General features: G+C 67.2%; 54 protein-coding genes (1 of these 54 cut by a window edge). 26 read left to right on the top strand and 28 right to left on the bottom strand.

What is annotated here, in order from left to right; translation table 11 throughout:
- Positions 1-141 precede the first annotated feature (141 nt).
- Positions 142-816 carry a suppressor of fused domain protein gene (locus DMB37_RS18290; RefSeq protein WP_135233747.1) on the bottom strand — a complete coding sequence of 225 codons (675 nt, stop codon included), beginning with the start codon at positions 814-816 and terminating at the stop codon, positions 142-144.
- 103 nt (positions 817-919) lie between these two features.
- Complete coding sequence (locus DMB37_RS18285; RefSeq protein ID WP_135233746.1) at positions 920-2,986, bottom strand: NAD(+) synthase; 2,067 nt, start codon at positions 2,984-2,986, stop codon at positions 920-922.
- 87 nt (positions 2,987-3,073) lie between these two features.
- On the opposite strand from DMB37_RS18285, the gene DMB37_RS18280 reads away from it, so the two are divergent.
- Both DMB37_RS18280 and groL read left to right on the top strand, forming a co-directional pair.
- Positions 3,074-3,367 (top strand): hypothetical protein, encoded by a 294-nt coding sequence (locus DMB37_RS18280; RefSeq protein WP_107659693.1) that lies wholly within the window; start codon positions 3,074-3,076, stop codon positions 3,365-3,367.
- Between the two features lie 248 nt (positions 3,368-3,615).
- On the top strand, positions 3,616-5,241 hold the full coding sequence (gene groL, locus DMB37_RS18275) for a chaperonin GroEL (protein WP_135233745.1): 1,626 nt from the start codon (positions 3,616-3,618) through the stop codon (positions 5,239-5,241).
- 138 nt (positions 5,242-5,379) lie between these two features.
- Here groL and DMB37_RS18270 read toward each other — a convergent pair whose 3' ends face one another.
- Positions 5,380-6,393 carry an SMP-30/gluconolactonase/LRE family protein gene (locus DMB37_RS18270; RefSeq protein ID WP_135233744.1) on the bottom strand — a complete coding sequence of 338 codons (1,014 nt, stop codon included), beginning with the start codon at positions 6,391-6,393 and terminating at the stop codon, positions 5,380-5,382.
- A gap of 122 nt (positions 6,394-6,515) precedes the next feature.
- On the opposite strand from DMB37_RS18270, the gene DMB37_RS18265 reads away from it, so the two are divergent.
- The gene (locus DMB37_RS18265) at positions 6,516-6,980 is read left to right on the top strand and encodes a MarR family winged helix-turn-helix transcriptional regulator (protein ID WP_206055273.1); all 465 of its coding nucleotides are present in this window, start codon (positions 6,516-6,518) and stop codon (positions 6,978-6,980) included.
- Between the two features lie 38 nt (positions 6,981-7,018).
- On the opposite strand, the gene DMB37_RS18260 is transcribed toward DMB37_RS18265, so the two are convergent.
- Entirely contained in the window at positions 7,019-7,705 is a 687-nt protein-coding gene (locus tag DMB37_RS18260) for a ZIP family metal transporter (RefSeq protein WP_135233743.1), read from the bottom strand.
- A 465-nt stretch (positions 7,706-8,170) separates the two neighbouring features.
- Here DMB37_RS18260 and DMB37_RS18255 point away from each other — a divergent pair, with 465 nt between their 5' ends.
- Positions 8,171-8,803, top strand: a complete 633-nt coding sequence (locus tag DMB37_RS18255) for a TetR/AcrR family transcriptional regulator (RefSeq protein ID WP_228540259.1) — start codon at positions 8,171-8,173, stop codon at positions 8,801-8,803.
- A 50-nt stretch (positions 8,804-8,853) separates the two neighbouring features.
- Positions 8,854-9,714, top strand: a complete 861-nt coding sequence (locus tag DMB37_RS18250) for an alpha/beta fold hydrolase (protein ID WP_135233742.1) — start codon at positions 8,854-8,856, stop codon at positions 9,712-9,714.
- Here DMB37_RS18250 and DMB37_RS18245 read toward each other — a convergent pair.
- The 3 genes from DMB37_RS18245 to DMB37_RS18235 all read right to left on the bottom strand — a co-directional run bounded on the left by DMB37_RS18245 (position 9,711) and on the right by DMB37_RS18235 (position 13,087).
- Positions 9,711-10,364 (bottom strand): TetR/AcrR family transcriptional regulator C-terminal domain-containing protein, encoded by a 654-nt coding sequence (locus DMB37_RS18245; RefSeq protein ID WP_135233741.1) that lies wholly within the window; start codon positions 10,362-10,364, stop codon positions 9,711-9,713. The genes DMB37_RS18250 and DMB37_RS18245 overlap by 4 nt on opposite strands.
- Before the next feature lie 78 nt (positions 10,365-10,442).
- Complete coding sequence (locus tag DMB37_RS18240; RefSeq protein WP_135233740.1) at positions 10,443-12,500, bottom strand: prolyl oligopeptidase family protein; 2,058 nt, start codon at positions 12,498-12,500, stop codon at positions 10,443-10,445.
- Between the two features lie 41 nt (positions 12,501-12,541).
- On the bottom strand, positions 12,542-13,087 hold the full coding sequence (locus DMB37_RS18235; protein ID WP_135233739.1) for a hypothetical protein: 546 nt from the start codon (positions 13,085-13,087) through the stop codon (positions 12,542-12,544).
- 207 nt (positions 13,088-13,294) lie between these two features.
- Between DMB37_RS18235 and DMB37_RS18230 the strand changes: the two genes are divergently transcribed.
- The gene (locus tag DMB37_RS18230; protein ID WP_206055272.1) at positions 13,295-14,269 is read left to right on the top strand and encodes a dipeptidase; all 975 of its coding nucleotides are present in this window, start codon (positions 13,295-13,297) and stop codon (positions 14,267-14,269) included.
- Here the strand turns inward: DMB37_RS18230 and DMB37_RS18225 are convergent.
- The 3 genes from DMB37_RS18225 to DMB37_RS18215 all read right to left on the bottom strand — a co-directional run bounded on the left by DMB37_RS18225 (position 14,266) and on the right by DMB37_RS18215 (position 16,916).
- The gene (locus DMB37_RS18225) at positions 14,266-14,604 is read right to left on the bottom strand and encodes an MmcQ/YjbR family DNA-binding protein (protein ID WP_135233738.1); all 339 of its coding nucleotides are present in this window, start codon (positions 14,602-14,604) and stop codon (positions 14,266-14,268) included. The two genes, DMB37_RS18230 and DMB37_RS18225, sit on opposite strands and share 4 nt — an antisense overlap.
- 102 nt (positions 14,605-14,706) lie before the next feature.
- Positions 14,707-15,753 carry an NADP-dependent oxidoreductase gene (locus DMB37_RS18220; protein WP_135233737.1) on the bottom strand — a complete coding sequence of 349 codons (1,047 nt, stop codon included), beginning with the start codon at positions 15,751-15,753 and terminating at the stop codon, positions 14,707-14,709.
- Between the two features lie 128 nt (positions 15,754-15,881).
- On the bottom strand, positions 15,882-16,916 hold the full coding sequence (locus DMB37_RS18215) for an AraC family transcriptional regulator (RefSeq protein ID WP_240772443.1): 1,035 nt from the start codon (positions 16,914-16,916) through the stop codon (positions 15,882-15,884).
- A 144-nt stretch (positions 16,917-17,060) separates the two neighbouring features.
- Here DMB37_RS18215 and lpdA point away from each other — a divergent pair, with 144 nt between their 5' ends.
- Both lpdA and DMB37_RS18205 read left to right on the top strand, forming a co-directional pair.
- Positions 17,061-18,464: a dihydrolipoyl dehydrogenase gene (gene lpdA / locus DMB37_RS18210; protein WP_135233735.1), complete on the top strand. Its 1,404-nt coding sequence runs from the start codon at positions 17,061-17,063 to the stop codon at positions 18,462-18,464.
- 121 nt (positions 18,465-18,585) lie between these two features.
- Entirely contained in the window at positions 18,586-19,287 is a 702-nt protein-coding gene (locus DMB37_RS18205) for a polysaccharide deacetylase family protein (RefSeq protein WP_135233734.1), read from the top strand.
- On the opposite strand, the gene DMB37_RS18200 is transcribed toward DMB37_RS18205, so the two are convergent.
- Both DMB37_RS18200 and DMB37_RS18195 read right to left on the bottom strand, forming a co-directional pair.
- Positions 19,288-19,704 (bottom strand): PPOX class F420-dependent oxidoreductase, encoded by a 417-nt coding sequence (locus DMB37_RS18200; RefSeq protein ID WP_135233733.1) that lies wholly within the window; start codon positions 19,702-19,704, stop codon positions 19,288-19,290.
- Positions 19,705-19,758: 54 nt separating this feature from the next.
- The gene (locus DMB37_RS18195; protein WP_135233732.1) at positions 19,759-20,157 is read right to left on the bottom strand and encodes a helix-turn-helix domain-containing protein; all 399 of its coding nucleotides are present in this window, start codon (positions 20,155-20,157) and stop codon (positions 19,759-19,761) included.
- A 99-nt stretch (positions 20,158-20,256) separates the two neighbouring features.
- Between DMB37_RS18195 and DMB37_RS18190 the strand changes: the two genes are divergently transcribed.
- Positions 20,257-21,108 carry an SDR family oxidoreductase gene (locus tag DMB37_RS18190; RefSeq protein WP_135233731.1) on the top strand — a complete coding sequence of 284 codons (852 nt, stop codon included), beginning with the start codon at positions 20,257-20,259 and terminating at the stop codon, positions 21,106-21,108.
- A 120-nt stretch (positions 21,109-21,228) separates the two neighbouring features.
- Here DMB37_RS18190 and DMB37_RS18185 read toward each other — a convergent pair whose 3' ends face one another.
- Positions 21,229-21,606: a VOC family protein gene (locus DMB37_RS18185; protein ID WP_135233730.1), complete on the bottom strand. Its 378-nt coding sequence runs from the start codon at positions 21,604-21,606 to the stop codon at positions 21,229-21,231.
- A 125-nt stretch (positions 21,607-21,731) separates the two neighbouring features.
- Here DMB37_RS18185 and DMB37_RS18180 point away from each other — a divergent pair, with 125 nt between their 5' ends.
- A complete protein-coding gene (locus DMB37_RS18180) occupies positions 21,732-22,547 on the top strand; it encodes a TetR/AcrR family transcriptional regulator (protein ID WP_135233729.1) in 816 nt (271 codons plus the stop codon).
- A 9-nt stretch (positions 22,548-22,556) separates the two neighbouring features.
- On the opposite strand, the gene DMB37_RS18175 is transcribed toward DMB37_RS18180, so the two are convergent.
- Positions 22,557-23,090 (bottom strand): carboxymuconolactone decarboxylase family protein, encoded by a 534-nt coding sequence (locus DMB37_RS18175; RefSeq protein ID WP_135237651.1) that lies wholly within the window; start codon positions 23,088-23,090, stop codon positions 22,557-22,559.
- A gap of 317 nt (positions 23,091-23,407) precedes the next feature.
- On the opposite strand from DMB37_RS18175, the gene DMB37_RS18170 reads away from it, so the two are divergent.
- Positions 23,408-24,274: a nuclease-related domain-containing protein gene (locus DMB37_RS18170; protein ID WP_135233728.1), complete on the top strand. Its 867-nt coding sequence runs from the start codon at positions 23,408-23,410 to the stop codon at positions 24,272-24,274.
- A 117-nt stretch (positions 24,275-24,391) separates the two neighbouring features.
- Here the strand turns inward: DMB37_RS18170 and DMB37_RS18165 are convergent, their stop codons facing one another.
- The 6 genes from DMB37_RS18165 to urtA all read right to left on the bottom strand — a co-directional run bounded on the left by DMB37_RS18165 (position 24,392) and on the right by urtA (position 29,947).
- A complete protein-coding gene (locus DMB37_RS18165; RefSeq protein WP_135233727.1) occupies positions 24,392-25,087 on the bottom strand; it encodes a GntR family transcriptional regulator in 696 nt (231 codons plus the stop codon).
- Positions 25,088-25,097: 10 nt separating this feature from the next.
- Positions 25,098-25,790 (bottom strand): urea ABC transporter ATP-binding subunit UrtE, encoded by a 693-nt coding sequence (gene urtE, locus DMB37_RS18160; RefSeq protein WP_135233726.1) that lies wholly within the window; start codon positions 25,788-25,790, stop codon positions 25,098-25,100.
- Positions 25,790-26,611, bottom strand: coding sequence for an urea ABC transporter ATP-binding protein UrtD (urtD, locus tag DMB37_RS18155; protein ID WP_135233725.1), 822 nt, complete (start codon positions 26,609-26,611; stop codon positions 25,790-25,792). The genes urtE and urtD overlap by 1 nt, the downstream gene beginning before the upstream one ends.
- Positions 26,608-27,756 (bottom strand): urea ABC transporter permease subunit UrtC, encoded by a 1,149-nt coding sequence (urtC, locus tag DMB37_RS18150; protein WP_135233724.1) that lies wholly within the window; start codon positions 27,754-27,756, stop codon positions 26,608-26,610. Before urtC ends, urtD begins: the two co-directional genes overlap by 4 nt.
- Entirely contained in the window at positions 27,753-28,637 is an 885-nt protein-coding gene (gene urtB / locus DMB37_RS18145; RefSeq protein WP_107659669.1) for an urea ABC transporter permease subunit UrtB, read from the bottom strand. The genes urtC and urtB overlap by 4 nt, the downstream gene beginning before the upstream one ends.
- Before the next feature lie 71 nt (positions 28,638-28,708).
- Positions 28,709-29,947 carry an urea ABC transporter substrate-binding protein gene (gene urtA / locus DMB37_RS18140; protein WP_135237650.1) on the bottom strand — a complete coding sequence of 413 codons (1,239 nt, stop codon included), beginning with the start codon at positions 29,945-29,947 and terminating at the stop codon, positions 28,709-28,711.
- A 369-nt stretch (positions 29,948-30,316) separates the two neighbouring features.
- Here urtA and DMB37_RS18135 point away from each other — a divergent pair, with 369 nt between their 5' ends.
- Positions 30,317-32,143 (top strand): acyl-CoA dehydrogenase, encoded by a 1,827-nt coding sequence (locus DMB37_RS18135; protein WP_135233723.1) that lies wholly within the window; start codon positions 30,317-30,319, stop codon positions 32,141-32,143.
- A gap of 62 nt (positions 32,144-32,205) precedes the next feature.
- On the opposite strand, the gene DMB37_RS18130 is transcribed toward DMB37_RS18135, so the two are convergent.
- Positions 32,206-33,039: a TetR/AcrR family transcriptional regulator gene (locus DMB37_RS18130; protein ID WP_240772442.1), complete on the bottom strand. Its 834-nt coding sequence runs from the start codon at positions 33,037-33,039 to the stop codon at positions 32,206-32,208.
- Positions 33,040-33,113: 74 nt separating this feature from the next.
- On the opposite strand from DMB37_RS18130, the gene DMB37_RS18125 reads away from it, so the two are divergent.
- Positions 33,114-34,346 (top strand): MFS transporter, encoded by a 1,233-nt coding sequence (locus DMB37_RS18125; RefSeq protein ID WP_135233722.1) that lies wholly within the window; start codon positions 33,114-33,116, stop codon positions 34,344-34,346.
- Positions 34,347-34,492: 146 nt separating this feature from the next.
- Here the strand turns inward: DMB37_RS18125 and ramB are convergent, their stop codons facing one another.
- Positions 34,493-35,899: an acetate metabolism transcriptional regulator RamB gene (gene ramB / locus DMB37_RS18120; RefSeq protein ID WP_135233721.1), complete on the bottom strand. Its 1,407-nt coding sequence runs from the start codon at positions 35,897-35,899 to the stop codon at positions 34,493-34,495.
- Between the two features lie 93 nt (positions 35,900-35,992).
- Here ramB and DMB37_RS18115 point away from each other — a divergent pair, with 93 nt between their 5' ends.
- From DMB37_RS18115 to DMB37_RS18090, 6 genes are all read left to right on the top strand, one after another.
- Positions 35,993-37,504: an ATP-dependent DNA ligase gene (locus DMB37_RS18115; protein WP_135233720.1), complete on the top strand. Its 1,512-nt coding sequence runs from the start codon at positions 35,993-35,995 to the stop codon at positions 37,502-37,504.
- Positions 37,505-37,711: 207 nt separating this feature from the next.
- Complete coding sequence (locus tag DMB37_RS18110) at positions 37,712-38,947, top strand: lipase family protein (protein ID WP_135233719.1); 1,236 nt, start codon at positions 37,712-37,714, stop codon at positions 38,945-38,947.
- A gap of 92 nt (positions 38,948-39,039) precedes the next feature.
- Positions 39,040-40,329 (top strand): inorganic phosphate transporter, encoded by a 1,290-nt coding sequence (locus DMB37_RS18105; protein ID WP_167768877.1) that lies wholly within the window; start codon positions 39,040-39,042, stop codon positions 40,327-40,329.
- Between the two features lie 13 nt (positions 40,330-40,342).
- Positions 40,343-40,627: a hypothetical protein gene (locus DMB37_RS18100; protein WP_107659662.1), complete on the top strand. Its 285-nt coding sequence runs from the start codon at positions 40,343-40,345 to the stop codon at positions 40,625-40,627.
- 10 nt (positions 40,628-40,637) lie between these two features.
- Positions 40,638-40,973 (top strand): DUF3349 domain-containing protein, encoded by a 336-nt coding sequence (locus DMB37_RS18095; protein WP_135233718.1) that lies wholly within the window; start codon positions 40,638-40,640, stop codon positions 40,971-40,973.
- Between the two features lie 17 nt (positions 40,974-40,990).
- The gene (locus DMB37_RS18090) at positions 40,991-41,305 is read left to right on the top strand and encodes a DUF3349 domain-containing protein (RefSeq protein WP_135233717.1); all 315 of its coding nucleotides are present in this window, start codon (positions 40,991-40,993) and stop codon (positions 41,303-41,305) included.
- An 80-nt stretch (positions 41,306-41,385) separates the two neighbouring features.
- On the opposite strand, the gene DMB37_RS18085 is transcribed toward DMB37_RS18090, so the two are convergent.
- From DMB37_RS18085 to DMB37_RS18060, 6 genes are all read right to left on the bottom strand, one after another.
- A complete protein-coding gene (locus tag DMB37_RS18085) occupies positions 41,386-42,252 on the bottom strand; it encodes a DUF559 domain-containing protein (RefSeq protein ID WP_135233716.1) in 867 nt (288 codons plus the stop codon).
- A gap of 157 nt (positions 42,253-42,409) precedes the next feature.
- Positions 42,410-43,237, bottom strand: coding sequence for a class II fructose-bisphosphate aldolase (locus DMB37_RS18080; RefSeq protein ID WP_135233715.1), 828 nt, complete (start codon positions 43,235-43,237; stop codon positions 42,410-42,412).
- Positions 43,238-43,276: 39 nt separating this feature from the next.
- Entirely contained in the window at positions 43,277-44,230 is a 954-nt protein-coding gene (locus DMB37_RS18075) for a hexose kinase (RefSeq protein ID WP_135233714.1), read from the bottom strand.
- Positions 44,227-45,387, bottom strand: a complete 1,161-nt coding sequence (locus DMB37_RS18070) for an N-acetylglucosamine-6-phosphate deacetylase (RefSeq protein ID WP_240772441.1) — start codon at positions 45,385-45,387, stop codon at positions 44,227-44,229. The genes DMB37_RS18075 and DMB37_RS18070 overlap by 4 nt, the downstream gene beginning before the upstream one ends.
- Positions 45,388-45,514: 127 nt before the next feature.
- Positions 45,515-46,597, bottom strand: coding sequence for an ROK family protein (locus DMB37_RS18065; RefSeq protein ID WP_240772440.1), 1,083 nt, complete (start codon positions 46,595-46,597; stop codon positions 45,515-45,517).
- Between the two features lie 73 nt (positions 46,598-46,670).
- On the bottom strand, positions 46,671-47,615 hold the full coding sequence (locus DMB37_RS18060; protein WP_135233713.1) for an SIS domain-containing protein: 945 nt from the start codon (positions 47,613-47,615) through the stop codon (positions 46,671-46,673).
- Positions 47,616-47,743: 128 nt separating this feature from the next.
- Between DMB37_RS18060 and DMB37_RS18055 the strand changes: the two genes are divergently transcribed.
- The 7 genes from DMB37_RS18055 to DMB37_RS18025 all read left to right on the top strand — a co-directional run.
- A complete protein-coding gene (locus DMB37_RS18055; RefSeq protein ID WP_240772439.1) occupies positions 47,744-48,994 on the top strand; it encodes an extracellular solute-binding protein in 1,251 nt (416 codons plus the stop codon).
- Position 48,995: 1 nt separating this feature from the next.
- On the top strand, positions 48,996-49,877 hold the full coding sequence (locus tag DMB37_RS18050; RefSeq protein ID WP_186818868.1) for a carbohydrate ABC transporter permease: 882 nt from the start codon (positions 48,996-48,998) through the stop codon (positions 49,875-49,877).
- Between the two features lie 55 nt (positions 49,878-49,932).
- Entirely contained in the window at positions 49,933-50,841 is a 909-nt protein-coding gene (locus tag DMB37_RS18045; RefSeq protein ID WP_206055270.1) for a carbohydrate ABC transporter permease, read from the top strand.
- Between the two features lie 144 nt (positions 50,842-50,985).
- Positions 50,986-52,383: a lipase family protein gene (locus tag DMB37_RS18040; protein ID WP_135233711.1), complete on the top strand. Its 1,398-nt coding sequence runs from the start codon at positions 50,986-50,988 to the stop codon at positions 52,381-52,383.
- Between the two features lie 70 nt (positions 52,384-52,453).
- A complete protein-coding gene (locus DMB37_RS18035) occupies positions 52,454-53,107 on the top strand; it encodes a TetR/AcrR family transcriptional regulator (RefSeq protein WP_135233710.1) in 654 nt (217 codons plus the stop codon).
- Between the two features lie 139 nt (positions 53,108-53,246).
- Positions 53,247-54,866, top strand: a complete 1,620-nt coding sequence (locus DMB37_RS18030; protein WP_240772438.1) for an AMP-binding protein — start codon at positions 53,247-53,249, stop codon at positions 54,864-54,866.
- A gap of 14 nt (positions 54,867-54,880) precedes the next feature.
- Positions 54,881-56,863: the 5' portion of a CocE/NonD family hydrolase gene (locus DMB37_RS18025; protein ID WP_135233708.1), read on the top strand. 135 nt of this gene lie beyond the right edge of the window; only the first 1,983 of its 2,118 coding nucleotides appear in the window; its start codon is at positions 54,881-54,883; the stop codon falls past the right edge of the window.

Here is a 56,863-nt window from a genome sequence, read left to right as displayed (position 1 = left end):
CGCCGCGCGCGCTACGGATTTCGTGCAGCGATGGCCGCGCAGGCGCGAGCTGCCCGCGCACGGCGAACACCGGCCTGCCAACGGCGGCGCCCGAACGAACAGCGCCCGCGCCTGATGCGTGCCGCCTGAAACTGCCGTGCTCTACGCCCGCCCGCGCAGGCCGCCACCCCAACGGGGCCACTGCGCTTGGGGTTTCGGCTCGGCAACCAACGGCTCGCGTTCGATATCGGTGACGTACAGCGGAAGGTGCGGTGCCAGCTCCGCTAGTAGTTCCAACGTCTTACCGCCCTGCGCGGCCCGGTACTCGGGCATCGTCAGTCCGACCAATTGCAGGAATCGCATACTGCCGTGCGGGGTTTCGATGGTGCCGAGCTCCGGGTCGACGGTGAAGCCGACCGCGCGGATGCCGGAGTTCGGTCGGTCGGCGGCGATCGGACCGTTCGCTTTGATGGTGTGCCCCGGCTCGAACCACTTGCCGGACTGGAAGACATAGCGGGCGAGATTCTGCAGGAAGTTCGCCGGCCACACCGGCGGCTCGGTGTCGGTGGGCTTACGCACCAGCCGGAAGGTGAACTCGAACCCCCAGCCGGACTCCGCCGGGTTGTCCCACTCCTTCTCGTACAGCTCGGTCATGCCGTAACTGATGTAGTGCCAGTGCGGTACCGGCTCGGTGCGTGAGTACGCGCTGATCCCGTCGAGCGGGTCGGGACCGCCGAGCGACCAGCGGTGATCGGTGGCCCAATGGAAAGGTTCGATATCGCCGTACAACGGCCGCAGTGCGCCGTCGATGGCATTCCAGCCGGGTGCTTCACTCACCCCGCCACCATAAGGGGAACCGCCGCTGTCGCCTGCGGCCGTGCGCGGACTCGGTCGCTCGGCAAGCGGTCGCCTGAGCCGGATGCCGTTGGCGGGCAGCGCGTCAGGTGTCCGGCACGTTGCGCTCGAGTTCGGCCAGCCAGGCCGCGGCCGACGCGTCGCTCGGCGCCCGCCAGTCACCGCGCGGGGACAGTGAGCCGCCGGAACCGACCTTCGGTGCGTTGGGCAGCGTCGAGCGTTTGAACTGGCTGGTCTGCACGAACCGGCGCAGGAACTCCGCGAGCCACCGCTTGATCGTGGCGAGCTCGTAGGCGTTGCGCTGGTCGGCGGGGATCAGATCGGGCCAGCGGCCGCGGTTCGGGTCGGCCCACGCGTGCCTGGCCAAATAGGCGATGCGACTGGGGCGGTAGCCGAAGCGGAGCAGGTAGTAGAGGTGGAAATCCTGGAGCTCGTACGGGCCGACGGTGGCTTCGGAGCTCTGGCTCGGCGCCGCGGTGGTCGAAGCAGCGTTGTCGGGCACCAACTCCGGCGAGATCTCGGTCTGCAGGATCGAGGTGAGTACCTCGCCCGCCACGGGTCCGAACTGCCCGGTCTCGACCGACCAGGCGATCAGATACTTGATCAGCGTCTTGGGGACCGAGGCGTTGACGCTGTAGTGCGCCATGTGGTCGCCGACGCCGAAAGTGCACCAGCCCAGGGCGAGTTCGCTCAGATCGCCGGTGCCGACCACGAGCGCGCCGTGCTGGTTCGCCAGCCGGAACAGGTGCGAGGTGCGCTCGCCCGCCTGCACGTTCTCGTAGGTGACGTCGTACTGCGGCACGCCGTCGGCGGCCGGATGGCCGAGGTCACGCAGCATCTGCGTCGCCGACGGACGGATATCGATCTCCTGCGCGGTCACGCCGAGCGCGTCCATCAATCGGTGCGCGTCGGTGCGGGTTCGGGTGCTGGTGGCGAAGCCGGGCATGGTGTACGCCAAGACATTCGCCCGGGGCAGGCCGAGCCGGTCCATTGTCTCGGCCGCGACGATCAACGCCTGGGTGGAGTCCAGCCCGCCGGACACTCCGATGACCACCCGCTCCATCCCGGTGGCGCGCAGCCGGGTGCTCAACCCCTCGACCTGGATGTGCTGCACCTCGGCGCAACGGTCGTTGCGCACCGCGGGGTCGGCCGGAACGTAAGGGAAGCGCTCGATCTCGCGGCGCAGCTCGACCACGCCCGCGGGGATCGGCAGCGCCACCTCGACGCGCCGCAGCCGAGCCAGCCGTTCCCGATGGTCATGCACATTGTCGGCAAAGCTGGTGGTGCGCAGACGATCCGCGGCCAGGCGGCGCACATCCAGGTCGGCGGTGACCAATTGCGGATGATCGGCGAACCGGACACCCTCGGCGAGCAGATCACCGTTCTCGCACACCAGCGCCTGGCCGTCCCAAGCCAGATCGGTCGTCGATTCCCCGTGTCCCGCCGCCGAATACAGGTAGGCGGCCAGGAAGCGCGCCGAATGCGAGGTGCACAGCGCCCTGCGGTAGTCGGCCTTGCCGATGACGATATTGCTCGCCGACAGGTTGACCAGCACCGTCGCCCCGGCCAGCGCGGCATAACCGCTGGGCGGCAACGGAACCCAGCCGTCCTCACAGATCTCCAGATGGAACACGAACCCGTCGAGGTTGTTCGCCACGAACAGCAGGTCGGCGCCGAACGGCACCCGCTGCCCGGCGATCGTGACGTGCGTCTCCAGGTTCTCCCGGGCCGCCGCGAACTGCCGCTTCTCGTAGAACTCCCGATAGTTCGGCAGATAACTCTTCGGCACCGCGCCGAGCACCGCGCCGCGGCACACCGCGACGGCGCAGTTGAACAGCCGCCCCTGGGCCCGCACCGGCGCACCGACCACCAGCACCGTGTCGAGGTCGGCGCTCTCGGCGACCACCCGCGCCAGCGCCGCCTGGACGGCGTCGTCCAGCGCGTCCTGGTGGAACAGATCGTCGGCCGTGTAGCAGGACAGGCCGAGCTCCGGGAAAACCGTCAGCACCACCCCGTCGGCAGCCGCTTCCCTGGCCAGCGCCAGCGTCTGTTCGACGTTGTAGGTGGGGTCGGCGACCCGCACCCGGGGCACGGCGACCGCCACCCGGGCGAAATCGTGCCGATAGAGCGACTCGAAGGGCAGTTCACGCACTGCCGTCCCCCTTCGCCGAGGCTGCCGGAAATGATCATGATTCCCCTCCGGAACCTACCCGCCATAGTGGCCCGCTAAGCTATAGCAATGGCGGATGAAACGGATTCCGACCTAATCGCGGGGGAACGACGCGCCGATCTGCTGCGTGCGCTTTCTTATGTGTCCACAGAGTCACAGCCGGACGGCAGCTATGTCGTCAACGGAGATCTTCCCCCCGAGGTGGCGCCCCCATTTATTCGGGCGATCATGCGGGTCGAAGCGGAGTTGTTGTTGCACGATGCCGAGCTCGTCACCGTGGAGGGCGGCGAGCCGAGGTCCCCGGAAGAGCGCAGGACCGACGCGTTCGTGGCCCTGGTGTTGCGGGTCGACGACCGGGCTTAGGCCCGGTGTCGAAAGTTGCGAGCCGAGCGGCGCGGGAGCACCCCGGACCTTGCACTCGGCACCTCCGAGTGCTAGAAATGGCGTTGGCACTCTAAAGCTGTGAGTGCCAGGTCGGGACGGTGAGACCGGGTTCCATCGACACCCTCGGTCGTCCGTCGCGGGCACCGCACCTGGCCAGCGTATTAGGGCGACCCAACCTGCGGTCGTTCCTGTGTGTCAGCCATATACATGTGGAGGATCTCAACGCAATGGCCAAGACAATTGCGTACGACGAAGAGGCCCGGCGCGGCCTCGAGCGGGGTCTGAACGCCCTCGCCGACGCGGTCAAGGTGACGCTGGGGCCGAAGGGTCGCAACGTTGTCCTGGAGAAGAAGTGGGGCGCCCCCACGATCACCAACGATGGTGTTTCCATCGCCAAGGAGATCGAGCTGGAGGACCCGTACGAGAAGATCGGCGCCGAGCTGGTCAAGGAAGTCGCCAAGAAGACCGACGACGTCGCGGGCGACGGCACCACCACCGCCACCGTGCTCGCCCAGGCGCTCGTGCGTGAGGGTCTGCGCAACGTCGCGGCCGGCGCGAACCCGCTCGGTCTGAAGCGTGGCATCGAGAAGGCTGTCGAGGCCGTCACGGCTCGCCTGCTGGAGTCCGCCAAGGAGATCGACACCAAGGAGCAGATCGCTGCTACCGCTGGTATCTCCGCGGGCGACTCGTCCATCGGTGAGCTGATCGCCGAGGCCATGGACAAGGTCGGCAAGGAAGGTGTCATCACCGTCGAGGAGAGCAACACCTTCGGGCTCCAGCTGGAGCTCACCGAGGGCATGCGCTTCGACAAGGGCTACATCTCCGGTTACTTCGTCACCGACCCGGAGCGTCAGGAAGCGGTCCTCGAGGATCCGTACATCCTGCTGGTCGGCTCGAAGATCTCGACCGTCAAGGACCTGCTGCCGCTGCTGGAGAAGGTCATCCAGGCCGGCAAGCCGCTGCTGATCATCGCCGAGGACGTCGAGGGCGAAGCCCTGTCGACCCTGGTGGTCAACAAGATCCGTGGCACCTTCAAGTCCGTTGCCGTCAAGGCGCCGGGCTTCGGTGACCGCCGCAAGGCGCAGCTCGCCGACATCGCCATCCTCACCGGTGGCGAGGTCATCAGCGAAGAGGTCGGCCTCTCCCTGGAGACCGCCGGTGTCGAGCTGCTCGGCCAGGCGCGCAAGGTCGTCATCACCAAGGACGAGACCACCATCGTCGAGGGCGCGGGTGACGCGGAGGCCATCAAGGGCCGCGTGCAGCAGATCCGTGCCGAGATCGAGAACTCGGACTCGGACTACGACCGGGAGAAGCTGCAGGAGCGTCTGGCCAAGCTGGCCGGCGGTGTTGCGGTGATCAAGGCCGGTGCCGCGACCGAGGTCGAGCTCAAGGAGCGCAAGCACCGCATCGAAGATGCCGTGCGCAACGCCAAGGCCGCCGTCGAAGAGGGCATCGTCGCCGGTGGCGGCGTGGCCCTGCTGCAGTCGGCGCCTGCCCTGGACGACCTGAAGCTCAGCGGTGACGAGGCGACCGGCGCGAACATCGTGCGCGTCGCCCTGTCGGCCCCGCTGAAGCAGATCGCCTTCAACGCCGGCCTGGAGCCGGGCGTTGTCGCCGAGAAGGTTTCCAACCTGCCGGCCGGCCACGGCCTCAACGCCGATTCCGGCGTGTACGAGGACCTGCTTGCCGCCGGTGTCGCCGACCCGGTGAAGGTCACCCGCTCCGCGCTGCAGAACGCGGCGTCCATCGCGGCTCTGTTCCTCACCACCGAGGCCGTCGTCGCCGACAAGCCGGAGAAGTCCGCCGCGCCCGCCGGCGACCCGACCGGTGGCATGGGCGGCATGGACTTCTGAGTCCAGCCACCAGGCAACACCTTTAGAAACCGGAAGCCGGTCCACCCTCGGGTGGACCGGCTTCCGGCGTCTGCGGAGTCCCTTCCGCTTGCTTCCTGACCGACTGTACAGGTTAGGCTAACCTACATTCAAACGGCCTCAGATTCCGTCGACGGCGAGCACGGCGAAGGGCTGCGGGGTGCCGGGTCCCATCGGGCCACCCTTGTCGAATTGTGAAGCGACCACCAGGAGTTGGTTGCCGGTGCGGACCAGTGTGGTGGGGATGCTCAGGGCCGCGTCGGTGACGCGCTGGTCCAGGGTCGCGGTGGCGCCGTCGTCGGTCATGGTCCAGCGGGCGATGGCGTTGTCGGTGTTCTGCACCACCCACAGAGTGTTGTCGTGCCACTCGAGTCCGTCGCCGTGGGCCAGGTTGCCGCCGTGCAGTGCGACCTTGCGGATCGGGTCCGCGGCGTTCGGCGCGAGGGCGATGCGGAACAGCTCACCCGCGTCCATGTCGACGACGAACAGGTAGCGGCCACCCGCGTCGGTCACGATGCCGTTCAGTGTGAAGCCGCCGGGTGCGCGCGGCGCGAGGACCGGGTTCAGATCGAATTGTGTTGTCATGTCGGCACGTCCGCCGTGTGCCGCGACGTGGGCAACCTCAGCTGCGGTGATGCGGTAGACGACGCCGCGCACCGAGTCGGTCAGGTAGGCGGTGCCGTCCGGGGTGATGGCGACGTCGTTGACGAAGCGTGCCGCCGGGCCCGGCGCGTCGAACCGGGCGATCAGGGCGCGGGACGCGGTGTCGTACACGGCGACCCCGGCGGTCGAGTCGGTCACCCATAGCCGCCCCGTCCGGTCGACCTTCAGGCCGTTGGCGGTCTTGCGGCCGTCGGCGCCCTCGGGCAGGAAGGTCTCGGCCTGCTTGCTTCCCGGGGTGGCCTTGTAGACGGCTCCGGTGCTGTACGAGCCGACGTAGGTGTCGCCGGTACGCGGATCGGCGGCGATGCCTTCGGGGTAGGCGCGGTCGCTCGGTAGCGCGTAGGCGGCGGTGATCCGCGCGGACGACGCGGCGGGCTGCGCAGTGTTTTCGCTGGTACCGCAGGCCGCGGCGGCGGCACAGGACGCCGCGATGGCGAGGGTTGCCAGGCGGCGGCGCGTTGCGTGGGACATGGTCGCCTCTCATCAGGTCTATCACTCGGATGTAGTCACATCTGAGAATGGACACGAACATAGATTAGAGTTCTAATAATCGTCAAGAGTCTTAGGTGAAGACGGGCGGATACCATGCGGTCATGACGTCCCTGCCCTCCAACGAGCGCCTCGGCTCCTACGTGAAGCGCGCCGAGCAGGCGCTGCAAACGGCGAAGCATGCCGCGCTGAAGCCCGCGGGCGTCACCGTCGCGCAGTACGCCGCGCTGCTGTATCTCGACGAGAACCCCGGCATTTCGGCCGCCGCGCTGGCCCGGCTGTGCGGCGTGACGCCGCCGACGATGAACACGGTGCTGACCAACCTGCAGGACCGCGGGCTCATCGAGCGCACCCCACACGCCTGGCACAAGAACATCCTGGAAACCCGCCTCACCGAGGCGGGTGCCGCCGTCATGCGGGATGCCGACGCCAGGGCGGTCCGGGTGGAACGCGCGGTGGCGGCCGGATTCACCGACGCCGAACGCGGGACGCTGCAGGACCTATTGACCCGCTGCGCGGACCTTTTCGACTCCGTCCGCCCCGAAACTCCTGCCGCCACCAAAAAGTAGGCAGGGGCGCGGCGTCGAAGGTGCCGTCGCCAGACGTGTCAGCCCAGCAGGAAAGCCACGAGAAATCCTGCGGCGGTGGCCATTCCGACCCACCAGCCGCCTTCACGGTAAGCCTCGGGCATCAGCGAGTCGGCGAGTACCGCGAGGGTCGCGCCGCCGGCGAACGCTTGCACGGTGCTGATGTTGGTCTGGGAAAGATTGTCCGACAACGCATTCCCCAGCACGGTGACCACCACGAGAACCGAACCCGTTGTCGCCCAGAGCCATAGCGGGCCGAGGCGCTGCACCCCGTGCTTGTCGCGCATCAACGCGGCCCCGCTGATCGCCTCCGGCACATTGCCCACCGCGACGGCGACCAGCAGTGCCAGCCCGCCGCCACCGGCGAGGGTGACGCCGAGCGCGGTGTTCTCCGGAATGCCGTCCAGCACCGTGCCGAGCAGTAGCGCCCATCCAATAGCGTTGGCGCCCAACTTGGTTTCGATCAGATGGTTGGCCACCACATACACCCCCGCGCCCCCGAACAGCGCCACGGCCGCGATCAGCGCACCCGCTTGATGGAACGCGGGCTCGAAGAGTTCGTTGGATACCGCGGCGATCATGGTGCCCGCGCCGAACGCCATCAACGACGCGAGCAAGGGCTTCGGCAAGGTCCACCGCAGGCCGATCGCGGCGCCGATCACCAGGGGTACGGCGGTGCCGAGCCCGTAGAGCAACGCAGTCAGCATGCGATTCACCCTAATGGGGCACGGTTGTTCGGGGCCGAGGTGCCGGCGGTGGTGCGTCCACCTCGAACTAATCGGCGCGCTATTGCGAAGTACCACTACTTCGCGAAGTTGCCTGGCGGACAGGACGAATCAGGCATAACCAGCGGACCAGTTCGGAAAAAGAATAATTCTACGAATTCCCGTCAAAATCGCGCGTGGCTGGCTCGGCGCCGCAGTATCGATTGGCTCGGCAAACACTCAGTGACAAGAACGCCGTGCGTGCGATTCGCAGACCCGATGGGTCCGATCCGCCTTAAAGCGTGCTTGCGGAGCGGGATTCGGTACTGCTCGCAAGGGGTTCGATGAGTGCGTGCCGAGTCGGTAACCACCCTGCCAACTTTCGGCAAACGCCTGGTCAGTTGCGGGTTGATACCAAGGACCCGATCCATGTCGAGTGCTTCTCGGCCTTCTGTATTGTCTGGCCCAATGTCACAGGATGCGAATACGGGTCGAATGTATGCCGGGCAACCCGTCGAGGACCGGCAACGTCAGCGGCGTGCGCGTTTTCTGGAATCGGGCCTGACGGTCTTCGCGCGCGACGGTTACGCCAATAGTTCGGTCGGCGCCATCTGTAAGGACGCCGGACTCTCCTCGCGACAGTTCTACGAGGAGTTCACCGGGCGCGAGTCGCTACTACTCGAGCTCTACGAGCAGATCGATCGCGAGTCGCGCGACGCGGTCGCCAAGTCATTGGAGAGCAAGGCCGACGCGAGTGCGCTCGAGATCATCGACGCGTCCGTCCGGGCGTACGTCGAGTCCATCGGGTCGGACCCGCGCAAGGCACGCGTCGCACTGGTCGAGGTGGTCGGTGCGGGCCCGAAGGTGGAGAAGTTCCGGCTCGAACTGCGCCGGGTGTGGGGTTCGCTGCTGGCGGGTGCCGCGGAGGACGCGGCCATGCACGGCGAGATCCCGACCGGCGACTACGAGATGCGGGTGCTCGCCATCATCGGCGCGGTCAACTACGTGGTGGATTCGTGGAGCGGTGCGGACCCGCGCCCGCCGCTCGACGACGTGATCAGGGTGCTGAGCAGGGTGATCATGGGGGCGGTCGGCGCCTGAGCGCCGAGCAGCCGAGGCGCGGCGGCAACGGGGCCGGTAGCGTGCGCGGGATGGAAACGGTTCCGATCCAAATGCCGGATGGCAGTACGGTTCCGGTGCGGCTGATCCCGGCCACCGGCGCCCATCGACATCCGGTCACCCCGGATGCGCCGCGCCCGGTGCTGGTGATCGTGCCCGGGCTCGGCGTCCCCGGCGGGTACTACGAGTCGTTCGCCGCGAAACTGGCGGCGCGCGGCTTCGACGTGGCGATCGGCGAGCTGCGCGGCAACGGCGACAGCACGCCGAAGCCGAGCGCCGCCAGCACGTACGGTTACCACGAGCTGGTGTCGGTCGACTTCCCGGCGATCTTCCAGGTGGTGCGCGACCGGTTCCCGGCCAGCACACCGTATCTGCTCGGGCACAGCATGGGCGGGCAGTTCGCCGTCATGTACGCCGCGCGGATCCGCGGCAGGCTCGGCGGGCTGATCCTGGTCGCCTCCGGGACACCGTATTACCGTGGCTACCCGGGACTTTCGAGTCCCGGCATCCTGGTCGGCACGGCGGCCGCGTCGTTGACGGCCAACCTGGCCGGCTTCTGGCCGGGGGACCGGATCCCCGCGGGCGGCTTCGGCCGCCAATCCAAGGTGCTGATCGCGGATTGGGCGCGGCTGGCCCGCACCGGCCGGTTCCAGCCGGTCGGCGCGGACATCGATTACGAGGAGCGGATCTCCCGGCTGAAGCTGCCGGTGCTGTCCATCACCGTCACCGGCGACGACCTCACCCCGCCCGGATCCGCCGAACACCTGCTGGCCAAGCTGCCCAAGGCCGAGGTAACCACCTGGCATCAGCCGGAATCGTTGGGGCACAACGGCTGGATCCGGGAGAACACCACCACCATCGATCAGATCGAGAAGTGGCTGCGCGATCGTTAGCCGGGCCTGCGGCCGACCTCGCGATGGCGGTCGAACCCGTCGAGCATGGCGTCCAGGCCCACGTCGAAGTGGTCGGCTTCGGGCTCCGCGTGCTCCTCGGTGCGCTGCGCGGCGACCGTGGCGATGGCGTGGCCGAGGATGTGGCCGATCGTGTACTCGCGCAGGCAGCGGGTCAGCTGGCGCGCGACGGCCGCCGAAAACCCCGCGCCCTGCAGGTGTTCCACCATCCAGCTGCCGGTCTCGACGGCCAGGTCGCTGCGCACCGGACGCGTCGCGAAGACCGGCACCGCGTTCGGATGCCTGCGCAGCGTGGACCGCAGCCGGTGCGCGTAGGCGCGCATCAGATCGCGCCAAGGCTCCTGCCACGGTAGGGATTCCATGTCGAGCTCGGCGAACATGGTGTCGGCGATGGCGTCGAACAGCTCCTGCTGATCGGTGAAGTGCCGGTAGGCGGCCATCGGGTCGGCGCCGAGCGCGGTGCCGAGTTTGCGCATCGAGAATCCGTCGACACCGGTCCGATCGATGAGATTCAGCGCGACCGCGGCGATATAGTCGCGGTTCAACGCGGTCCGTGTCGTGGGCGCCGGGTTTACGCGCCTGGTGCGGGCGCGCCGCGCGCGGGGCACCTCGACGGCGTTGTCGGAATCCACGACCAGCTCTCCTCTCAACCCCGGGTCTACGACGTAGACATCAGCTACACCGTAGGCCCAGGTCCCGGGAATCGGTCGTTATCCGCGCCGCTCGATCAGCATCTGCGTGAAGAACTCATAGATCAGCCCGGCTTGGAACGCCGACTGCTTGTTGTCCGCCGCGCCGCCGTGCCCACCCTCGATGTTCTCGTGGTACCAGAACTCGTGGCCCTGCTCCTCGAGCAGCGCGGCCATCTTGCGGGCATGCCCAGGATGCACGCGGTCGTCCCTGGTGGACGTGGTGAGCAGGATCGGCGGGTAGGCCACGTCGGCCCGCGCGTTCTGATACGGCGAGTACTTGCTGATGTACTCCCACTCCTCGGGCTTGTCCGGGTCACCGTATTCGGCGATCCACGAGGCACCCGCCAACAGCAGGTGATAGCGCTTCATGTCCAGCAGCGGCACCTGGCAGACGATGGCGCCGAACAGCTCCGGGTAGCGGGTCAGCATCACCCCCATCAGCAGGCCGCCATTGCTGCCGCCCACCGCGCCGAGCTGATCGGCGGTCGTGATGCCGCGCGCGACAAGGTCTTTCGCGATCGCGGAGAAGTCCTCGTACACCTTGTGCCGGTTGGCCTTCTGCACCGAGGTGTGCCACTGCGGGCCGTACTCACCGCCGCCGCGGATGTTGGTCATCACCCAGGTGCCGCCGCGCTCGAGCCAGCCCATCCCGGACGCGCCGCTGTAGGCGGGCGTGCGCGAGACCTCGAAACCGCCGTAGCCCGACATCACCGTCGGGCCGGGGGTCCCCCTGCGGTCGCGATGGCGAATGACGAAGTACGGCACCTGCGTTCCGTCGTCGGAGGTCGCGAAGAACTGCTCGGTCTCGATGCCGTCGGCGTCGAAGAAGCCGGGTTCCTGCTTGAGCTGCTCGGTGGCGCCGCCCACCGAGCTGGCCAGCAACGTGGCGGGCGTCGTGAAACCACTTGTGGTGAGCATGAATTCGTCGCCGCCCTCGAGCGGGTCCAGGTTCAGCACGCTGGTGGTTGCCATCGGCGGGGTGTCGGCCAGCGACTCCTTGCGCCAGCCGTCGGTGCCCGGCGTCAGCACGTAGAGCTTGGTCTGCACGTCCTCGAGGGTGATGAGCAGCAGATGGTTCTCGGTCCAGCCGTAACCGTGCAGCGAGGTGTGCGGGTCCGGGGTGAAGATCACCTCGAATTCCCGTCCGCCGGCGAGAAACTTCTCGAAGTTCATGGCCAGCAGCGCGCCCGCGGGATAGGCGGTGCCGCCCACCTCCCACGGCGACTTCAGCCGGACCAGCAGCCAATCCTTGTACCAGGACTCGCTCGCGTCGGAGGGAATCTCCAGATGCCGCAGCGTGCCGTCGTTTTCGAGTAGGTAGACCTCCTCGTTGAAGAAGTCGGTGGCGCGGCCGATGAAATGGCGTTCGTAGCCGGGGGTTCGGTCGTAGCCCGCCGAGACCGCGACATCGCCGGGCTCGCCCTCGAAGACGGTCACCGCGTCGGCCAGCTCGGTGCCGCGCTGCCAGCGCTTGGCGATGCGCGGGTAGCCGGACTCGGTCAGCGAGCCAGGGCCGAAATCCGTGCCGACGTACACCGAATCGATGTCGATCCAGCGCATCTCGGACTTCGCCTCGGGCAGGAAGAAGCCGCCGTCGGCGGGGTCGATGAAGGTGCGCGTCGCCATGTCGAACTCGCGCACCACCTTGGCGTCCGCGCCGCCGCGCGACAGGCTGATCAGGGTCCGCGACTGCTCGGGGCGCAGCACGGCGGCCCCGCCCCACACCCAGTTCTCGTCTTCGGCGGCGGCCAGCGCGTCCAGGTCGATCAGCACGTCCCAGTCGGGTGACTCCTTGGCGTACTCGGCGAACGTGGTGCGCCGCCACAGCCCGCGCGGATGCTCGGCGTCGCGCCAGAAGTTGTAGAGCCAGCTGCCGCGCCGGCCCGGGTACGCGATCTTGGTGTCGGTGTCGAGCATGTCGAGAATGCGATGTTCGAGCTCGCTGAACCGGTCCGAGGAGGCGAATCGCTCCACGACCACACTGTTGTGTGCGCGCGCCCAGTCGAGGGCCCGCTCATCGGTCACTTCTTCGAGCCAGAGGTAAGGGTCCGTCACATTCTGCTCAACGCCACTCATCCCCACATTGTTGCCGAGCGGCGCGGACCAGGTCCCCGGGGTTACCAGAAGTGCGCTACATCCACCACGACCCGTGCTCCGCTACCCGGTCCGTCGAGGGTGAACACCCGCATGGGCAGCCGCCCGCGGACACCCAGACCGACCGTGGTCTGCCCCTCGAACGAGCCGGCCCAGGCCACCTGACGGAAGGTCTGGTAACCGGCCACATTCACCAGCTCATTGCGGTTCTGCGGCTGGTAGGTGGGCTGGCCCGCCGCGTTGTAAGCGGGCGCGTGCACGACCACATTCAGGAACGCCCCGCCACGCAGCGGTACGGGTGTGCCCGATCCGTCCATCGTCACCCTGTCGACGTAGCCGACGTGATAGCCAGGCGCCGAACCCGTGAGGTCGATGACGAGCCGATCGAAGCATTCGTGCCGACCGGACCGAACGCCGTTGACCGGGCCGGTCGACATCGGAGGGCTCGCCTTATCGAGCGAACCCCACACCAATCCGCAGTAGGAGGGAGTTGCCGCGGCCGGCCCGGGAATGATCCAGAGGCCGACGAGAGTCGCGACGGAGGTGAACAACAGAAATATGCGACGCATGCCGCACCGCCTTCAGGCAGTAAGAACGAATTATTCGATGAATCGGGCGAATCGGGCGGGACGTTACTGCCGTGCCGCACTCGAAAAGGATTCGTGACCTTGGTATATCGGTTCGATACGCGTTCGACACCGCACGCACCTGACGGTGGTCCCGGCATCGGCTCAGTAGGATCGCGAGTTCGACGCTGATCCGACCAGGAGGTTTCTTTGCCGCCGTTTCTCTGGGAGCAGCACTGCTGTTTACCGCTGGTGCCTTCGGCGCGGATCGCGGACCTCGCGCGCTATCCGCTCGGGTCGTACCTGTCGGTGAATGTCGGGTATTCGCCGCATACGACGGAGGATTCGCTGAAGCTGACCCGGCAATATCGCGCGGACGCGCTCGCCGATGGTCGATTCCGGTTGGTGCACAGCCACTCCGATATCGGCGATCCGGAAACCATCGCCCTCGCCTTCGATCTGGAGGACTCGGGGCCGCTCGGTGGCGACCTGGACAATGTGGCGCTGTTCTATGAGTTGGGCGTCCGTTCGATGCTGCCTACCTACAACAGCGTAAACAAGGCGGGGTGCGGCTGCCTCGACGCGGAGGACACCGGGCTCACCGCATTCGGTCGCGACCTCGTGCGCACCCTCAACGAGGTCGGGATGTTCGTCGACGGCTCGCACTGTTCGCGGCGCACCGGACTGGATCTGGCGACGCACACCCAGGTGCCGATGATCTACAGCCACTCCAATTTCGCTGCGCTGTGGGAGCATCCGCGCAACATCACCGACGAACAGGCGAAGGCCTGTGCCGCCACCGGCGGCGTGATCGGCATCAATGGTGTGGGTATCTTCCTGGGTCGCAACGGTTTTGACGACGACGCCGCGCGGATCGAGGCGATGGCCGATCACGTCGAGCACGGCGTGGAGCTGGTCGGGATCGAGCACATCGGGATCGGCTCGGACTACTCGTTCGACGCCGACGACTTCAATGGGATGCTCGCCGATCATCCGGAGCTGTTTCCCGAGTCGTACACCAAATGGGGCCCACTGCAATGGGTTCCGCCGGAGGAGTTGCTCGGTACGGAGCGGGTGCCCGGTCTCGACGAGGTGCTGGCGCGGCGGGGATTCAGTGCCGCAGATCGAGCTGCAGTGTTCGGCGGCAACTTCTCCCGGGTCGCCGCGCAGGTGTGGCGCGACTAACCGAGGTGTTCGGCGGCCACCCGCTTGGGGACGCACATGCGCCAGGCCTCGACGACGAGCTCGGTCAGCTCCGCCTCATCGATGGCGGCCAGCCGCACCCGAACCCAGTTGTACCGCTCGTCCGATGGGCGCGGCATCATGAACTTGTCCGGCTCGGCGGCGACCAGTGCCGCCCGTTCGGCCTTGGGATAGGCGAAACCCATGCGTGTTTCGTCGGCGGACAGCGCCAGGTAGACGATTCGGCCGATCCGATACTTGACCCGGTCGCGGACCAGCGCCTCGGTGGTTCGCGGCAGGCTCATCGCTATCCGGCGCACGTCGTCAGCTGTCACCATCGGTCCATTATTGCGACGGGGTGCGACAAGTAGGTCGGATCGAACCGCTGGAGACGCCTGTGGCGCGACCGCATCGGCCGCGCCACACCGCTGATCGCCGGTTCACCCGAGGCGGACCAGCATCTTGCCCGTATTGGCACCGGAGAGCACGCCGAGGAACGCGGCAGGCGCCTGCTCGATGCCCTCGTAGACGGTCTCGGTGGTGCGGATCGTCCCGTCGGCCAGCCAGGCGGCTGCCTTGCCGATGTACTCGCCGAAGATCGGGAAGTAACTGTTCACCAGCATGCCGCGCAGCGAAACCTCCCGCGTCGCAGCCTTGTACAGGTCGGGGCCCGGCTCGGCGGTGTCGCCGTTGTAGCCGCTGATCGCGCCGACGAGCGCGATCCGGCCCTTCGGCCGCATGGCCTCGACGGCGACCCGCAGGTGTTCGCCGCCGACACTGTCGAGGTAGACGTCGATGCCCTCCGGTGCGGCCGTGGCGAGCTGACCGGCCAGATCGCCTGCCCGATAGTCGATCGCGGCGTCGAAGCCGAACTCGTCCAGCAGCAGCCTGGTCTTGGCGGGCCCACCCGCGGACCCGATCACCCTCGCCGCCCCGAGCGCCTTGGCGAGCTGCCCGGCCACACTGCCCACCGCGCCCGCCGCCGCCGAAATGAACACGGTGTCACCGGGTTTCACCGGTGCCACCTCGGTCAGTGCGGCGTACGCCGTGAGACCGGTGGTACCCAGCGCACCGAGGTAGTGGTGCGCCGCGGCGAGCGAGGTGTCGATCGGGGTCACCGCAGCGGCGTCGAGCACCGCGTACTCCCGCCAGCCCGCGAAGTGCGACACGGTGCTGCCCACCGCGATATCCGCCGCCTTCGACGCGATCACCTCGCCGACCGCCGAACCCTCCAGTGCCGCAGCCAATTCGAACGGCGCGATGTAGGACGGCCGATCGTCCATCCGGCCCCGCATGTAGGGATCCACCGACATCCAGGTGTTGCGCACCAGAACCTGCCCATCGGCGAGCTCCTCGATCGGCCGCCGCACCAACGCGAAGTTCTGCGCGGTCGGCGCACCGATCGGCCGCGCCGCCAGCTGAATCTCCCGCGAGATCTGTGGCAGTACGCCATCGGTGACCGGTCCCTGAGTGGTCTGAATGCTCATCGCTGTGCCTCTGCTTCGCTGTCTCCCCGAACCATTCGATCCGGTACCGAGAACGCTATGAGCCCGAACCCCCCACACCCAGGTCCCGAAACGCCACCCCCGGTCCAAACGCGACACGTCTGGCGGGGTCAGTTGGTTCGGAGGTGGGTGGGGGAGGTTCCGGTCCAGCGGTGGACGGCTTTGCGGAGGGCGCGGTCGTCGGTGAAGCCGAGGCGGTCGGCGACGGCGGAGGTGGTCAGGTGTCCTTCGGCGAGAAGGGTTTTCGCCTGTTCGTAGCGGACCTGGTCGTACTCGGTGCGCCAGGTGGTGCCGTGCTCGGCGAGCTGACGTTGCAGGGTTCGTGGGCTGACCGCCAGTCGGCGGGCGACGGTGGCCAGCGACGCGTCACCGGCGGCGAGGGCGGCGGCCAGCGCGACGCGGAACGCTTCCAGTGGGCCGGGAATCACGCGGGCGGTGGACAGGACCAGGTCGGCGTGGCTGCGGAGGAGGTCCGCGAGCATCGGGTCGGCGCGGGGCAGCGCGGCGGCGGCGTCCGCGGCGGTGAAGGTGATGGTGTCGGCCGGCGCGTCGAATTCGATGCGGTCGGTGCCGAACGCGTCGAGCAGTGCGTCGTGGTTGTTCGGCGCGGCCCGGCTGAACGCGACGCGGGCCGGGATCACCCGGCGTCCGGTGGCTTCGCGGGCGCGCCGCAGGTAGTAGGCGAGCACATACTCGTTGATCACCGCGGCGACGGCCGGGTCACCCGCGGTGGTGCGGAACCCGACGGTGAGATCGCCGTCGTACGCGAGGTCGAAACCCTCGGCCGCCGCGGTGACCAACCGGTGGTACGGCTGCGCGGCCCGCAGCGCGTCCGCCAGCGTCGGCCCGTTCGTGACGAGATAGTCCCAGGTGGTCAAGGTCCCGAGCGGCGCGGCAGCGACGACCGCGAGCCCCGCACCCGGCTCCGGCCCGAGCTGAGCGAGTAGCTCCCACAACCGCACCAGCGAGCTCAGCGGAATGCGATTGAGCTCCCCGGCGAGCACCCCGTCATCGATCCCGTGGATCGCCGAGAGCTGGTCCGCCCCGACACCGGCCCGTCGAGCCGTATCCCGGACGAGCCGGATCAGGTGTGTCGAAGCAGTGCCGTCGATAGGCGCCGCACCCCCTGACCGACTCACCACCACGGCCACACAGTAGCGAGCCGATATGTCCGGTTCCCTACTCGATCGCCCGCGCGAGCGCCGAACTTTCGCCCAGGTGTGGCCTACGGCGCATTGTTGTGGGGGACCGGTGGGCCAACTCGTAGCGACAGAGTTAGGCTCGGTGTCGTGACTTCCCATTACGACGTTGTCGTTCTCGGTGCCGGTCCTGGCGGTTACGTCGCCGCCATCCGTGCGGCACAGTTAGGCCTCCGTACCGCGATCGTCGAGCAAAAGTACTGGGGCGGTGTGTGCCTGAACGTCGGCTGCATCCCTTCCAAGGCGTTGCTGCGTAACGCAGAGCTGGCGCACATCTTTACCAAGGAAGCCAGGACCTTCGGGATCTCGGGCGAGGTGAACTTCGACTTCGGCGTGGCGTTCGACCGCAGCCGCAAGGTGGCGGACGGCCGGGTCAAGGGCGTCCACTTCCTGATGAAGAAGAACAAGATCGACGAGTTCGACGGCAAGGGCACCTTCACCGACGCGAACACGCTCTCGGTCGAGCTGTCCAAGGGCGGCACCGAGACCGTCACCTTCGACAACGCGATCATCGCGACCGGCACCGTCACCAAGCTGCTGCCCGGCACGCAGCTCAGCGACAACGTGGTCACCTACGAGGAGCAGATCCTCACCCGCGACCTGCCCGGCTCGATCCTGATCGTCGGCGCGGGCGCGATCGGCATGGAGTTCGGCTACGTCCTGAAGAACTACGGCGTCGACGTGCGCATCGTGGAGTTCCTGGACCGCGCGCTGCCGAACGAGGATGCCGACGTCTCCAAGGAGATCACCAAGCAGTACAAGAAGCTCGGCATCACCATCAGCACCGGTGCCGCCGTGCAGTCGATCGACGACGACGGCTCCAAGGTCACCGTCGCGATCAAGGACAACAAGTCCGGCAACGTGGAGACGGTCACCGTCGACAAGGTGCTGCAGGCCGTCGGCTTCGCGCCCCGGGTCGAGGGCTACGGCCTGGAGGCGGCGGGCGTCCAGCTCACCGACCGCGGCGCCATCGCGATCGACGACTACATGCGCACCAACGTCTCGCACATCTACGCCATCGGCGACGTGACCGCGAAGCTGCAACTCGCGCACGTCGCGGAGGCGCAGGGTGTGGTCGCCGCCGAGACCATCGCGGGCGCGGACACCGTCACCCTCGGTGACTACCGGATGATGCCGCGCGCCACCTTCTGCCAGCCGCAGGTCGCCAGCTTCGGCCTGACCGAGCAGCAGGCCCGCGACGAGGGCTACGACGTGAAGGTCGCGACCTTCCCGTTCACCGCCAACGGCAAGGCGCACGGCCTCGGCGATCCGACCGGTTTCGTCAAGCTGGTCGCCGACACCAAGTACGGCGAGCTGCTCGGCGGCCACCTCATCGGCCCGGACGTCTCGGAGCTGCTGCCCGAGCTCACCCTGGCGCAGAAGTGGGACCTCACCATCAACGAGCTCACCCGCAACGTGCACACCCACCCCACGCTCAGCGAGGCGCTGCAGGAAGCCTTCCACGGCCTCGCCGGCCACATGATCAACTTCTGATCGACCGCTGATCGCCGACGGTGGCGTCCGGACCTGAAAGGTCTGGGCGCCACCGTTTTTCGTACCGCAACGGAGCTGTCGTCGGCTCGCCAACGTCGCGCCGGTCTGCTAGACAGCAGGGATGCGGAAGTGGCTCATCGGTGGTGCATTGGTGCTCGTCGTCGTGCTGGCGGCGGCGGTCGGCGGCTATTACCTGATGAATTCGCGGACGTACCAGTTGGCGGGGCGGTTGGTGGATCGGGTCGACACCACCGACAAGGTGGTCGCGTTGACGCTGGACGACGGCCCGACCGACAAAGCGCCTGAGGTGCTGAAAACGCTGGCGGACAACCAGGTTACGGCCACGTTCTATCTGAACGGCCGCGATCTGGCCGCTCACCCGGCGCACGGCAAAGCGATCGCCGAGGCCGGCCACGAGATCGGCAACCACACCTACAACCATCGGCGGATGGTCTTGGTCTCCGCCGACACCGTCCGCGACGAGGTCGAACGCACCGACGCCGAGATCGCGAAAACCGGTTACCAGGGCCCCATTACGTTCCGTCCGCCCAACGGCAAGAAACTGTGGGCGCTGCCGAAGTATCTGTCCGACCACGACCGCACCACGGTGACCTGGGATGTCGAGCCCGATTCGGGCGGGAAGCCGAGCGCCGACAAACTCGTCGCCGACACCGTGGCGCAGGTGCGCCCCGGCTCCATCATTCTGCTGCACGTCATGCACGAGTACGCGGCCCCCGCGCTGGCCGCCATCCCGCGCATCGTCGCCGAACTCCGTGCCGCGGGCTACACCTTCGTCACGGTGTCGGATCTGCTGAAGCGCTGATCAGAGCATGCCGTAGGCGTGCGTCGGGGTGAGTATGGCCAGGGCGCGCCGGTCGGCGACCATGGCTCGGCGGTAGTCGTCCCAGTCGGGGTGTTCACCGTTCGCAGCGCGGTAATAGTCGACGAGCGCTTCCACGGTGGGGTCGTGCGGATCTTCGGCGACCGGCGTCACCGAGGCGATGGCCTCGATCACGGCGTAGGCGAAGAAGTCCTCGCGGCTGACGTGGATGGCGGCCCATGGTTCGCGCACCAGGTTGTGGTACTTCGCCCGATCGGCGGTGATGGAGATGCGGATGAGGCCGTCATCGCCGATCACGTGCAGCACATTGGACTGCTGCGGGCGGCCGTTGCGCCGGATCGTGGTGAGGACCGACCTGGGGTGCGTACGGGCGAAGTCGACTGCTTGGGCGAGTTCCATGGTGCTATTCAACCGCGTGTGATCCAGGTCTCTTCCCAGCGCGCGTAAGCGGGATCAATCCCGGTGGTAGGTCTCCTGGGCGGCGCGGACCTGCGGCATGCTCTGCTCCACCAGGTGGATCAGCGAGTGGAGCTGCTCGGCGACCTGCGCGCCGAGCTCGGTCAGCGTGTATTCGACGCGCGGCGGGATGGTTTCGTGCACCTCGCGGTGCACCATGCCGTCGCGTTCCAGCGCCTGCAGGGTCTGCGAGAGCATCCGCTCGCTGACGCCGTCGACGCGCCTGCGTAGTGCGCTGAAGCGATACGAGCCGTCGCGCAGCGCGACCAGGGCGAGGATGCCCCAGCGGCTGGTCACATTCTGCAACACCGGCCGTGACGTGCAGTCTTTCGCGAAAACGTCGGCTTCCAGCGTCGGATCGTCCAGATCTGGCGACGATGTGCGCTGCGTACTCATGCACCCGATAGTACCCATCTTGACCAAAGTGGTGTATGAATGCATAGTACTTACTAATAGTTAGTGCTTGCCGAACCGTACATACTCTTGGAGGTAGTCATGACCGTTGCCGTCACCGGTGCCAGTGGACAACTGGGCCGTCTCGCCGTACAGGCTCTGCTGCGCGAGGGCGCCACTTCGGTGGTTGCGATCGTGCGTGACCCGCAGAAGGTCGCCGACCTCGCCGAACTGGGCGCCGAGGTCCGCCAGGCGAGCTACGACGACGCCGACTCGCTGGACCGTGCGCTCGCCGGGGTCGATCGCGTGCTGCTGGTCTCCGGTAATGAATTCGGCGCACGAGTGGCGCAGCACACCAACGTCATTCGCGCCGCCGAGCGCGCGGGCGTGCAACTGCTCGCCTACACCAGCATTCCCCGGGCCACGGAGAACCCGCTGATCCTTGCCCAGGAGCACATCGGCACCGAGGCGGTGCTCGCGGAGGCGACTGTCCCGCACGTGATCCTGCGTAACGGCTGGTACTGGGAGAACTACCTCGGCGGGCTCGCGCACGCGGTCGAGTCCGGCGTGCTGCACGGCGCGGCGGGGGAGGGCCGGGTGGCCGGTGCGGCGCGCGCCGACTACGCGGCGGTGGCCGCGAAGGTGCTCACCACCGACGGGCACGCCGGTCAGGTGTACGAGCTCGGCGGCGACGAGCATCTCACGTATGCCGATCTGGCCCAGGTGATTTCGGAGGCCGCCGGTAAGCCGGTGCGTTACGAGAACCTGGCCGAGGCGGACTATGCCGCCGCGCTCGAGCAGGCGGGTCTGCCCGCTGCCTACGCGAAGACCCTCGCCGATGCGGACGCAGGCATCGCGACCGGCATCCTCGATGTGCACAGCGGCGATCTGCAGAAGCTGCTGGGCCGGGCGTCCACGCCTGCGGTCGAGGTGTTCCGGGCGGCGCTCGGATAACCGTGCTGCACGGACACTTTCGCGGTCATTGCGTTGAATTGCCGCTCGACTCGGCGAAAGTGTCCGTCCAGGCCGGGGTGTACGGCGGGGTCCCTGATGTGGAACCCCGCCGTCAGCAGCTCACACCCACTGCACGAGCTGCACGATGATCCCGTTCGGATCCCTCATCTGGAAGTAGCGCTCATTCCACTCCTCGGTCTCGATCGGCGTGACGATCGGCACGCCCTCGCCCTGTAGCCGGGCGTATTCGGCGTCGATGTCGTCCACCACGAACACGACGAGGAGCCCTTCGCCCGCACTGCCCGCCTGGCTCTTCGGCTTGAAGCTCGCCAGCCCGGTGCGCAGGTAGATCACGTTCAACCCGGCGTCGGGCCGGTCCAGCGAGACGAATCCATCGGCCGACATCTTCTCGACGAAGCCGAGGTGGTCGATCAGGAACTTCGCCGAGGCCTGCGGATCGGGAACGTTGAGCGAGATGGCGGAAGCGGTGATATTCATGAGCCCTCCTCGGGATCAATTAACTCTATACATAGTACGCTGTACTTTGTAGAAGAATTCCCGGGCGGCCGCACTATGACCTGCGTCACGCCGATACGATCGTGTCGACCAGGCGAGGAGGCAGGGTGGACGACGGTTCGGCGCAGGGGCCCGACGCAGCGGCGACACCGCGCCGCGGCAAACAGGACCGCAGCAGCGCAGGCGATCCCGTTCGCACACTGGAGTTGTTGTGGCGGGTCGCGGGCAGCCAGACTCCCACGCGCGGCCCGAAACAGCGCAGCAGCGTGGACGCCGTGGTCGCCGCCGCCATCGAGATCGCCGACACCGCAGGCATCGACGCGCTCACCATGCGCGCGGTCGCCACCGAACTCGGCCTGACCCCCATGGCCACCTACACCTACGTGCCCGGCAAAGCCGAGTTGATCGACCTGATGGTGGACCAGGTCTACGCCGAGATGGACCGCGCGGACCTGTCGAAACTGCCGTGGCGCGATCGGGTCACCACCATCGCGGTGGCGAACCGCGACATGCTGACCCGTCACCCGTGGGTCGCCTACCTGCCGACCACCCGACCGCCACTCGGTCCGGGCATGGCCGCGAAATACGACCACGAGCTGCGCGCGTTCGAGGGCCTCGGCCTGGACGACGTCACGATGGACGCCTCACTCACCTACGTCCTCGGTTTCGTCACCTCGGTGGCCCGCATCGCGATCGACGCCGCCCGCGCGGCCACGGACAGCGCGATGTCGGATCACCAGTGGTGGGAGCGCGCCGCGCCGCTGCTGGAGCAGGTCTTCGACCCGCGGCAATACCCGGTCGGCGCCCGCGTCGGAGCCACCGCCGGGATGGCATATGACGCCGCCTACAGCGCCGACCATGCCTTCGACTTCGGCCTCGCGCGGGTCCTCGACGGTTTGGCCGCGCTCATCGAAAAGCGCTGAGCGCCTGCGCTACACCCCGTCGCGCTGGATGCGCAGTGCGGTGATGGTGGCGGCCAGCCCTTCGTACTGGTTGACCAGCAGCACGATCTCGATGAGGCTGCGCTCGTCGTAGTGCCCGGCCAGTGCCGCCCAGTGCGCGTCGTCCAGGTCGCGGGTCCGCACCAACTGGTCGACGGCGGCGAGCAGGGCGCGGTGCTTGTCGGTCCAGCCCGGCGCGTCCGGTCCGGTGCGCACGCGGTCGAGGATCTCCGCCGTCACCCCGGCCCGCTTGCCGAGCCGAATGTGGTGGTCCATCTCGTATTCGCACTCACGCAGGTGCGCGACGCGCAGAATGACCAGCTCCGACTCGTGCCGGGGCAGCCTGCCGCCAGGCATGAGTTTGCCGGAGTAGTGCAGCCAGCCGCGAAACAGCCCTCTGGTGCGGCCCAGTGTGCTGAACAGGTGGGCGTCGTCGGTGCCCGCGGCCTTGGAAAGCACCTGCCAGACAACCCAGTTGATCGGACCCAGCTCCCGCAGGCGTCCGGGTGAAATGCGTGGTCGCAGCGCTGAAACCATGCTCTGTCGGCTCCTCCGGGTACGAGGGGTGAGCGGCCGGGCGGCGCCGGGCCGAGCCGTCAGCCTACCGGCGAGTACGCCCCGGATCGATGGCCACGACCGACTCCGAGTGCCGCGCAGGTCGGGCAGCTGCCGAATTGCCCGCGCAGCCTGGGGATTACCCCGTTACGATCGATTTTGTGCGGATACGGGTACCTCGATGGGGCGCACAGAGCTCGCCGTGCTCCAGACCGCGGCCCGGCAGCGCAGCTATGTGGCGCTGATCCAGCACGGCCTGATGATGCGGAGAGGCGGACAAGCTCGACATGCTGGTGAGGGTCAGGCCCGGGGCGCAGCTGTCCGGGGCCGAACAAGAATTCGTCGAATGTCTGCGCTCCTACCCCTCGGCCGCCCTCGCCGTGATCGATCTGCGGGTCGGCGACCGGCAGATCGACGCGGTGATCTGGACGCCGCGCGGGCTGACGGTGCTCGAGGTCAAGGGTTTTCGTCGCAGGCAGAGCGGCATTCTCAGCATCGCCGCCGAGGGCCCGTGGAAGATCAGTGATGCCGCTGCGGACCTGGACGAGCCGGCAGGCAGCCCCTCCGATCGGCTGGAACACGGAATTCACGCGGTGAAGACCACGCTGGAGCGGGCGTTGCTGGACCCTGGGCACGTGTGTGGCGCCGTGGTTCTCGTGCCGTTTCGCGGCGCGGTGGTGCGGCCGTCGCGCACCAACCTGCGTCCCGGACTCGATGTCGTCGTCGGCAATGTCGCCGATGCCACCGAATTGCGCATCTATCTCGAAGGCTTCTCAGCCGGAGCACGGAAGTGGACGGCCGACCGCGTGCTCCGGGACTGCACCGCACTCAGCCTCGCCGAGCTCGCGCCATCCCGTGCCGACCTGATCGCCGCCGGTTTCGAAGAGGTGCCGCAACAAACCCCGAGTGTCATACCGCGCCCGCCCAAACCGCGGGTCGAGCCGACGCCGGGAGTCCCCACGAAACGGCATTCCTACGCCGGGTGGGCCGTGGTCGCGCTGGCGGTCGTCGGGATGCTCGCGGTGATCGGCGTGGTCGCCACCTCGTTGGCGCGAGATTCTTCCCATCCGACACCCGAGGAAACCAGCACGACAACCCCGGCACCGACAACCACCCCGCCGACTACCTGCTGGCCGTTCCAGCCGGACTGCTGAGCGGGACGGTCCCAAGTCGGCCGCACACTGCCGCGTGACGCCTGCTCGAGCGCCGACGGCTCCGGGGCGCCCGAACCAGTTCGGGGACATGTTGTCCGACCTGAACACGTTGGTTTGTCAATCCCGCACGGCCTGTGCCAATTTGGTGAGTTCGAGGGCCCGCTGAGCGCGCGCGAGGACATGGGTGCGGGAACTATCGATATGCGTGGTGAGGGCCTGCAGGGCGGCCTGCACGTTGCCGGACAACAGTTGCTCGGCGATCGCAATATGTTCGGCGATCATGGTGGCGACCCGATCGGGAGTCGGCGCGTCCAAAGTGCGCACCGGGCGCACCCTACGATGCACCACCGTAAGTGCTTCTGCCAGTGCGGAATTCCCTGCCGCTGCCAGCAGGACGGTGTGGAAATGCTCATCGGCGGCCAGCGCGTGGCCCGGCTCCGGCGGGTCGTCGCGCAGCGTCTGCCAGGTGTCGAGCTCGGCGCGGATCAGCTCGAGATCGTGTGCGGCGCTCATTGAGTCGACGCGTACCCGCTGCATCCCCCTGGCCTCCAGCACAATACGCAGCTCGTACAGGTGATCGAGCTCGTCGAGCCGCGGTCGGTACGGGAACAGTCCGGCGGAGCGCCGCTCCACCAACCCGTCGGCCTGCAACCGGGCGAGGGCCTCGCGCACCGGCGTGCGCGAGACCTCGTAGAGCTGCGCGAGCCGCTTCTCGCCGAGCCGCTCGGTCGGCACGAACACCCCGGCGGCCAGATCCCGGCGCAGCGAGTGATACACCAGCTCGCGCAACGGGATCCGTCCAGCACCCGGCACAGCGGTCAGCTCAGATCGCCATCGCCGAGCGGACCGCGGTCTCCGCGCCCGCGCCGCCCGCGCCCGTGGCGGTGACCCGACCGGCGGCCAGGATGTAGTAGCGCTGCGCCGCTTGCAGTGCGAAGCCGATGTGCTGTTCGACCAGCAGCACACTCAACCCGCCACGCTGAGCCAAATCGATGATGGTGCGCTCTATTTCGGCGACCACCGACGGCTGGATGCCCTCGGTGGGTTCGTCGAGGATGAGCAGCCGCGGCTCGGTGATCAGCGCACGGGCGATCGCCAACTGCTGTCGCTGCCCGCCGGAGAGCAGACCGGCCTTGCGGCTCAGCAGTTCCCGCAGCGCGGGGAACAGGTCCAGCGACTCGTCGATCAACGCCTTACCGCGCTTGCGGCCGTCGGCGACCACCTGCAGATTCTCCGCCGTGGTCAACTGCGGAAAACTCTGCTGCCCCTGCGGCACATACGCGACCCCGCGCCGTACCCGCCGCGAGGGGGACAGCTTGGTGATCGTCTCGCCATCGAGCCTGATCTGACCCGACTTGGCGCCGATCAACCCAACCGCGGTACGCAACAGCGTGGTCTTGCCCGCGCCGTTGTGCCCCATGATGGCCACCACGCTGTCGTCCGGAACGGTCACCGACACACCGTGGATCACCTCGGTCCGGCCGTACCCGGAATGGATATCGATGAGCTCGAGCATCAGACGGACTCCTTCACCGTGGCCGGGTCTGCCAGCGCGGTACCGATCGCGGCGGCCGTGCCGAGATAGACCTGCTGCACCTTCGGATCCGCCTGCACCTGCTCGACGGTGCCCTCGCTGAGCACTGTGCCGCCGGCCAGCACGGTCACCGAGCTGGCGAAGGCGCGCATGAAGTCCATGTCGTGCTCGACCACGACGACGATGCGGGCACCGCCGATGCGGCGCAACAGGTTTCCGGTCTCCTCGCGTTCCTCGGCGCTCATGCCCGCGACCGGCTCGTCGAGCAGCAGCACCGACGCATTTTGCACCAGCAGCATGCCGATCTCCAGCCACTGCTTCTGACCGTGTGCGAGCACACCGGCGGGTTTGTCGCGCAGGTCGCCGAGGCCGGTGATCTCCAGCGCCTCCTCGATGGTGGGTAGCACCGACTTGCGGCGGCGCAGCATGGTGAGCGCCGAGCGGCCCGCGCCCGCGGCGATGTCGAGATTCTGCAGCACGCTGAGCTGTTCGAACACGCTCGCCGTCTGGAAGGTGCGGCCGATGCCGAGCCTGGCGATCTGGTGCACCTTCTTGCCGAGCAGTTCGACGCCGGTCTTCTGGACCGATCCGGTCGCAGGCACCAGGCCGGTGATCGCGTCGATGAGCGTGGTCTTGCCCGCGCCGTTGGGGCCGATCAGAAAGCGCAGATCACCTTGCAGCACAGTGAGATCGACGTCGGAGACCGCCTTGAAGCCGTCGAAACTCACCGACAGGCCCCGGATTTCGAGGTACTCGCTCGACATGCCGGCATTGCCACCGGGTTTGGGCTCGGGTGTGGTCATCGGGTTTCCACCTTTTCCGGCTCGATCTCGGGCTGCGGTTCGACGACTACCGGTATGGCTACGGTCGGTTGGGATCGGCGAAACCTGCTGTCCAGCACGCCCTTCAGCATCGGCCAGACGCCGGCAAGCCCGGCCGGGATGAAGCCGATCACCACGATGAACAGCACGCCTTGCAGATACGTCCACCCGGACGGGAACTCCTCGGAGAACGCGGTCTGCGCCCACGCCACACCGATCGCACCGAGCACCGGGCCGAGCAGGGTGGTCCGGCCGCCGATCGCTACGCCGATGAGGAAGGCGATGGAGGGCACCACGCCGATATCGGCGGGGGAGATGATGCCGACGATCGGGGTGAACAGCGCACCGGCGATACCGGCGAAGAACGCCGCGACCACGTACGCGACGATCTTGACGTTGGCCGGGTCGTACCCGAGGAAACGCACCCGCTCCTCCTGATCACGCACCGCCACCAGCAATTCGCCGTATCGGCTGCGCATCAGCTGCCGCGCCAGCGCGACCACCACCAGCAGCGTGCCCGCCGCGATGAAGAACAGCATCTTGCGGTTCACCGGGTCGGACAGCTTGAAGCCGAAGAAGGCCCGGAAGTCCGACAGCCCGGTGAATCCGCCGATGGCCTGCTGACCGGTGAGCAGGATCGCCAGCGCCGCGGCCAACGCCTGACTGAGGATGGCGAAGTAGGCGCCCTTGACCCGCCGCTTGAACACGCCGTACCCGAGCACCGCCGCCACCAGCGCGGGCAGCACCAGAATGCCGAGCAGCGCCACCGGCGTGGACGCGAAAGGCTGCCAGAACGAGGGCAATTCGCGAATACCGGAGATCTCCATGAACTCCGGCACCTCGTTGCCGAGCCGCGCCGCATCGGCCATCTGCAGATGCATCGCCATGATGTAGGCGCCGATACCGAAGAACACGCCTTGCCCGAGCGTCAGCATTCCGCCTCGGCCCCAGGCCAATCCGATGCCGACCGCCACAATGGCGAAGCAGAGGAACTTGGCGAGCAGGTTCAACCGGAAGTCACTGAGCATCGCGGGCGCCACCGCGAACAACAGAACGGCGGCGAGGCCGAAGCCGCCCAGCGCGGTCACTGTCGAGTGTGCGCGCCACCGTGCTATCAGCGTGGTCATGCCAAGCTCCTTGTGCGGACAGTGAACAGGCCCTGCGGACGCACCTGCAGGAAGATGACGATGACGACGAACACGATGACCTTCGCGATCGACGCGGTGGTCGAGTATTCGATGTAGGAGTTGAGCAGGCCGAGCGCGAACGCCGCGATCACCGTGCCCTTGATCTGGCCGAGTCCGCCGATCACGACGACCAGGAACGCGTCGATCAGATAGCTCTGTCCGATGGTCGGACTGGTCGAACCGATGAGGGTCAGCGCGACACCGGCCACTCCCGCCAGGCCCGACCCGATGAAGAACGTGCTGATATCCGTGAAACGGCTTGATACGCCGCTGGTTTCAGCCAAGCCGCGGTTCTGCACGACCGCCCGGATGCGGCGCCCCATCGGCGTCGTCTTCATTACGGTCGCGAGCGTGATCACCGCGGCCACGGCCAGCACGAGAATGAAGATGCGGCTCTTCGGCACCACGGCACCCAGAATGGTGACACCGCCGCTGAGCCATTCCGGCGCGATGACGTTCTTGGCGGGCGCGCCGAAAAGATCACGGGCGAGCTGCTGCAGCACCAACCCGACACCGAAGGTGACCAGCAGGGTGTCCAGCGGCCGGTCGTACATCCAGCGGATCAGGCCCATCTCCAGCGCCGCGCCCAGCAGCCCGCCGACCAGAAAGCCGACAAGCAGCGACACCACCAGCGAAACGCCGGCCGACGAAATGACCTTCTGCACAACATAAGTCGTGTAGCACCCGGCCATGATGAACTCGCCGTGCGCCATATTGATCACGCCCATCTGACCGAAGGTCAACGAGAGGCCAAGCGCGGCGAGCAACAGAATCGATCCCAGACTCAGCCCCGTGAAGAGCTGACCGATCACGACGTCCACAGGGACTCCTCGGATATCGGGCCGACGTGGGGTGGCCGCGAAACGCTGCCACCCCACACCGATCGGGCGAATTACTTGAGGCCCTTGGCCCATTCGTAGGACTTCAGGTACGGGTCGGGCGTAATCGCCTTACCCGAGTCCCACACCGGGTAGATGAGCCCGTCCGGCCGGATCTCGCCGATCCGGGCCGTCTTGGTGATGTGGTGGTTCGAGCCGTCGAGGGTGACCAGGCCCTCGGGCGCCTCGAAGCTCACGCCGTCGGCCGCGGCCTGAACGTCGGCTACCTGGAACGACTTCGCCTTCTCCACGGTGTTCTTCCACAGGAAGACCGAGGCGTACGCGGCCTCCATCGGGTCCGAGGTGGGCTTGTCCGCGCCGAACGCGGCCTTGTAGTCCGCGACGAACTTCTTGTTCACCGGGGTGTCCACGGTCTGGTAGTAGTTCCACGCGGTCAGCTGCCCCGCGATGTTCTGCGCGCCGATGCCGGCCACCTCTTCCTCGGCGATGGACACCGAAACCACCGGCATCTCAGCGGCTTTCAGTCCCGCGTTGGTGTATTCGCGGAAGAACGCCACATTCGAGTCACCGTTCAAGGTGTTGAACACCGCGCCCGCCTTGGCATTACGCACCTTGTTCACGATGGTGGAGAAGTCGGTCGAGCCCAGCGGGGTGTAGTCCTCACCCTTGATCTCGATGCCGTTGGCCTTCGCGTACGCCTTGATCTCGCGGTTGGCGGTCTGCGGGAAGACATAGTCGGAGCCGACCAGATAAAGGGACGTAATGCCCTTCTGCTTCAGGTAATCCAGCGCCGGAATGATCTGCTGATTGGTGGTCGCACCGGTATAGAAGATGTTCTTGCTGTCTTCCAGACCCTCGTACTGCACCGGGTAGTAGAGCAGTGCGTTCAGGCTCTCGAACTTCGGCTTCATCGCCTTGCGGCTCGACGAGGTCCAGCCGCCGAACACCGCCGCCACGCAGTCGGCGCTGATGAGCTTCTCCGCCTTCTCGGCGAAGGTTTTCGGGTCCGACGCGCCGTCCTCGAGCACCAGCTCGATCTTCTTGCCGAGCACCCCGCCCGCGGCGTTGATCTGGTCGACCGCCAGCTTGGTCGAGTTGGCGACGGTGACCTCGGAGATCGCCATGGTGCCCGACAGCGAGTGCAGTGAACCGACCTTGATCGAATCCTTCGACGTGTCGACGCAGGAGGCAGCGTTCGACCCGGTGGTGCCTGCGTCGTCTTTGGCGCCGCAGGCGGTCAGCAACAATCCGGCGAGCGCGACCGCGGCGGGAAGGGCCACCGTTTCGACCATGCGCCGGGAGCGGGATCGAGGGATGGCACGGGTATCTGACATGGGGCGGGACCCTTCTCACTTCATCAGGTAGTTCGGCGGCACGGCGTGCACCGCGGCGAATACCTCCGCTTTCGCACCGGTCAGGGCTGTCGCCGGAGGTGTATACAGCGGGTGTATTCGTGCAGCGAACGTTAGACAGAAGTTGTTGCGCCGGAATATCTCTCGGTGACGAGTCCGTTTCGTCTGTTTCGTCCGTGTGAACGTTTGCGGTTACCGCCTGGTGAACCTCGGTGAGGGGCCGCCGAGCTTACGGTTGCGTAGCGTCGCCGCGGTACGGCAGGCTGCGTTTGTACATCGTCAGAACGGCCGAAACCTGGGAGGACCGTCGTGGGTCACTACAAGGCGAACGTGCGAGACATCGAGTTCAATCTGTTCGAGGTGTTCGGGCTGGACAAGCTGCTCGACACGGGCGCCTACGGCGATCTCGACTCCGACACCGTGCGGGAGATCCTGGCCGAGGTGAAGCGGCTGGCCGAGGGGCCGATCGCGGAGTCCTTCGCGGCCGCCGACCGCGATCCGATCGCCTACGACCCGGCCACCTACTCGATCTCGGTGCCCGATGCGCTGCGCAAGTCCATCACGGCCGCGCACGACGCCGACTGGAGCAGGCTCGGCCTGCCCGAGGGCATGGGCGGCACGCCCGCGCCCGCCGCGGTGGTCTGGGCCGTCCAGGAGATGATCGTCTGTGCCAACCCGGCGGCGTGCTTCTTCAACATGGGCCCGGTGATGGGCTCGGTGCTCTACAACGTCGGCAACGAGCAGCAGCAACGCTGGGCCACCGAGGGTTACGAACGCGGCTGGCAGGGCACCATGGTGCTGACCGAGCCGGACGCCGGCTCCGACGTCGGCGCGGGCCGCACCAAGGCGATCGAGCAGCCCGACGGTACCTGGCACATCGAGGGCACCAAGCGGTTCATCTCCGGCGGCGATGTCGGCGACACCGCGGAAAACATGTTCCACCTGGTCCTCGCCCGCCCGGAAGGCGCGGGACCGGGCACCAAGGGCCTGTCGCTGTTCTACGTGCCGAAATTTCTGTTCGATCCCGAGACGCTCGAGCTCGGCGCCCGCAACGGCGTGTACGCGACCAATGTCGAGCACAAGATGGGCCTGAAGTCCTCGCCTACCTGTGAGCTCACCTTCGGCGGCGAGGTGCCCGCGGTCGGCTGGCTGGTCGGTGACGTGCACAACGGCATCGCGCAGATGTTCCAGGTGATCGAGAATGCGCGCATGGTGGTCGGCATCAAGTCCACCGGCACGCTGTCCACCGGGTACCTGAACGCGCTGGACTACGCCAAGCAGCGCATCCAGGGCGCGGACCTGACTCAGATGAGCGACAAGGCCGCGCCCCGCGTGCCGATCACCCGGCACCCGGACGTGCGGCGCTCGCTGGCGCTGCAGAAGGCATACGCCGAAGGTCTGCGCGCGGTGTATCTGTACACGGCGGCGCATCAGAATCCCGATGTGGCGGAGCTGGTTTCGGGCGCGGACGCCGAATTGGCGCACCGGGTCGACGATTTGCTGCTGCCGATCGTCAAGGGTGTCGGCTCGGAGCGGGCCTACCAGTACCTGACCGAATCCCTGCAGACCCTCGGCGGGTCGGGGTACCTGCAGGACTACCCGATCGAGCAGTACATCCGCGACGCGAAGATCGACTCGCTCTACGAGGGCACCACCGCGATCCAGGCACAGGACTTCTTCTTCCGCAAGATCATTCGGGACAAGGGCGTGGCGATCGGGCACGTCACCGGGCAGATCGCCGCATTCCTCGACACCAAGAGCGGGCGGTTCGAGACCGAACGCGAGCTGCTTCGCACAGCATTGGCTGACGTGCAGGCGATGGCGGCCACGCTGACCGGCTTCCTGATGGCGGGGCAGCAGGATCCGGCCGAGCTGTACAAGGTCGGCCTCGGCTCGGTGCGCTTCCTGCTCTCGGTCGGTGACCTGCTCATCGGCTGGCGGTTGCTGGTGCAGGCCGAGATCGCGGCCGCCGCACTGGCCTCCGAGGCGTCGGAGAAGGACCGGGCGTTCTATACCGGAAAGGTCGCTGCGGCAAGCTTCTTCGCGAAGAACGTGCTGCCGGAGCTGACCGCGACCAAGGCGATCATCGCCGCGATCGACAACGACATCATGCAGTTGGACGAAGCGGCCTTCTAGCCCGCAGCCGACCGAAGGCGTCCTGTGCTCGGCTCAGCCGGGGTAAGGGCGCCTTCTGGCGTTCAGTCGGCGAGCAGCTTCAGTACCACCGGGCGGGACAGGGTGCCCGAGACCTGACGGGCCAGCTGATTGGCGCTGGTGCCCTCGGTGTGCGCGGCGCGCAGGGCTGCCGCCAGTTCGTCGCGGGCCGCGTCGGCCGCTGCTTGGGCGTCGCGGAGTCGTTGCGCTGCCCGGTCGACACTGTTCGACTTGTCCAGCGAGGTGGTCAAGTCATTGACCGGCGTGGTCTTCGCCGCCGCGGCGGGCTCCGGAGCGGGCGGGAAGTTGCGCATCGCCGCCCTGGCGAACTCCTGCATGAACTCCCGGGTCGCGTCCTTGTCCTCGGCGCCGTCGCCGAGCAGCAGGCGGGTGGTCTGCGGTACGGCCAGGCTCCAGTTGGACATGCCGCAGAGGGCGAGCAGCAGCCGGCCCGCGTACCGGGCGTCGACGCCGAATTGTTCGATGGCCCTGTCGAATTTCTGCTCGTAGTGCTGGGCGCGCCAGCCGTCGATGTCGTGCGCGTCGACACCGCGGTGCAGGCCCTCCCACAGCAGCAGGCGCAGCAGCTGCGGGTTGTTGTTGTGATAGTCGAACAGCTTGCCGACGTAGCGGCCCGCGTCGGTCTCGGCCAACGGCTGGACCACGTCCATGAACTCGCGCATGGTGTCGATCAGGATCACGTCGAACAGCTTGTCCTTGCTGCCGAACAGGCCGTAGATGCGTTCCTTGTTCACCCCCGCCGCCTCGGCGATGCGATCGACGCGCGCGCCCGCCAGGCCGTATTCGGCGAATTCGTCTCGGGCGGCACGCAGCAGCGCCTGTTTGGTCGCGTCACTGCGCTTCATCGTGGCCGTCATGGTCCCGACTTTACCATCTCATTAAACCAACTATTTGGTTGACAATGGTCACGCGGCGGTCCTACTGTCGTCCCATGGCTACGCCGACCCTTCCGCTGACGACCGGTACTCCGGCCACCGCGCCCGCCCCGAGCGCGTCCCCGCGCGCGCACACCGCGCGCACCCTGCCCGTCTTCGTGCTCGCCGCGCTGCTCGCCACCGGCCAGATGTACGTGCCGATTCCCCTGTTCACGGCCATGAAAGCCGACTGGAACGTCGGCTCCGGCGTGATGACCTGGATCATCAGCGCGTTCGCCTTCGGCTACGCGGGCGGCTTCGTACTGTTCGGACCGCTGTCGGATCGCTATGGGCATCGCCGGGTGCTGATGACCGGCATGCTGGTCGCCGCAGTGGTCACCCTATTGACCGGTCTGGCTTTCAGTGCACCGGTCGCCCTGGTGCTGCGCATCGTGCAGGGCCTCGTCGTCGGGTCCATCCCGCCCGCGATCATGGCCTACGTCGCCACCCGTATCGCGCCCGCGCACCGCGCGGTGGTGACCATGTCCATCGCCACCTCGTTCCTCGCCGCGACCGTGGTCGCGCAGATCGTTTCGCAGGCCGTGGTCGCCTCGTTCCCGTGGCGCACCGTATTCCTCGGCTCGGCAGTCCTTTTCGCGGTGCTCGCGTTCGCACTGCGCGCGGTGATGCTCGACGACGCCCCGGCCGGCCGGGATCTGCCGTTGCGGCACAGCTACGCCGCGATCCCCGCGGTGCTGGGTATCCTGCCGCTGCTGCCGATGCTGGTGGCCGGCGCGATGAGCATGGCGGTGATGGTCGGCATCTACACCGGACTCGAACTGACCGGTGTGGTCACCGATTCCGGCGAGTTGCTCACGCTGCGCGCGGGTGCGCTGCCGGTGATGGTGGCGCTGCCGCTGCTGGCCGTGCCGCTGGCGCGGCTGTCCAAGCACAGTCAGATCGTGCTCGGGGTGCTGGTCGCCGCCGCCGCGATGGTGGCCGCCACCTTCGAGGGCACGCACCTCGCGGTGCTGACGATCCTGCTGGCCGTGCTCGTCGGCGGTCTCGGCATCATCGCCCCCGCGGTGTTGCAGAGCGCGGGCGAGCTGGGTGGCGAATCCCGTGCCGCCGCAATGTCGGTCGCGATGTTCAGCTTCTACGTGGGCGCCACCGCGGGCCCACTGGTCGCGGCCGCCGCTGCGCCGCATGGGTTTTCCGCCCTGGCCTGGACCCTGGCCGCGCTGCTCGTCGCCGCGTTGGCGATGACCCTGGTGGGGCTGCGTATCCAACGAAAGGCTATGACTGGCTGAGTATTCGGCGGATGGCCGATGGTCGTGCTGCCGCTCCGATCGACTTGTCGCGGCGCTACTGATCGGCGGCTACCTGACAAGGCCGGCATCGAGGGACGATGCCGGCCTTCGTCGTTGACGGGTGTGCGACTCGCTCGGTCCGGCGCCTACTTCAGTACGTACGGGGACACCGAGCTGCGGTGTTCGCTGATATCGAGGACCTTGCCGAGCGGCGGGAATGCCCGCTGCGGGCAGTTGAGCCGTTCGCAGACCCGGCAGCCCGCGCCGATGGGGGTGGCCTGGACTTCGTCGAGATCGATACCGTCGGCGTAGATCACCCGGCCCGCGTGGCGCAGTTCGCAGCCGAGACCGATGGCGAAGGTCTTGCTCGGCTGGCCGTAGCGGGTGGCCCGGCGTTCCACCGTGCGAGCGACCCACAGGTATTTGCGGCCGTCGGGCATCTGCGCGATCTGCGTCATGATCTTGCCGGGGTAGGCGAAGGTCTCGTAGACGTTCCAGAGCGGGCAGGTGCCGCCGCTGGCGGAGAAGTGGAACCCGGTGGCAGACTGCCGCTTCGACATATTGCCCGCCCGGTCCACCCGCACGAAGGAGAACGGGACGCCGCGCAGTTTCGGCCGCTGCAGGGTCGAAAGCCGGTGGCAGATGGTCTCGTAGCTCTGCGTGAAGAACGCGGAGAGCCGCTCGATGTCGTAGCGGAAGTCCTCGGCGACCTCGTGAAAGTGCGTGTACGGCAACACGGTTGCCGCCGCGAAGTAGTTGGCCAGCCCGAGCATCGCCAGCTTGCGGGTGTCCTCGGAGGCGAAATTGCCCTCCTCGACCAGCTTTTCGAGCAATCCGCCGCATTCGAAGTAGGCGAGCTCGGCGGCGAGCTTGAACGTGCGCTGACCACCGGACAGGTGCGGCGCGATCTCCAGCCGCTGGGTCTGCTCGTCGTACCGGTGCAGCACGCCCTCGCCGAGGTCGATGCGCTCCACGATCCGCACATCGTGCGAGCGCAGGATCCGCGCCACCTCGCTGTTCACGTCGCCGCCGTGGAAACGGATGCGTGCGGTGAGTTCCTCTGCGGCGGTGTCCAATTCGTGGATGTAGTTCTGCCGCTGGTAGAAGAAGTCACGCACCTCCTCGTGCGGCTTGCTGATCGCCGCGCTGCCCGAACCGTCGGAGAACCGGTCCTCGGTGGCGGCGGCCAGCTGGGCTGAGGTGTTGCGGTAGCGGTTGTGCATGTTGACCAGCGCGCGGGCCATGCTCGGGTGCGCGGACACCATGTCCGCGATCTCCTGGGTGTCGGCCTCGATGCCCAGCTCCTGATCCATCACGACCTCTTGGAGCTCGGCGATGAGCCGGGTGTCGTCCTGAGACGAGAAGAAGGTCGCGTCGACGCCGAACACCTCGCTGATCCGCAGCAGCACCGGAACGGTGAGCGGACGCACGTCGTGTTCGATCTGATTGAGGTAGCTCGCCGAGATCTCCAGCTTCTGGGCGAGTGAGACCTGGCTCAGCCCCCGTTCGGTCCGCAGCTGACGAAGCCGCGCCCCGACGTAAGTCTTGGCCATGTGTCCAGTTTATGGGCGTTTTCGCAAGCCTGCCAATGGGGAATTAGCAGCAGTGCTGAGCGATATGTCACAGGGAGGCGTTACCGTCGACTCGTGTTGTTCTCGCATGTCGTCCAGGCTTCGGAGACGGTCCGCGCGACCAGGTCACGCAAGACGAAGATCACCACCTTCGCCGAGCTGTTGACCGCCGCCGCGCCGGACGAACTCGCGCCGGTGGTGGCGTGGGCATCCGGCGAGCTACGGCAGGGCCGGATCGGCACCGGCTGGCGCACCCTCACCGCGGTGGACACTACTCCGGCACTCGTTGCCACACTGACGGTTTCGGCGGTCGACGCCGCACTGTCCGATCTGGCCGAGACTTCGGGTGCCGGATCGGCGGCCAGGCGCAAGGCTCTGCTCTCCGCACTCTGGACCGCTGCTACCGCCGAAGAGCAGGCGTTCCTGCTGCGCTTGCTCACCGGCGAGCTGCGCCAGGGGGCGCTCACCGCCATCGTCAGTGAGGCCGTCGCGGTGGCCGCGGGGGTGCCGGTCGAGCTGGTGCGCCGGGCGTACATGCTGTCCGGGCGGCTGCCGGTGACCGCGATCGCGGCACTGACCGGCGGCGTCGAGGCACTCAACGAATTCCGGCTCGAGGTGGGCCGGCCGATCCAGCCGATGCTCGCCTCGCCCGGCGCCTCGCTGGACGAGGCGTTGACCGAGTTCGACGGCGACGTGAGTGTCGAGATCAAGATGGACGGCGCCCGCATCCAGGTGCATCGCGACGGTTCGCGGGTGTGGGTGTTCACCAGGACGCTGCGCGACATCACCGCGGGCGTGCCGGAACTGGTGGAGCTGGTCGCCGGCCTCGACTGCACCAGCGTCGTGCTGGACGGCGAAACGCTCGCGCTCACCGATGCCGGACGGCCGCGACCCTTCCAAGAAACGATGAGCCGGTTCGCCGAGGTGAGTTCCACCAGGGAACTGCTGCTGCACCCGTACTTCTTCGACTGCCTGCACCTCGACGGTGCCGACCTGCTCGACGCCCCGCTGTCCGAGCGCCGCGCCGCGCTCACCAAAGTAGCCGCCGCGCAGAGCATTCCCGCGCTGATCCGGCCCGACGAAGAAGCCGCCGCGGAGTATTTCGACGGTGCGCTGGCGGCCGGCCACGAGGGCGTGATGATCAAATCGCTGTCCGCCCCCTACGCGGCGGGCAGGCGCGGCCGGTCCTGGCAGAAGATCAAGCCGACGCACACCCTCGACCTGCTGGTCCTCGGCGCGGAATGGGGCTACGGGCGCCGCACGGGCTACCTGTCGAACCTGCACCTCGGTGCTCGTGACCCGGAAACCGGCGAGCCCGTCATGGTCGGCAAGACCTTCAAGGGCCTGACCGACGCGCTGCTGCAATGGCAGACAGCCGAGTTCCCCCGGCACGAACGCGCCCGCGACCAGCAGACCGTTTACCTGTGGCCCGAACTCGTCGTCGAGATCGCACTCGACGGCGTCCAGGTCAGCCCGCGCTATCCCGGCGGCGTGGCGCTGCGCTTCGCGCGTGTGGTCCGGTACCGCCCCGACAAAGATCCCGCCGAAGCCGACACCATCGACACGGTGCGCGAGCTTCTTCCTTAGCCCGCCCGCCGAACGGGGACACTCGTCGGTTGTCACAGCCCGTTCATTGCCGACTCGCGGGAGTCCGGCCGATGTCGGGCGGTTCGCGACAGCCGGTGCGAAGATTGCTCTGCCACTGCAAGTGTGGGCTCCTCAGGGGTGTAGGTCCACGTCAGACTGCAGGGGTTCGGCAGGTTTCTGCTTCGGGAGCGGGGTCAAGTGGGTTCGATGACGGGGCGGTTCTGTGCCGTTGCCCTTTCGGTACTGGTGGCGTTCGGCGCGGTGCTCGGCGTCAACTCGCATGCCAGTCCGCTCGATGAATTGCTGTTCCCGTCACGCGAAGTCGCCGGGATCATGCCGACGCCGCTGGGCGATCCGTTCTATGCGCCGTCGGCAGGCTTCGAAAGCCGCAACCCCGGAACGGTACTCGCGTCGCGTCCGGGAGGCACCGGGGTGACGATGGTGCCCCTGACCTCGACGGAGCTGCTGATCCGCTCCACCGACGCCAAGGGCAATCCGGTCCCCGTGGTCGCCACCCTGCTGATGCCGACGGCCCCGTGGCTCGGCGCAGGCCCACGCCCGCTGGTGAGCTTGAACCCGGCGATCGATTCGCTCGGGCACCGGTGCGCGCCGTCCTATGAGCTGCGGATGGTGTCGAGCAAGCTGTGGCAGGCGCAGATCCCGCTGTCGAAGGGGTACGCGGTGCTGGTGCCCGATCATCAGGGTCCGCGGCAGGCGTACGCGGCGGGCCTGATGGCCGGGCACGCGGTGCTCGATGCGATTCGGGCCGCGGTCCAGACGCCGGAGCTCGGCCTGGCGCCGGACGCGCCGACCGTGGTCACCGGATACTCCGGCGGTGCCATCGCGTCGGGGTGGGCGGCGCAGTTGGCGCCGGCGTATGCCCCGGAGATCAATCTCGTCGGCGCCGCGTTCGGTGGCGTGCCCGCCGATTTCACCCTGCTGCTCGACACCATGAACGGTCGCGATGCCGCGTCCGGGGTGTTCCTCGCCGCGACCTTGGGGTTGGCGCGGGAGTACCCGGAGATGCTCGACCTGATGAACGACAACGGCTGGCGCATGGCGCGCATCGGCAAGGATTTCTGCATGGCGGCCGAGGAGTTCGTCGGCATCGTGGCGCCGATTCCGGTGCAGGCGCTCACCGATGTGGCGGCGCCGACCGAGCTGCCGTTCATTCGGGAGATCCTGGCGCAGAACCGGCTCGGTGCCCTGCCACCGACCGTCCCGGTGTTCATGTATCACGGTCTGAACGAGTTCTGGGTGCCGCTGGCGGGAGCCGAGAACCTCTACGCCGATTGGTGCCGTGGCGGTACCGAGGTGAATTTCCAGATATATCCCGGTGAACATTTCATCGTCAGTACCAGCGGAATCCCCGGCACGCATGCCTGGATAGACGACCGCTTCGCCGGTAAGCCGGTGACCCCCGGCTGCACTCGATTCGGCTGATAGGGGACAGGATCCAACTTTATCGCACCGGCGACGCGCGATAAACCGCAACCACCTGGCAATCATATTGACCCGTGCCGCACACTGGACACGTGACCGTCGAATTACTGGTTCTCCTGATCGTCATCGTCACGGCACTCGCATTCGATTTCACCAATGGCTTCCACGACACCGCCAACGCCATGGCGACCTCGATCGCCACCGGCGCGCTCCGGCCGCGCGTCGCGGTCGCGTTGTCCGCGGTGCTCAATCTGATCGGCGCCTTCCTCTCGGTCGCCGTCGCCGCCACCGTGGCCAAAGGCATCGTCCGCCTCGATGCCGTGCAGGGTCACGACCTGCTGATCATCGTCTTCGCCGGACTGGTCGGCGGCATTCTCTGGAACTTGCTCACCTGGTTGTTCGGCCTGCCGTCCAGTTCCTCGCACGCACTGTTCGGCGGCCTGATCGGTGCCACCCTCGCCGCGCTCGGTTTCAGCGGCGTGATCTGGGCGGCCGGCTCGGACGGCGTGCTCACCAAGATCATTTTGCCCGCCGTGCTCGCGCCGATCATCGCGGCGATGGTGTCCGCCATCGGCACCTGGCTGGTCTATCGGATCACCAAGAAGTCCGATCCGGCGAAGGTGGAGACGGGTTTCCGCTGGGGGCAGATCGGTTCGGCGTCGCTGGTCTCGCTGGCGCACGGCACCAACGACGCGCAGAAGACGATGGGTGTCATCTTCCTCGCACTGGTCGCGCACGGCTCGCTCACCAAGAACGATGAGATGCCGCTGTGGGTGATGGCCGCCTGCGCCGTCGCCATCGCGGCCGGTACCTATCTCGGCGGCTGGCGGATCATCCGCACCCTCGGCAAGGGTCTCGTCGAGATCGAGTCGCCGCAGGGTCTGGCCGCCGAATCCGCGTCGGCGGCGATCATTCTCACCTCAGCCCACTTCGGGCTGCCGCTGTCGACCACGCAGACCGCGACCGGCTCGATCCTGGGCACCGGGCTCGGCAAGGGTGCCGAGGTGCGCTGGGGTGTGATGGGGCGGATGGTGGTCGCGTGGCTGTTCACGCTGCCGCTGGCCGGTCTGGCCGGTGCCGCATGCTGGGCGATCGCGCACTTCATCGGCGGGTTGGCCGGTGTGCTGGTGGTATTCGCGATCCTGCTGGCGCTGTCGGGTCTGATCTATCTGCGCTCCCGCAAGGATCCGGTCGACACCACCAACGTCAACGAATGGCCGGGTGACACGCCGGGCGCGCCGACCAGTGTTGCGAAGGCCGAGGCGGCCCGCGCCGAGCCGGCCGCCGAACAGGACGAATCAGGCGCCCCGAAGGACTCGGCACCGAGCGGCGGGGACGCGACCGCGGAACCCGGTAAGTCGCCGCGGTCGGCGCAGGTTTAGAGAGGAGCAGGACGTGCATACGCTCATCACCAATCTGAACTCCCTGTGGAAGGTCGCGCTGGCCGGGCTGATACTCGGGGCGGGGTTGCCGATGGTGTTCGCGGTCGGCGTCCGGTTCTGGTCGATGGCGGAGACGGTGACCCCGGACGGCCGGGTGACGCAACGCAACTACCCCGCGCTGACCGTCGCGCTACTCTGCTTCGGACTGATCATCGCGGCGATCATCACCGGGATCCTCTATACGGCAAAGGCTTTCATCGCCGCGAGGTTCGGCATTCACCTGTTCGGACAGTCCTGAAGGGCGCAATGTGACCGATCAAGCGAAACCCGCAGAGCTCAGGCCGAAGGTACTCGGCCGGATCATCGGCTGGCTGCGGGCCGGCTACCCGCAGGGCATCCCGCACTCCGACTATGTCGCCTTGTTCGCGGTGCTGCACCGGCATCTCACCGATTTCGAGGTGGTCGCGATCGCCGAGGAACTGGCGGCGGAGAACCCGAACAGCGAGATCACCCGCGCCGAGATCGAGGACGCCATTGCGCGGGTCGCGAAGGAACAGCCGGACGAAGTGGACGTCGCCCGGGTCGCCTCGCACCTCGCGGCGGGCGGTTGGCCACTCGCCGACCCACCAGCCGACCTCGACTGAGCAAGCAGCGTTCACCGATGCCACCCTTCCTGAACGCCATCATCGACTGGCTGCGCGCCGGCTATCCGGACGGTGTCCCGGAAGCCGACTACATCCCGCTGCTCGCCCTGCTCCGCCGCCGACTCTCCGACGACGAGGTCCGCCAAATCGCCGCCGAACTAGCGGGTTCCGGCGATCTCCCCGCCGACAAAACCGACATCCAGGTGATGATCACCAAGGTCACCAACGAAATGCCCTCGGAGGCAGACGTTTCGCGCGTGCAGACGCGATTGGAAGCCCACGCCTGGCCCCAGAACGGCGCCACCCCCGAGGACCCCGACCCAGCGTCCTAGTCGTCGCCGTTCGATCCGACTCGTGAGTGGCACATGGCTGTGGCAAAGCGCGAGAGGACCTCTCCATGGTGTGCCACTCATTAGAAGTCAGCGTTGTGGGAACGGAGGGCGCGCTTGACGCGCTCCACGATGACATGGGGGCGACCGGTGAGTAGGGCGGCGCTCACGCGGATGAGGGCCCAGCCGAGGGATTCGAGGGCGGCGGCGCGGTCGATGTCCCAGGCGCGCTGGTTGCGGTCAGTCCAATGGTGTGCTCCGTCGTATTCGACGGCTACTTGCCAACGGCGCCAGCCCATGTCGAGGCGTGCCGCGGTCATGCCGTCAGAGCCGAGTATTCGGATTTGGGTTTCGGGTGCGGGCAGGCCTGCCCGTAGGAGAAGCAGCCGGGTTCGGCTTTCGGGGATGGATTCGGCGCCCCCGTCGACGTAGGGAAGTACGTTGCGCAGGTTGCCGCGACCGCGGGTGCGTGGCAGCAGAGCGGCGAGGCGTTCGACTTCTGCCGGTTCGAGGCTTGTCGCGTGGCAAAGGGCATCGAGCACCTCGATGGCTTCCGGCGGATCAAGGCGCCGCGCCAGGTCGAAGGCGGTGCGCGCCGGGGTGGTGCATCGGAAACCGGCGACGCTGCACACCTGGTCGGCCGGGATCTCGTCGCGATACACCAGCACACCACGAGGCGGCCGGGCTCTGTTCGTCAGCGTGATCTCGGCCGGCTTGTCCTCGAGCCACCGGGTGCCGTGCATTGCCGCCGCTGAGAAGCCGACCAGAATACCCGCGCCTTTGGCCCAATGACCGGCCGCTTGCGCACGCCCGCGTGCATCCAGCTGTATGCCTTTGCGCACGTACACATCCGGATGAATTCGGTCGAAGTCCTTGCGCAGTTCCCACGCGCTGACCTGACCGCCCGCTACAGCCCAACTCCCTGGAAATGGCTCATCGAAGTCCCCCATCCACCCGATCCTGCCCGCCCGCTACCACCCCTCCCGCCACAAACCCCCCAGCTATCCACAGAAATCTCGCCATCCACAGGTTGGTTCCGGCGTGAGTGGCACATGGCTGCGGCGAATCGCGAGAGGGCCTCTCGATGGTGTGCCACTCACGGGCCGGTTAGCCGGCGAGGAGGTGGAGGAAGTGGGTTACTTCGGATTGGATGGCGGTGCGGGCGGGGGTGAGGTATTTGCGGGGGTCGGAGAGGGTGGGGGTGGTGGTGAGGGTGGTGCGGATGGCTTCGGTCATCAGGACGTTGAGGCGGGTGGCGATGTTGACCTTGGTGATGCCGTGTTGGATGGCGACGCGCAGGCCTTCGTCGGGGACGCCGGAGGAGCCGTGCAGGACCAGGGGGACGGGGACCTTGGCGGCTAGGTGGGCGATGAGGTCGTTGTCGAGGGTGGCGGTGCGGGTGTGCATGGCGTGCGAGGAGCCGACGGCTACGGCGAGGGCGTCCACGCCGGTGGCGGCGACGAATTCGACGGCCTCGTCGGGGTCGGTGCGGACGCCGGGCGCGTGTGCACCGTCCTTGCCGCCGACCTCGCCGAGTTCGGCTTCGACGTGGACGTCGCGGTCGTGGCACCAGCGGGTGATGTCGGCGGTGGCGGTGAGGTTGGCGGCGTAGTCGAGGGTGGAGCCGTCGTACATGACCGAGCGGATGCCGAGATCTACTGCGGTGCGGATCAATTCGGGGGAGGTGGCGTGGTCGAGGTGGACGGCGATGTCGGCGCTGCTGTCCGCGGCGATGCGCAGGCAGGCCAGCGCCAGCGGGGCGAGGCTGCCGTGATAGTTCGCGGTGTTCTCCGAAAGTTGCAGCACAACAGGTCGTTTCGCCGACTCGGCGGCGGCGGCGATCGCTTCGGCGTGCTCGAGGGTGATCACGTTGAACGCACCGAGCCCGCCGGGTCTGGCGGCGGCGATCAACGCGGAAACGGGTGTCAGCGGCATAGCGAAGTCTCCTGAAAGCTCACCACACCCGGCCTCGGCTCAGGGGGTGGTTTCTTGGCGGGTGGGTAGGTCCAGCTGGGTGACCCGGACGGTGGGCGCGATCCGGGTGCGCAGGCAACGGTCGATCTCCCCGGCGACGGGAATCACGACCGCCGCGGCGGAGGTGGCGACGGCGTCGGTGAGGATTTCGGGCCAGGCAGGGACGGTGTCGGCGGTGAGGGCGGCGATCACCGCGGCGGTGGCGGAGTCGCCGGCACCGGTGGGATTTCCGGCCAGCGGCTCGGGCAGGGTGGCGAACCAGGCGCCCTCGGCGGTGACGGCGACCATGCCGTCGGCGCCCCTGGTGGCGATGACGGCGCGGACACCGGCCTCGATCAGCGGAAAAGCCGCCGTGACGACCTCATCGGCGCTGGCGGGCTTGATACCGGTGAGCCGGTGCAGTTCGTCGCTGTTGGGCATCAGGATGACGCCGGGGATCTGGGCGGCCAGGCGCAGCGCCTCGCCGTCGACATCGCAGATGGTCGGCACGTCGGCCGCGATGGCGGTGCGGGCGATCTCGGCGGGCAAGGTGTCGGCGATGCCGCCGGGCAGCGATCCGGAGATGACCAGGCCGTCGATGTCGGGCAGCATGCCCGCGACGCGGACCGCGAGCTGTTCGGCGGCGTGCGGATTGGATACGCGGGCGCCGGGTTCCCACAGCGCCGTCGCGGTGCCGTCCTCGGACTCGCTGATCACCACCGTGCGCCGCACCCAAGGCAGGGCGTGCACGAAGTCGACGGGCATCTCCAGCTCGGCGGCCGCGGCGAACGCGTGGTCGGCGAAACCCGTTGCCCTGGCGTACTTTCCGAGCTGATTCAACACCCGAGTGACGTTGATGCCTTTGCCACCGATGCGTTGTTCGACCGAGCGGACCCGATGCGCCTGCCCGCGCTCGAAGTGCTCGACACGGTAGGTCATGTCGTAGGCCGGGTTCATCGTCACGGTGAGGATCACGACAACCACTGTCCTCGCCTGAGCACCCGGCGCAACCGGAGCGTCTCATCGACTATCAATAAGTCGGCGAAATAGCCCGTACGGAGGTCGCCGACGTCGGGTAGCCGGAGGGCGGCCGCCGGGGTCGAGGTGGCCGCGAGCACCGCGTCGGCCAGTGACACGCCGGAGTCACGCACCGCGCGCGCCACGCAGTCGAGCAGCGTGCTGATGCCACCCGCGATAGAACCGTTCGCGATCCGGGCGACCCCTTGGCGCACCGTCACGGACTGCGGACCGAGCTGATACTCGCCGTCGGACAACCCGGCCGCCTGCATGGCATCGGTGATCAGCGCGACCCGCCCCGGCGCGGTCGCGAAAACCAGCGCGGCGAAACCGGGGTCGACATGCACACCGTCCCCGATCAGCTCGACCGTCGCGTGCCCGGCCGCGGCGGCGACCAGCGATGCGCCGACCGGGCCGGGATCGCGGTGGTGCAGCGGCGGCATGCCATTGGCCAAGTGTGTAGCCACGGTGCCGAACCCGCTGGGCCGCAACGCTTTCAGGAACGACGTGTAGTCGGCATTGCTGTGCCCCAGCGCAACGACCACGTCGTGGTCGGTAAGCCGTTGCGCGACAGCGTCATAGCCGGCACGCTCCGGCGCCAGCGTCATCATCCGCAGCTGCCCGCCGCCTGCGGCGAGCAGTTGATCGGTCAGCTCGAGATCGGGATCGCGCAGGAACCGGGGATCCTGCGCCCCGCAGCGCGCCTCCGAGAGAAACGGCCCCTCGGCATGAACTCCACCGAGCAGCCCGTCCTCCACCAGTTCCCGCAGTACAGCGGTCTGCGCGACCATGTCCGCGGCGGCCGCCGTGACCACGCTGGCCACCACGGTCGTAGACCCGCTCGCGTGATGGAACTCCGCCGCCGCCCGCGCTTCTGCCGCGTCGACGGTGTCGAACCGATGCCCGAATCCACCGTGGTTGTGCATGTCCACCAGCCCGGGCAGTACCGTGCCGGAAAACGCGGGCGCAGCCGAATCCGGATGCGCCGCAACCCACTCCGTGAACGGCAGCACGGCACTGATCCGGTCGTCGACCACGGTGACCACGCCGTCGTCGAGCTGTGCGCTCGCGGAAACGACGCGCCCGCGGATGGTCGACTCGGCACCCGTCAGCACGACACCACCTCGATCCCGGCCGACCGGACGTGGCGAACACCGGCCACCGAAGGCACGATCTCGCGGCGGAATGGCCCGGCCCGGAGCGCCGAAAGCTCAGCCCCCAGACGTAGACGCCCAGCGCCGATCATTCGAGCGCCCCCTGCCTGGCGAACAGCGCAGCACCCATCAGCCCGGCCCGAGCCCCGAACTCACCCAACACCACGTGCGGAGCGGGAACCAGCCGAAGCCGATCGGCGATCGCTTGATGCAGCGGATCGGTCAGCGCGGCACCAGCTCCCGCCAGTCCACCACCGAGGATGATCAGTTCGGGGCACGCGGCATGCACGATCCCGATCAAACCGTCGGCGAGCGCGTCGACGGCATCCCCGAGCACCGCCTTGGCATCGGTATCGGTATCCACCAGCGCGAATACCTCTGCGGCACCACCGATCTCACGACCCGTGCGACGGGTGTAAGCGCGGGCGATCGCCGCTCCCGAAGCCACGGTTTCTACGCAACCGGTGTTGCCGCACAGGCAGGGCAGACCGTCCGCGCGCACCGGGATGTGCCCGTATTCGCCGACCTGTCCGTACGTACTGCGCAGCAGGTGCCCGCCGACGGACAGGGTGCCGGAGATGCCGGTACCGAGAATGACCACGCACACGTTGTCGTAACCGCGTCCGGCCCCGAAGCGCCATTCGGCCCAACCCGCAACGGCCACATCGTGTTCGATGAGCACCGGAATGCCCCAGCGGGTGACGAACCGGTCACCGACCTGCACGTCCCGCCACCCGACATTGCTGCTGAACACCGCGATCGACCGAACGGTGTCCACGATGCCGGGCAGCACGACGGCGGCCCGGCCGACCCGATCGCGCAGCTCGGGGGCCAGCTCGGCGAGCAACTGATCGCCGAGCGCCCCCATCGCGTCGAAGGCCGCTTCGCCCTGCGGGGTCGCGACGGTGCCGACGGCAAGCACGCGGCCCGCGGCGTCGGTGATCTCGCCCTTGATGGTGGTGCCGCCGACATCGAGCCCGAGCACCAGCGCGTCCTCGGCCAACGCGCCCGGCTGCGGGGTCGCCGCAACCGGACGCGTCACTGTGCCGCCGCGGTGCGCCGCCGCGGTCGACCCGGCAGTCCCGGCCGCGGCACCGGCGGCACTGGTCGGGGACGCCGTGCGCTCGGCAACGGCCGCTCGCCCTGCTCCCGGGTCGTGCGCGACTCCCATGGTTGGCACAGTAGTTCCCGGTCCGGGCTGTGGCGCGGGACCGGCTGGTTCGAGTTTCACCGGGGCGGTCCGATCACTGGTCGAGGACGACCGAGCGATTGAGCCCACGCGGGTGGTCGGGGTCGAGGCCGAGATCGGCCGCGCGCAGCACGCACAGCTGGTGGACGCGCAGCAGATCGGCCATCGGGTCGATGTCGCGGTGCTCGAAGTGCGCACCGGTACCGGCGATATCGGCGGCGAAGTTCGGCACCAGCGGGCCGAAGGCCCAGACCGCGCGGCCCGGCGCGGAGATGGCGATCGGGCCGTGCCGGTACTCGGTGGCCAGGTAGGACTCGGTCCAGGACTGGCAGGATTCGCGCAGCTTCAGACCGGACTCCTCGGCGATGGCGGCGGCGAAGCCCATGCCGACGAAGCTGATCTCCTCGGCGTGCCGGACGTCGGCGAGCGAGACGGCCGGGTCCTCGGCGAGCACCGCGCGGGCCTGCTCGATCACCGGGGCGAGGTCTTCGCCGAGGTGCCAGCGCAGGATCGCCAGGGCGGTGGTGGCGAAGCGGGTCTGCACCACCGATTCCTCGTCGACCTCGTCGATCAGGATCGGATCGCCCAGCTCGAGCACCGGGGTGCCGGGGCTGGAGCAGATGACGGTGCGGGGAATGTGTGCTGGGATGTCCCGCATGGCGTTGACCACCTCGGTGGTCGTGCCGGAGCGGCAGATCACCAGGTAGCGGTCGTAGTCGCGGCCGTAGCGGACCTCGCTGGCGGGCCAGGCGTCGGTCAGACCGTGGCCTGCGCCCTCGCGCAGCGCCGCGATCGCTTTGGACATGAACAGGGAAGTGCCGCAACCGATCACGGCGACTCGCTCGCCCTTGTGGGGGAGGATGTCGCGATGTTCGGCAGCGATCGTTTCGGCGCGCGCCCAGTCGTCAGGCTGGGTGGCGACCTCGTTGGCCAGGTGGGTCACGGGCGTGGTTTCGGCGGAGATCGGCACAACAACAGAATCCGCCCGGTGATCGTTCATGTCAAATTTACGAGCGAATCGGTCACATATGATCAAGCTTGGGTCTATGTTGATAGTCGGTCGATCAGTTCGATCCCATCATCGGCTGTCCAGTGGCGCCCGGTGTGCAAATTTGAAAGGTTCTACTCGTGAAAAGACCACTCCACGGCGTGCTTGCGGGGGTCGCGATGGTCACCGGCCTCGCGCTGGCGATCTCGTCCTGTGGGTTCGGCTCGAAAGATAACGCCGACTCCGAGAATACGATCAACTTCTTAGCCCCGGCCTACAGTGACGGGGCCACCGGTACGAAGGCGCTGTGGGACGGCATCATCGCGGATTTCCAGCAGAAGAACCCTGATATCAAGGTGAACCTGCAGATGGAGTCCTGGAACTCGATCAACGACGTGGTGCGCACCAAGCTCCAGTCGACCTCGACCACCCCGGACATCCTCAACATCGACGCCTACGCGAGCTTCGCCAGCGACGGGATGCTGTACCCCGCCAACGAGATCGTCTCGCCGTCGGTGCTCTCCGACATCCAGCCCGGCTTCGCGAAGAACGCCTCGCTCAACGGCACCCAGTACGCGCTGCCGCTGTTCGCCTCCACCCGCACCCTGTTCTACAACACCGAACTGTTCGAGAAGGCGGGCATCACCTCGCCGCCGAAGACCTGGGCCGAGCTCACCGACGCGGCCAAGAAGATCCAGGCGCTCGGCGGCGGTGTCTCCGGCTACGGTCTGCCGCTCGGCAGCGAGGAAGCCCAGGGCGAGACCTCGATCTGGACCTTCGGCGCGGGCGGCCAGTGGGCCGATGGTGACAAGATCACCGTCGACACCCCGCAGAACCTGGAGGGCCTGCGCGCCATGCGCGAGCTCGCCGATGCCGGTGTCACCCAGCCGAACCCGGGAGCGACCGACCGCAAGGACGTCATCAACGCGTTCATCCAGGGCAAGATCGGCATGATCGAGGGTCTGCCCCCGACCATCGGCCAAATCGCCGCGAAGAACCCGGCGCTGAAGTACTCGACCGCGCCGACGCCGACCAAGTCCGGCACCCCGGTGACGCTCGGCGTCGCCGACCACCTGATGGCGTTCAAGAAGGACGGCAAGAAGACCGAGACGATCAAGAAGTTCCTCGACTTCTTCTACAGCGCCGACGTTTACGCGAACTTCGTGTCCAAAGAGGGCTTCATCCCGATCACCAACAGCGCCGCCGCCAAGTTGGCTGCGGACCCGGTGACGAAGGCGTTCGGTCCGACCCTCGCGGTGGCCAAGTTCTACCCGAGCAACAACCCGAAATGGGCTGCGGCGCAGGGCGCTATCCGGCAGCAGATGGGCACCATCGCGCAGGGCACCGATCCGGCCCAGGTGCTGGCACGTGTTCAGGAAGCCGCGAAATAGCGTGCGACGGAAAGGAACTCTGGCGGCGATACCGTGGATCGGGCCCGCGCTGGTCTTGATCGCGGCTATCGTCGCCTTTCCGGCCGGCTACATGGTGTGGACCAGTACCCGGGATTTGAGCCAATACGGTCAGGACCGCGGCCCGGCCGGGCTGGAGAACTTTCGCGAGCTCTTCAGGATTTCGGAACTGGGCTCGGTACTGGCGCACACGGTGATCTGGGTGGTCGCCGTCGTGCTGATCACCCTGGTGCTCTCGGCGGGCCTTGCCCAGTTCCTGGCCAAGGATTTCCCCGGCCGCACGGCGGTGCGGATGGCGGTTCTCGTGCCGTGGGCGGCCTCGGTCGTGATGACGACGACGATCTTCTACTACATGCTCGATCCCGACGTCGGCATCGCCAACCGCTTCCTGGTCGATATCGGCCTGCTGGACCGGGGCTTCGGCTTCACCAAGCAGCCGACGCCCGCGTTCCTGGTCGCGATCGGGGTCGCGGTGTTCGTCTCGATCCCGTTCACCACCTACACCATTCTGGCTGGGCTGCAATCCATTCCGGCCGAGATCGGTGAGGCGGGCCGGGTCGACGGTGCGAGTGCGTGGCAGCGCTACCGCTTTCTCACGCTGCCGCAGCTGCGTCCGGCGATCGCGGTGGCGACGATCATCAACATCATCAACTCGTTCAACTCGTTGCCGATTCTGCAGGTGATCACCGGCAGTATCGCGGGTTTCGAGGCCGACACCACTACCACGTTGATGTTCAAGCTGATTCGGCAGAACCAGGCGATCGACACGGCCGCGGCGATGAGCGTGCTGAACTTCGTGCTGATCATCGTCATCATCGCGATCTACGTGAAGGTGATCCGGCCGACGCAGGAGGTCGACGGGTGACGAGACCGCAGCCAGCGATCGACCGGGTGTCCCGCACGGCACAGGAGGTCGACCGATGACCACGGCGGACGTGGCGCACCTCGAAAAGGTAACGGGTGCGGTAGAAGTGGCCGAATCGGCCGAGCGTCGCGAGGCGAAACCGAAACGGCGCCGCTGGGAACTGACCGCGGTCGGGGTCGTGCTCGCCGCGCTGTTCCTGGTGCCGTTCATCGTGATGGTGCTCGGCTCGCTGAAGAGCAGGCCCGAAATCCTGCGCATCCCACCGACTTACTTCCCCGAGTCGTGGCATCCGGACAACTACGCCACTATGTGGGACACGCCGGAGACGCCGCTGGCCTTCAATATGGCCAGCACCGTGATCATTTCGGTGTTCGCCACGGTGCTCGTGTTGCTCGTCGCCATCCCGGCCGCGTATTACACAGCGCGGCACAAGTTTCCGGGTCGCGCGGTGTTTCTCGGCCTGGTGCTCGTCACTCAGATGTTGCAGCCGACGGTGCTGGTGACCGGTCTCATCCGGGAGTTCTTCGCGATCGGCATCAACGACACCTGGCTGGCGATGATCCTGGTGAACGCGGCGTTCAACCTGTCGTTCGCGGTGTGGATCCTGCACAGCTTCTTCGCCGCCATTCCGGTGGAGATCGAGGAGGCCGCGATGCTGGACGGGCTGAGTCGCTGGCAGACCCTGGTCCGGGTGAGCCTGCCGCTGGTCTGGCCCGGCATCGTCACCGCCACGATCTTCGTGGTGGTCTCCTGCTGGAATGAGTTCGCCGCCAGCCTGGTGGTGCTGACCACCGCGGAGAACCAGCCGTTGTCGGTGGCGCTGACGAAGTTCATCGGCCAGTACGACACGTCGTGGCAATACGTTTTCGCTATCTCCACGGTCGGTATCATCCCGGTCGTGATTCTGTTCGCGTTCATCGAGAAGCGCCTCGTCGCAGGTCTGACGGCGGGCAGCGTCAAGTAGTCGGGTACGGCGGGTGGTGTGCTACACCACCCGCCGTTTTCCTGTTCATGAAGCACACCACTGTCTGAGTCTGGACTTCTGGCCCGTTATCTGAAAATATCTCTTACCAATATCGGTAACGAGCGGTTACGGGAAGGCACTTCGATGAGCGTGCGCAATGGTGGGCGCGTCGTCGTCCTCGGCGTCATCGCGCTGATGGCGGCGTGGACGGCACTCGGTTCGGGCCAGGCGGAGCCGGGCGAGCAGGACGGTGTCCGGGTCGAGCCCGCGCCCGCGCTGACCCTGCCACCCGAACTAGACGACTTCTATCGGCCCGCCGCGGGCGCGGTCGCCGCGGCGCAACCGGGTGAGATCCTGCGCGCGCGGGCGATCTACCCGGCGTTCATGGGCATCGTGCAGCTGAATGTCGATGCGTGGCAGTTGCTGTATCGCACCACCAACAGTCATGGCGAGCCGATCTCGACGGTCACCACGATCCTGAAACCGCGCGGGCCCGCGCCCGCCGGTGGCTCGAAGCTGCTGTCCTATCAGATCGCCGAGGACAGCGTCGCGCAGTACTGTGCCCCGTCCTATGTCGCCCAATCCGGCGCCATCCCGGTCGATTACGTGAACGCGGCGGAGACGCTCATCCCGATCGCCGCGGGTCTCGGCCAGGGCTGGACCGTCGCGATGCCCGACTATCAGGGTCCGAATTCGGCGTACGGCGCCTCGCGCATGAACGCGCAAGCAACGCTCGACGGTATTCGGGCCGCCGAGAACTTCGCCCCGGCGCAGTTGAACGGGCCGCAGACACCGACGGCGCTGTGGGGTTACTCCGGCGGCACGATTCCGTCGGCCTTCGTGCCGGAGATCAAGCAGAGTTACGCGCCCGAACTCAATATCGTCGGCGTCGCGGCGGGCGGTGTCGCGGCGGGCGACTATGCCGAGGTGGTGCGGCACAATAACGGCGGCGTCTATGCGGGGCTCATCTCGGCCGCGATCGTCGGTATTGCGACCGAATACCCGGAGATGCAGCGGGTAATGCGCGAAAAGGTCGATCTGCTCGGGCAATTCGTCATGGCGTCGAAGAAGGTGCTGTGCCATCCGCAGGGTGCGACCCTGTTTCCCGGATTCAATTACTTCGGCAGTTTTCAGGGCGGTGATCCATTGAGCCTGCCCGAGATCCGGGCGGCGATAGCGGACAACTCACTCGGACAGCAGAAGCCGACCGTGCCGATTTACTTCTATCACGCGCAGCACGACGAGCTCATCCCGATCGCGGGCACCGATGCCATCGTCGATAAATACTGCGCCGAGGGCGCGCCGAGCGTGACATATGTCCGGGAATTCCTCGCCGAACATATCTCCGGCGTTCCCGCGCATCTGCCCGGCGCGTTCTTCTGGTTGCAGGACCGGCTCAACGGGGTCGCGGCACCCGTGGGCTGCTCGATCACCAGTCCGGTGAGCGCCTTCACGGAACCGCAATTCGGGCAGGCGCTGTCGGAGATACTGCCGCCGCTGGCGCAAGCCCTCGTCGGATACGCGATCGGCCAGCAGAAGTAGCAGCGGTGCGCCCGGCGCGGACCGATGTCCGTGCCGGGGTGGCGGGGAGGGTGCGGGGTAGCATCGAACGGTGGCACGGCGGGAAGCGGAGGCAAAGGACGGTCGCAGCTACGGCGGGCTGTCTCGGGAGCAGCGGGTCGCCCAGCGGCAGACGCGATTGATCGACGCCGCGCTCGAATTATTCGGAACCCAGGGTTACGCAGCCACTTCCATCGAGCGGCTGTGCGCGGAAGCCAATGTGTCCACGCGCAGTTTCTATGAAGATATGGGCAGCCGTGAGGCTTTGCTGATCGCGTTGGTCAATCGGATAACCTCGCACGCGGTCGAGCGGGCGCTGGAGGCGCTGGCCGAAACCGTCGGCGAGCCGCTGTCGACGAGGGTGGTGCAGGGTTTCGGCGCTTATCTCGCGGTGACTTGTCAGGATCACCGCTCCGCGCGGGTGTGTTATGTCGAAGTGGTCGGCGTGAGTGCGGCCGTGGAGGAGTGGCGCAGGGAGCAGCGGCGCCTGCTTTCCGCGCTGATCATCAGCGAGGCCGAGCGGGCGGTCGAGCGCGGCGAGACCAAACCGAGGCGCTTCGATCTATTCGCCCTCGCGGTGATCGGCGCGGTGAACTCACTGGCTCAGGAATTGGTCCAGAGCACCCTGCCCGGCGCGGAGATCGGTCTCGACGAAATCTGCGAGGAGATCGCGTATTTCGTGAACTCCGGACTCGCTCTCACCTGATCTGAAATCACCTGGATCGCAGAACGACCGCACTGCCGAAATCATCTGAAAAGGCATCTTGCCCAATTGAGGATAATCTCCTACAGTCGAGTCGACCTCCTTACTCGAGGAGATCGACGATTCTCTGGACGGAGTGTTCATGTCCTCCATCGGAAGTGCCGTTCGGGCGCTGATGGTCACTCTGCACTCGGTGGGCGTGCTGCAACGCGCCGGTGTGCTCGACCTGCTCGCGCCTGCCGATCTGGTGCGCGCCGCCCGCGCTGTCCGGCAGTTCGGCGGCATCGCCGGGCCGGTGCGGATGTCGGCACGGCGGGAGCCCGATCGGGTGGCGGTAATCGACGAACTCGGCTCGCTCACCTACCGGGAATTGGAGGCCCGCGGCAATGCCCTGGCCCGCGGCTTCGCCTCGCTCGGCCTCGGGCCGGGTGATACCGTCGCCGCGCTCGTCCGGGACCGGCGTGAATTGGTGGACACCATGCTCGCCGCCGCCAAGATCGGCGCGCGACTGGTCTTGCTCAACACCGGATTCGCCGGGCCGCAGCTGGCCGATGTCGCGGCACGTGAGGACGCCGATGCCGTGGTGTACGACCAGGAATTCACCGAGCTGTTGCGGATCTTGCCGCCGCAGGTCCGGCGGGTGCTCGCGGTGCACGACGGCGTCGACGTGGACGGCATTGCCACGGTTGACCAATTGATCGCAGGTCACGACCCGGCCGATCTGGCGCCGCCGCCGCGACAGGGCGGGTTCGTGCTGCTGACCGGCGGGACGACCGGAACGCCGAAGGGTGTGCCGCGCGAGGTCAAGTCGCCGCTGGCGGCCGCCGCATTGCTGGAGCGAATTCCCTTGCGGCGCAATAAGACTGTAGTGCTGGCCGCGCCGCTGTTCCACGGTACGGCGCTGAATCAGTTCATCCTGGCACTGTCGCTGGCCTCGACGGTGGTGCTGCACAGGCGATTCGACGCCGAGGCGACGCTGGCCGCCGTCGCGGACCATCGAGCGCAGGTGCTCGTCCTCGTGCCGACCATGCTGCGCCGGATACTCGACCTAGGCCCGGAAGCCTTGGCCAAGTATCAGACCGACAGTCTGCGTATCGTTTTCAGCGCCGGGTCGGCCTTACCCGCCGCGCTGGGTGATGCCGCCACGCAGGCGTTCGGTGATGTGCTCTACAACTTCTACGGCTCCACCGAGGTCGGCGTCGCCGCCATTGCCACGCCCGAGGATTGGCGTGCGGCGCCGGGGACGGTGGGCCGCCCGCCCACGGTGTGTACCGTCCGGCTCTACGACGACGACAAGCCGGTCACCGAACCGGGCAGGCGCGGCACCATTTACGTGCGCAGTCTGCTGTCGTTCGCGGGGTACTCCGGCGGTGGCAACAAGGACAGCATCGACGGGCTGCTGTCCACCGGCGATGTGGGGCACTGGGATTCGGACGGACGGCTGTTCATCGACGGCCGCGACGACGACATGATCGTCTCCGGCGGCGAGAACGTCTTTCCCGGCGAGGTCGAGGAGTTGCTGTACACCCACCCGGCCATTGCCGAGGCGGCCATCGTCGCGGTGCCCGACGAGGAGTTCGGGCAGCGGCTCGCGGCCTTCGTGGTGCGGCAGGCCGGTCACGAGTTGGACGCCGAAAGTGTTCGGGCGCACGTGAAGGCGAATCTGGCTCGGTTCAAGGTGCCGCGGGATGTCACCTTCCTCGACGAACTTCCGCGCACCAGCACTGGAAAACTGCTGCGCCGCGACCTTACGGTGCACTGAGCGATGGGTGATCAATGATGATGACCACTTACCCGCCGAATCGTGGCGGCACGCGCCGAGGTCGATTGGCCAGGGCCACCACGACGACGGCCCGGACACTGGTCGCCATCGGTGTGCTCACAGTTTCCTCGGTGTTGCCGCTCGCCGGTGCGGAACCGACGGGCGGGGACGCCCTGCCGACGGCCGACTCCCGCACCGGATTGCCCGAGGGGTGGAATCCGGGTCCGGAGTTGTACGGCGTCGGCGAACAGAAGAACGTCGAGTTGCCGATGGCGGACGGCGTGGTACTGCGCGCGGACATTCGGTATCCGACGGACGCGTCCGGCGCACCGGCGACCGGTCCGTTCCCGATCGTGCTGACCCAGACCTCGTACGGCAAGGACAGCGGGGGCTTCATGCGCCTGCTGTCCTACGATGGCATCGGGCCGCTTCTGCAAAACGCGTTGCCGACAGTCATCGACGTGGCCGAACAGGTGAGCGACGCGGCGGGTTACGGCGATTACTTCGTCAAGCGCGGCTATATCAGCGTGATCGTGGACATCCGCGGCACCGGCTCCTCCGGCGGGCAGTGGAGCATCTTGCAGCCACAGGAACGCGAGGACGCCAAGCGGGTGATCCATTGGGCCGCGGGGTTACCCAACTCGACCGGCGAGATCGGGCTGTGGGGCCTGTCCTATCTCGGAATGACCGAACTCTTCACCGCCGGTGTGCTGGAACCGGATTCGCCGGTACGCGCGCTGTTCCCGCTGATGCCGGGCAACCACGCGTTCCAGGACCTGCTGAATCACGACGGGTTCTACAACCTCGCCTTCCTGGCCTCCATGCTGCAGTTTCCGATCACCGTGCTGCCGCAGCTCGCGCCGATCCTCGGGCTGTATCGCGAGCCGGACAAGCTGACCAGCGTCTTCGTGGACCATCTACTGGCACACTTTCGGGCGGACGGCACCTGGCATTCGGTGTTCAACGCACTGCTCGACGGCGACAAGGCCTACAACAGCCCGTACTGGGAGTCGCGGGCGATCGACAACGTGGTGGCACAGATTGCGGCGAACGACATTCCGACGTACTTGGTCAGCGGCCAGTACGACCTGCTCCAGGACGGCACGCCGCGCACTTTCGCCGGGCTGCAGAACGCCTACGCCGGACGCGCGCACCACGGGCCGATGCCGGCGGACGCGCCGTCAAGTGGGCGCTTCCAAATGCTCACCGGCCCTTGGTTTCACGTGCAGCCCGGCGTGCAGCGCAATACCGACCTCGATATGCACGCCATCCAACTGGCGTGGTTCGACCGGTGGTTGAAGAACGACCGCAACGGCATCGATGCGACGAAGACGCCGCTGCACGCGATCGACGTCAACGGCAAGGTGATCGAGAGCGCAACATATCCGATGCGCGAAACTCCCACGCAGAACCTCTATTTGGCGGAGGGCGGCCGACTGGCACCGGAACGTCCTGCGGCTGCGGCGGGTTCGGACCGGGTGACGTTCACTCCGGCCAATGGCGGCACCCTCTGCAACTCCTCGTTCTCCCGCAACTTCTCCGGCGTCTACCAGCTGCTCGCCACTATGGCCGGTGTCGACGATCCGTGCGGACAATTCCCGGCGCATCCGGATGTGCCCGGGCTGCTGGACAATCCGCAGTACAGCACCGAGCCGTTCACCGAGCCGACCGTGCTCGGCGGCCCGATCGGCGCCACCCTCTTCGCCAGTTCGAGCACCCCGGCCTCGGCCTTCAGCGTGACCGTGCAGGACATCGCGCCGGACGGCACGGCCATCGCCTTGACCGACGGGCAACTCGCCGGGAACTTCCGGGCGCTGGACGAGGATCGGACGTGGCGGGCCGCGGACGGAAGTGTGCTCGGCGCGTTCCATCCCGGCACTCGCGAATCGATGCTGCCGGTGGTCCCAGGACAGGTGACCGAGTACAACGTGAAGATCCGTCCGGCCTTCCACGTTTTCCAGCCCGGCCACCGGTTGCAGGTGACGATCGGCTCCGGT

Source organism: Nocardia sp. CS682 (assembly GCF_004634405.1).
In the GTDB taxonomy this organism is placed as follows: Bacteria; Actinomycetota; Actinomycetes; order Mycobacteriales; family Mycobacteriaceae; genus Nocardia; species Nocardia ninae.
The sequence above is the reverse complement of the archived record's forward strand: the minus strand, read 5'-3'. Positions and strand labels throughout refer to the sequence as shown.

Excerpts from the sequence above, each read along its gene's own strand:
- DMB37_RS18170 (WP_135233728.1), top strand. The coding sequence starts at position 23,408 with ATGCTGGTGAGGGTCAGGCCCGGGGCGCAGCTGTCCGGGGCCGAACAA.
- DMB37_RS18235 (WP_135233739.1), bottom strand. The coding sequence starts at position 13,087 with ATGCGTCGCATATTTCTGTTGTTCACCTCCGTCGCGACTCTCGTCGGC.
- DMB37_RS18080 (WP_135233715.1), bottom strand. The coding sequence starts at position 43,237 with ATGCCGCTGACACCCGTTTCCGCGTTGATCGCCGCCGCCAGACCCGGC.
- DMB37_RS18225 (WP_135233738.1), bottom strand. The coding sequence starts at position 14,604 with ATGGTGACAGCTGACGACGTGCGCCGGATAGCGATGAGCCTGCCGCGA.
- DMB37_RS18130 (WP_240772442.1), bottom strand. The coding sequence starts at position 33,039 with ATGACGGCCACGATGAAGCGCAGTGACGCGACCAAACAGGCGCTGCTG.
- DMB37_RS18255 (WP_228540259.1), top strand. The coding sequence starts at position 8,171 with ATGTCACAGGATGCGAATACGGGTCGAATGTATGCCGGGCAACCCGTC.
- DMB37_RS18065 (WP_240772440.1), bottom strand. The coding sequence starts at position 46,597 with ATGGGAGTCGCGCACGACCCGGGAGCAGGGCGAGCGGCCGTTGCCGAG.
- DMB37_RS18240 (WP_135233740.1), bottom strand. The coding sequence starts at position 12,500 with ATGAGTGGCGTTGAGCAGAATGTGACGGACCCTTACCTCTGGCTCGAA.
- DMB37_RS18190 (WP_135233731.1), top strand. The coding sequence starts at position 20,257 with ATGACCGTTGCCGTCACCGGTGCCAGTGGACAACTGGGCCGTCTCGCC.
- DMB37_RS18045 (WP_206055270.1), top strand. The coding sequence starts at position 49,933 with ATGACCACGGCGGACGTGGCGCACCTCGAAAAGGTAACGGGTGCGGTA.
- urtC (WP_135233724.1), bottom strand. The coding sequence starts at position 27,756 with ATGACCACGCTGATAGCACGGTGGCGCGCACACTCGACAGTGACCGCG.
- DMB37_RS18260 (WP_135233743.1), bottom strand. The coding sequence starts at position 7,705 with ATGCTGACTGCGTTGCTCTACGGGCTCGGCACCGCCGTACCCCTGGTG.
- DMB37_RS18110 (WP_135233719.1), top strand. The coding sequence starts at position 37,712 with ATGACGGGGCGGTTCTGTGCCGTTGCCCTTTCGGTACTGGTGGCGTTC.
- DMB37_RS18085 (WP_135233716.1), bottom strand. The coding sequence starts at position 42,252 with ATGGGGGACTTCGATGAGCCATTTCCAGGGAGTTGGGCTGTAGCGGGC.
- urtE (WP_135233726.1), bottom strand. The coding sequence starts at position 25,790 with ATGCTCGAGCTCATCGATATCCATTCCGGGTACGGCCGGACCGAGGTG.
- DMB37_RS18250 (WP_135233742.1), top strand. The coding sequence starts at position 8,854 with ATGGAAACGGTTCCGATCCAAATGCCGGATGGCAGTACGGTTCCGGTG.
- urtD (WP_135233725.1), bottom strand. The coding sequence starts at position 26,611 with ATGACCACACCCGAGCCCAAACCCGGTGGCAATGCCGGCATGTCGAGC.
- DMB37_RS18040 (WP_135233711.1), top strand. The coding sequence starts at position 50,986 with ATGAGCGTGCGCAATGGTGGGCGCGTCGTCGTCCTCGGCGTCATCGCG.
- DMB37_RS18205 (WP_135233734.1), top strand. The coding sequence starts at position 18,586 with ATGCGGAAGTGGCTCATCGGTGGTGCATTGGTGCTCGTCGTCGTGCTG.
- DMB37_RS18195 (WP_135233732.1), bottom strand. The coding sequence starts at position 20,157 with ATGAGTACGCAGCGCACATCGTCGCCAGATCTGGACGATCCGACGCTG.
- DMB37_RS18270 (WP_135233744.1), bottom strand. The coding sequence starts at position 6,393 with ATGTCCCACGCAACGCGCCGCCGCCTGGCAACCCTCGCCATCGCGGCG.
- DMB37_RS18060 (WP_135233713.1), bottom strand. The coding sequence starts at position 47,615 with ATGAACGATCACCGGGCGGATTCTGTTGTTGTGCCGATCTCCGCCGAA.
- DMB37_RS18185 (WP_135233730.1), bottom strand. The coding sequence starts at position 21,606 with ATGAATATCACCGCTTCCGCCATCTCGCTCAACGTTCCCGATCCGCAG.
- groL (WP_135233745.1), top strand. The coding sequence starts at position 3,616 with ATGGCCAAGACAATTGCGTACGACGAAGAGGCCCGGCGCGGCCTCGAG.
- DMB37_RS18280 (WP_107659693.1), top strand. The coding sequence starts at position 3,074 with ATGGCGGATGAAACGGATTCCGACCTAATCGCGGGGGAACGACGCGCC.
- ramB (WP_135233721.1), bottom strand. The coding sequence starts at position 35,899 with ATGGCCAAGACTTACGTCGGGGCGCGGCTTCGTCAGCTGCGGACCGAA.
- DMB37_RS18090 (WP_135233717.1), top strand. The coding sequence starts at position 40,991 with ATGCCACCCTTCCTGAACGCCATCATCGACTGGCTGCGCGCCGGCTAT.
- DMB37_RS18265 (WP_206055273.1), top strand. The coding sequence starts at position 6,516 with ATGACGTCCCTGCCCTCCAACGAGCGCCTCGGCTCCTACGTGAAGCGC.
- DMB37_RS18125 (WP_135233722.1), top strand. The coding sequence starts at position 33,114 with ATGGCTACGCCGACCCTTCCGCTGACGACCGGTACTCCGGCCACCGCG.
- DMB37_RS18220 (WP_135233737.1), bottom strand. The coding sequence starts at position 15,753 with ATGAGCATTCAGACCACTCAGGGACCGGTCACCGATGGCGTACTGCCA.
- DMB37_RS18030 (WP_240772438.1), top strand. The coding sequence starts at position 53,247 with ATGTCCTCCATCGGAAGTGCCGTTCGGGCGCTGATGGTCACTCTGCAC.
- DMB37_RS18200 (WP_135233733.1), bottom strand. The coding sequence starts at position 19,704 with ATGGAACTCGCCCAAGCAGTCGACTTCGCCCGTACGCACCCCAGGTCG.
- urtA (WP_135237650.1), bottom strand. The coding sequence starts at position 29,947 with ATGGTCGAAACGGTGGCCCTTCCCGCCGCGGTCGCGCTCGCCGGATTG.